General features: G+C 25.5%; 54 protein-coding genes and 1 pseudogene (2 of these 55 running past the window's edge). 31 read left to right on the top strand and 24 right to left on the bottom strand.

What is annotated here, in order from left to right; translation table 11 throughout:
- The 11 genes and pseudogenes from BRSU_RS12725 to BRSU_RS12685 form a co-directional block, all read left to right on the top strand.
- Nucleotides 1-202 carry the final stretch of a tyrosine-type recombinase/integrase gene (locus BRSU_RS12725; RefSeq protein WP_048595981.1) on the top strand. It extends 968 nt beyond the left edge of the window, so 202 of the gene's 1,170 nt are visible here — the last part of the coding sequence; the start codon falls outside the window, past its left edge; the stop codon is at nucleotides 200-202.
- 916 nt (nucleotides 203-1,118) lie between these two features.
- Entirely contained in the window at nucleotides 1,119-2,117 is a 999-nt protein-coding gene (locus BRSU_RS12720; protein WP_048595980.1) for a hypothetical protein, read from the top strand.
- Nucleotides 2,118-2,252: 135 nt separating this feature from the next.
- Nucleotides 2,253-2,753 carry a hypothetical protein gene (locus BRSU_RS12715; RefSeq protein WP_048595979.1) on the top strand — a complete coding sequence of 167 codons (501 nt, stop codon included), beginning with the start codon at nucleotides 2,253-2,255 and terminating at the stop codon, nucleotides 2,751-2,753.
- Nucleotides 2,746-3,288 (top strand): ComF family protein, encoded by a 543-nt coding sequence (locus tag BRSU_RS12710; RefSeq protein ID WP_083997917.1) that lies wholly within the window; start codon nucleotides 2,746-2,748, stop codon nucleotides 3,286-3,288. The genes BRSU_RS12715 and BRSU_RS12710 overlap by 8 nt, the downstream gene beginning before the upstream one ends.
- Before the next feature lie 207 nt (nucleotides 3,289-3,495).
- Entirely contained in the window at nucleotides 3,496-5,256 is a 1,761-nt protein-coding gene (gene aspS, locus BRSU_RS12705; RefSeq protein ID WP_048595978.1) for an aspartate--tRNA ligase, read from the top strand.
- A 565-nt stretch (nucleotides 5,257-5,821) separates the two neighbouring features.
- Nucleotides 5,822-6,073 carry a hypothetical protein gene (locus BRSU_RS14925; protein ID WP_053082771.1) on the top strand — a complete coding sequence of 84 codons (252 nt, stop codon included), beginning with the start codon at nucleotides 5,822-5,824 and terminating at the stop codon, nucleotides 6,071-6,073.
- Nucleotides 6,074-6,094: 21 nt separating this feature from the next.
- Entirely contained in the window at nucleotides 6,095-6,424 is a 330-nt protein-coding gene (locus BRSU_RS14920; RefSeq protein ID WP_053082770.1) for a hypothetical protein, read from the top strand.
- A 348-nt stretch (nucleotides 6,425-6,772) separates the two neighbouring features.
- Nucleotides 6,773-7,675, top strand: a complete 903-nt coding sequence (locus BRSU_RS12695; protein ID WP_342446852.1) for a radical SAM/SPASM domain-containing protein — start codon at nucleotides 6,773-6,775, stop codon at nucleotides 7,673-7,675.
- 293 nt (nucleotides 7,676-7,968) lie between these two features.
- A pseudogene (locus BRSU_RS15055) lies at nucleotides 7,969-8,052 on the top strand (tetratricopeptide repeat protein); the annotation flags it as partial.
- A gap of 9 nt (nucleotides 8,053-8,061) precedes the next feature.
- Nucleotides 8,062-8,265 carry a hypothetical protein gene (locus BRSU_RS12690; RefSeq protein WP_048595976.1) on the top strand — a complete coding sequence of 68 codons (204 nt, stop codon included), beginning with the start codon at nucleotides 8,062-8,064 and terminating at the stop codon, nucleotides 8,263-8,265.
- 373 nt (nucleotides 8,266-8,638) lie between these two features.
- Complete coding sequence (locus BRSU_RS12685; RefSeq protein WP_048595975.1) at nucleotides 8,639-9,322, top strand: HAD family hydrolase; 684 nt, start codon at nucleotides 8,639-8,641, stop codon at nucleotides 9,320-9,322.
- A 348-nt stretch (nucleotides 9,323-9,670) separates the two neighbouring features.
- Here the strand turns inward: BRSU_RS12685 and BRSU_RS12680 are convergent, their stop codons facing one another.
- Nucleotides 9,671-10,093: a hypothetical protein gene (locus tag BRSU_RS12680; RefSeq protein WP_048595974.1), complete on the bottom strand. Its 423-nt coding sequence runs from the start codon at nucleotides 10,091-10,093 to the stop codon at nucleotides 9,671-9,673.
- A gap of 67 nt (nucleotides 10,094-10,160) precedes the next feature.
- Between BRSU_RS12680 and BRSU_RS12675 the strand changes: the two genes are divergently transcribed.
- Nucleotides 10,161-10,613 carry a DIP1984 family protein gene (locus BRSU_RS12675; RefSeq protein WP_048595973.1) on the top strand — a complete coding sequence of 151 codons (453 nt, stop codon included), beginning with the start codon at nucleotides 10,161-10,163 and terminating at the stop codon, nucleotides 10,611-10,613.
- Nucleotides 10,614-10,683: 70 nt separating this feature from the next.
- On the opposite strand, the gene BRSU_RS12670 is transcribed toward BRSU_RS12675, so the two are convergent.
- Together BRSU_RS12670 and BRSU_RS12665 are read right to left on the bottom strand one after the other, a co-directional pair.
- Nucleotides 10,684-11,586, bottom strand: a complete 903-nt coding sequence (locus BRSU_RS12670; RefSeq protein WP_048595972.1) for a cysteine hydrolase family protein — start codon at nucleotides 11,584-11,586, stop codon at nucleotides 10,684-10,686.
- A gap of 31 nt (nucleotides 11,587-11,617) precedes the next feature.
- A complete protein-coding gene (locus BRSU_RS12665; RefSeq protein WP_048595971.1) occupies nucleotides 11,618-13,201 on the bottom strand; it encodes an aryl-sulfate sulfotransferase in 1,584 nt (527 codons plus the stop codon).
- Nucleotides 13,202-13,390: 189 nt separating this feature from the next.
- Here BRSU_RS12665 and BRSU_RS12660 point away from each other — a divergent pair, with 189 nt between their 5' ends.
- The 8 genes from BRSU_RS12660 (at nucleotide 13,391) to BRSU_RS15045 (ending at nucleotide 21,166) form a co-directional block, all read left to right on the top strand.
- Nucleotides 13,391-14,098 carry an ankyrin repeat domain-containing protein gene (locus BRSU_RS12660; protein ID WP_048595970.1) on the top strand — a complete coding sequence of 236 codons (708 nt, stop codon included), beginning with the start codon at nucleotides 13,391-13,393 and terminating at the stop codon, nucleotides 14,096-14,098.
- Between the two features lie 175 nt (nucleotides 14,099-14,273).
- Nucleotides 14,274-15,992 (top strand): class I SAM-dependent methyltransferase, encoded by a 1,719-nt coding sequence (locus BRSU_RS12655; RefSeq protein ID WP_048595969.1) that lies wholly within the window; start codon nucleotides 14,274-14,276, stop codon nucleotides 15,990-15,992.
- A gap of 180 nt (nucleotides 15,993-16,172) precedes the next feature.
- Nucleotides 16,173-16,784, top strand: coding sequence for an OmpA family protein (locus BRSU_RS12650; protein ID WP_048595967.1), 612 nt, complete (start codon nucleotides 16,173-16,175; stop codon nucleotides 16,782-16,784).
- A 20-nt stretch (nucleotides 16,785-16,804) separates the two neighbouring features.
- A complete protein-coding gene (locus tag BRSU_RS12645; protein WP_048595966.1) occupies nucleotides 16,805-17,443 on the top strand; it encodes an OmpA family protein in 639 nt (212 codons plus the stop codon).
- Nucleotides 17,444-17,534: 91 nt separating this feature from the next.
- On the top strand, nucleotides 17,535-18,695 hold the full coding sequence (locus BRSU_RS12640; RefSeq protein WP_048595964.1) for a HEAT repeat domain-containing protein: 1,161 nt from the start codon (nucleotides 17,535-17,537) through the stop codon (nucleotides 18,693-18,695).
- Nucleotides 18,696-19,410: 715 nt separating this feature from the next.
- Nucleotides 19,411-19,776, top strand: a complete 366-nt coding sequence (locus tag BRSU_RS12635) for a Panacea domain-containing protein (RefSeq protein WP_048595962.1) — start codon at nucleotides 19,411-19,413, stop codon at nucleotides 19,774-19,776.
- Nucleotides 19,773-20,459 carry a hypothetical protein gene (locus tag BRSU_RS15050; protein WP_053082769.1) on the top strand — a complete coding sequence of 229 codons (687 nt, stop codon included), beginning with the start codon at nucleotides 19,773-19,775 and terminating at the stop codon, nucleotides 20,457-20,459. Before BRSU_RS12635 ends, BRSU_RS15050 begins: the two co-directional genes overlap by 4 nt.
- 128 nt (nucleotides 20,460-20,587) lie before the next feature.
- Entirely contained in the window at nucleotides 20,588-21,166 is a 579-nt protein-coding gene (locus tag BRSU_RS15045; protein ID WP_167336131.1) for a hypothetical protein, read from the top strand.
- 7 nt (nucleotides 21,167-21,173) lie between these two features.
- Here the strand turns inward: BRSU_RS15045 and BRSU_RS12625 are convergent, their stop codons facing one another.
- Entirely contained in the window at nucleotides 21,174-21,770 is a 597-nt protein-coding gene (locus BRSU_RS12625; RefSeq protein ID WP_048595961.1) for an L-threonylcarbamoyladenylate synthase, read from the bottom strand.
- Nucleotides 21,771-21,786: 16 nt separating this feature from the next.
- A complete protein-coding gene (locus BRSU_RS12620; RefSeq protein WP_048595959.1) occupies nucleotides 21,787-22,809 on the bottom strand; it encodes a GGDEF domain-containing response regulator in 1,023 nt (340 codons plus the stop codon).
- A gap of 511 nt (nucleotides 22,810-23,320) precedes the next feature.
- Between BRSU_RS12620 and BRSU_RS12615 the strand changes: the two genes are divergently transcribed.
- The 3 genes from BRSU_RS12615 (at nucleotide 23,321) to BRSU_RS12605 (ending at nucleotide 26,439) form a co-directional block, all read left to right on the top strand.
- A complete protein-coding gene (locus BRSU_RS12615; protein ID WP_048595957.1) occupies nucleotides 23,321-24,910 on the top strand; it encodes an arginine--tRNA ligase in 1,590 nt (529 codons plus the stop codon).
- 566 nt (nucleotides 24,911-25,476) lie between these two features.
- Entirely contained in the window at nucleotides 25,477-26,007 is a 531-nt protein-coding gene (locus BRSU_RS12610) for a hypothetical protein (RefSeq protein ID WP_048595955.1), read from the top strand.
- Between the two features lie 12 nt (nucleotides 26,008-26,019).
- Nucleotides 26,020-26,439, top strand: a complete 420-nt coding sequence (locus BRSU_RS12605) for a hypothetical protein (protein WP_048595953.1) — start codon at nucleotides 26,020-26,022, stop codon at nucleotides 26,437-26,439.
- Here BRSU_RS12605 and BRSU_RS12600 read toward each other — a convergent pair whose 3' ends face one another.
- Together BRSU_RS12600 and BRSU_RS12595 are read right to left on the bottom strand one after the other, a co-directional pair.
- Nucleotides 26,440-27,321: a VIT1/CCC1 transporter family protein gene (locus BRSU_RS12600; protein ID WP_048595951.1), complete on the bottom strand. Its 882-nt coding sequence runs from the start codon at nucleotides 27,319-27,321 to the stop codon at nucleotides 26,440-26,442.
- Between the two features lie 70 nt (nucleotides 27,322-27,391).
- Entirely contained in the window at nucleotides 27,392-28,267 is an 876-nt protein-coding gene (locus BRSU_RS12595) for a DMT family transporter (protein ID WP_048595949.1), read from the bottom strand.
- Nucleotides 28,268-28,965: 698 nt separating this feature from the next.
- Between BRSU_RS12595 and BRSU_RS12590 the strand changes: the two genes are divergently transcribed.
- Together BRSU_RS12590 and BRSU_RS15030 are read left to right on the top strand one after the other, a co-directional pair.
- Complete coding sequence (locus BRSU_RS12590; RefSeq protein ID WP_048595948.1) at nucleotides 28,966-29,739, top strand: histidine kinase; 774 nt, start codon at nucleotides 28,966-28,968, stop codon at nucleotides 29,737-29,739.
- Entirely contained in the window at nucleotides 29,736-30,695 is a 960-nt protein-coding gene (locus BRSU_RS15030) for a helix-turn-helix domain-containing protein (protein WP_048595946.1), read from the top strand. Before BRSU_RS12590 ends, BRSU_RS15030 begins: the two co-directional genes overlap by 4 nt.
- A 112-nt stretch (nucleotides 30,696-30,807) precedes the next feature.
- Here BRSU_RS15030 and BRSU_RS12580 read toward each other — a convergent pair whose 3' ends face one another.
- Complete coding sequence (locus tag BRSU_RS12580; RefSeq protein ID WP_014486503.1) at nucleotides 30,808-31,101, bottom strand: flagellar biosynthesis anti-sigma factor FlgM; 294 nt, start codon at nucleotides 31,099-31,101, stop codon at nucleotides 30,808-30,810.
- Complete coding sequence (gene rsmI, locus BRSU_RS12575) at nucleotides 31,091-31,876, bottom strand: 16S rRNA (cytidine(1402)-2'-O)-methyltransferase (RefSeq protein ID WP_048595943.1); 786 nt, start codon at nucleotides 31,874-31,876, stop codon at nucleotides 31,091-31,093. The genes BRSU_RS12580 and rsmI overlap by 11 nt, the downstream gene beginning before the upstream one ends.
- A gap of 1,086 nt (nucleotides 31,877-32,962) precedes the next feature.
- On the opposite strand from rsmI, the gene BRSU_RS12570 reads away from it, so the two are divergent.
- The 3 genes from BRSU_RS12570 to BRSU_RS12560 all read left to right on the top strand — a co-directional run bounded on the left by BRSU_RS12570 (nucleotide 32,963) and on the right by BRSU_RS12560 (nucleotide 36,450).
- A complete protein-coding gene (locus tag BRSU_RS12570; RefSeq protein WP_083997915.1) occupies nucleotides 32,963-33,889 on the top strand; it encodes a hypothetical protein in 927 nt (308 codons plus the stop codon).
- Nucleotides 33,890-33,931: 42 nt separating this feature from the next.
- A complete protein-coding gene (locus BRSU_RS12565) occupies nucleotides 33,932-34,393 on the top strand; it encodes a PTS sugar transporter subunit IIA (protein ID WP_048595941.1) in 462 nt (153 codons plus the stop codon).
- An 887-nt stretch (nucleotides 34,394-35,280) separates the two neighbouring features.
- Entirely contained in the window at nucleotides 35,281-36,450 is a 1,170-nt protein-coding gene (locus BRSU_RS12560) for an iron-containing alcohol dehydrogenase (protein WP_048595939.1), read from the top strand.
- A gap of 150 nt (nucleotides 36,451-36,600) precedes the next feature.
- On the opposite strand, the gene BRSU_RS12555 is transcribed toward BRSU_RS12560, so the two are convergent.
- Nucleotides 36,601-38,010 carry an alanine/glycine:cation symporter family protein gene (locus BRSU_RS12555; protein WP_048595937.1) on the bottom strand — a complete coding sequence of 470 codons (1,410 nt, stop codon included), beginning with the start codon at nucleotides 38,008-38,010 and terminating at the stop codon, nucleotides 36,601-36,603.
- 82 nt (nucleotides 38,011-38,092) lie between these two features.
- Entirely contained in the window at nucleotides 38,093-39,307 is a 1,215-nt protein-coding gene (locus BRSU_RS12550; protein ID WP_048595935.1) for a tetratricopeptide repeat protein, read from the bottom strand.
- A gap of 103 nt (nucleotides 39,308-39,410) precedes the next feature.
- Between BRSU_RS12550 and BRSU_RS12545 the strand changes: the two genes are divergently transcribed.
- The 3 genes from BRSU_RS12545 (at nucleotide 39,411) to BRSU_RS12535 (ending at nucleotide 42,559) form a co-directional block, all read left to right on the top strand.
- Nucleotides 39,411-40,256: a bifunctional 5,10-methylenetetrahydrofolate dehydrogenase/5,10-methenyltetrahydrofolate cyclohydrolase gene (locus BRSU_RS12545; protein WP_048595933.1), complete on the top strand. Its 846-nt coding sequence runs from the start codon at nucleotides 39,411-39,413 to the stop codon at nucleotides 40,254-40,256.
- A 56-nt stretch (nucleotides 40,257-40,312) separates the two neighbouring features.
- Entirely contained in the window at nucleotides 40,313-40,750 is a 438-nt protein-coding gene (locus tag BRSU_RS12540; RefSeq protein ID WP_048595932.1) for an EamA family transporter, read from the top strand.
- Between the two features lie 474 nt (nucleotides 40,751-41,224).
- Nucleotides 41,225-42,559 (top strand): NfeD family protein, encoded by a 1,335-nt coding sequence (locus tag BRSU_RS12535; protein ID WP_048595930.1) that lies wholly within the window; start codon nucleotides 41,225-41,227, stop codon nucleotides 42,557-42,559.
- Between the two features lie 129 nt (nucleotides 42,560-42,688).
- Here the strand turns inward: BRSU_RS12535 and BRSU_RS12530 are convergent, their stop codons facing one another.
- From BRSU_RS12530 to BRSU_RS12470, 13 genes are all read right to left on the bottom strand, one after another.
- The gene (locus BRSU_RS12530) at nucleotides 42,689-42,928 is read right to left on the bottom strand and encodes a hypothetical protein (protein ID WP_048595927.1); all 240 of its coding nucleotides are present in this window, start codon (nucleotides 42,926-42,928) and stop codon (nucleotides 42,689-42,691) included.
- A gap of 728 nt (nucleotides 42,929-43,656) precedes the next feature.
- Nucleotides 43,657-44,472: a MetQ/NlpA family ABC transporter substrate-binding protein gene (locus tag BRSU_RS12525; RefSeq protein WP_048595925.1), complete on the bottom strand. Its 816-nt coding sequence runs from the start codon at nucleotides 44,470-44,472 to the stop codon at nucleotides 43,657-43,659.
- Nucleotides 44,473-44,550: 78 nt separating this feature from the next.
- On the bottom strand, nucleotides 44,551-45,339 hold the full coding sequence (locus BRSU_RS12520) for a MetQ/NlpA family ABC transporter substrate-binding protein (protein WP_048595923.1): 789 nt from the start codon (nucleotides 45,337-45,339) through the stop codon (nucleotides 44,551-44,553).
- Between the two features lie 24 nt (nucleotides 45,340-45,363).
- The gene (locus BRSU_RS12515; protein WP_048595921.1) at nucleotides 45,364-46,152 is read right to left on the bottom strand and encodes a MetQ/NlpA family ABC transporter substrate-binding protein; all 789 of its coding nucleotides are present in this window, start codon (nucleotides 46,150-46,152) and stop codon (nucleotides 45,364-45,366) included.
- Between the two features lie 18 nt (nucleotides 46,153-46,170).
- On the bottom strand, nucleotides 46,171-46,974 hold the full coding sequence (locus BRSU_RS12510) for a MetQ/NlpA family ABC transporter substrate-binding protein (protein ID WP_048595919.1): 804 nt from the start codon (nucleotides 46,972-46,974) through the stop codon (nucleotides 46,171-46,173).
- Nucleotides 46,975-47,090: 116 nt separating this feature from the next.
- Nucleotides 47,091-48,047: an L-lactate dehydrogenase gene (locus tag BRSU_RS12505; protein WP_048595917.1), complete on the bottom strand. Its 957-nt coding sequence runs from the start codon at nucleotides 48,045-48,047 to the stop codon at nucleotides 47,091-47,093.
- A 50-nt stretch (nucleotides 48,048-48,097) separates the two neighbouring features.
- The gene (locus BRSU_RS12500; RefSeq protein WP_048595915.1) at nucleotides 48,098-48,778 is read right to left on the bottom strand and encodes a methionine ABC transporter permease; all 681 of its coding nucleotides are present in this window, start codon (nucleotides 48,776-48,778) and stop codon (nucleotides 48,098-48,100) included.
- Nucleotides 48,759-49,811 (bottom strand): methionine ABC transporter ATP-binding protein, encoded by a 1,053-nt coding sequence (locus BRSU_RS12495; protein ID WP_048595914.1) that lies wholly within the window; start codon nucleotides 49,809-49,811, stop codon nucleotides 48,759-48,761. Before BRSU_RS12495 ends, BRSU_RS12500 begins: the two co-directional genes overlap by 20 nt.
- A 309-nt stretch (nucleotides 49,812-50,120) precedes the next feature.
- Nucleotides 50,121-50,783, bottom strand: a complete 663-nt coding sequence (locus BRSU_RS12490; protein WP_048595912.1) for a DUF4405 domain-containing protein — start codon at nucleotides 50,781-50,783, stop codon at nucleotides 50,121-50,123.
- 258 nt (nucleotides 50,784-51,041) lie between these two features.
- The gene (locus tag BRSU_RS12485; protein ID WP_083997914.1) at nucleotides 51,042-53,318 is read right to left on the bottom strand and encodes a heavy metal translocating P-type ATPase; all 2,277 of its coding nucleotides are present in this window, start codon (nucleotides 53,316-53,318) and stop codon (nucleotides 51,042-51,044) included.
- A 193-nt stretch (nucleotides 53,319-53,511) separates the two neighbouring features.
- Entirely contained in the window at nucleotides 53,512-54,087 is a 576-nt protein-coding gene (locus BRSU_RS12480; protein ID WP_048595910.1) for a hypothetical protein, read from the bottom strand.
- A 292-nt stretch (nucleotides 54,088-54,379) separates the two neighbouring features.
- Complete coding sequence (locus BRSU_RS12475) at nucleotides 54,380-55,318, bottom strand: UDP-glucuronic acid decarboxylase family protein (RefSeq protein ID WP_048595908.1); 939 nt, start codon at nucleotides 55,316-55,318, stop codon at nucleotides 54,380-54,382.
- A 79-nt stretch (nucleotides 55,319-55,397) separates the two neighbouring features.
- Nucleotides 55,398-57,671, bottom strand: partial view of a PD-(D/E)XK nuclease family protein gene (locus BRSU_RS12470; RefSeq protein WP_048595906.1) — the 3' portion only. 813 nt of this gene lie beyond the right edge of the window; the window shows 2,274 of its 3,087 coding nt (coding positions 814-3,087); its start codon lies off the right edge, out of view; it ends in the stop codon at nucleotides 55,398-55,400.

Genomic DNA, 57,671 nt, shown 5'->3' with positions numbered 1-57,671 from the left:
ATATATTTATGTTTTGGCTGGAATGATAAAAGAGGCTATGGAAAATCATCCGTTTGCTAAGTTTAGATATAGTACGAAAAAAGACTGTATTAAAAAAGACATTAAAACAAATATGCTTGAAGAATGGAAAGACTTAACGTGCAGAATGAATCAAATATTAAACAGTTTTGAAAAAATCGAAAAGGATTTTAATAGAGCTTAAAAGATAGGCTGTAATCTCTGCCAAGATTACAGCCTGCGAGCTAATTTTATGATTAGTAAAAACTATAATACTGTTTAGTTAATATAAAAAATATTAGAAAATATTAATTTGTGTATCATAAAAAAATTGCATATATATAGGTTAATATAGCATTTTGCTATATTGCTAAATAGCATTTTGCTATATTGCTAAATAACATTTTGCTATATTGCTAAATAACATTTTGCTATACGAGTTTAAAGATATATTAAAGACCTGTTAAAGATTAACCTAATGATTATTTAAAGACTTTAAACTAACTAACTGACTTATGCAGATTTTATTTTTTTATAATTCCTGAAATAAAAAAATATTTGAATGCTATTGCGATAATATAATGCAAATTGATGTTTGAAGTATTTATTACAATGCCTTTATTTAAAGCGTAGAGCCTTATTTTTAGGGACTTTTTTATCTAGGTATACATTTATATATACTTGACTAAAAAAACACTGCTTACGGCAGTGTTTTAAATTTTTAAAAAAATGTTTTTTTGTTGACTTTAAAATATTTTTGTGTATATTAGTAAATGCAAACCAAATTAAGAAATGCATCAAAAACAAAAGCCTGAGAAACTTTTGTAAGCATTATAAGGACATAAAATATGAAAGTTGATAGAGGTATAATACTATCTTCTAAAGAGTTGTATGCTCAGAAGAAAAATAACAGTAATTGTTCTTTAATTTTAATAAGCTCGAAATGCGGTACAAGTGTGAAAAACTATCTCTCAAATAGTTTGATTCCTGCTTGTATTTTGTTTGGCAATAAAAATAAAGCCTTGTACCGCTTTCTATATATTTTTTTGATTCTAAAATTCGTTGAAATAATAATTTTTAATTACAAAATATTTTAAATACAAAATTGGAGTAAATATTATATGTCCGATTATAATAATTTTATGGATTTTTTTACAGCATATAGAGATAAAAATATACATAAAGAAATTTTTTTTACATTATTTGAGGATCTGTACTTAAAAGAAAAAACTGATATGGAAAAAAGAATTAGTAAACTTCCAATAAATAAAAAGAAGTATAATTTACAGCAAATATCTAAAGAAGTTTTTAATACAAAGATTTATTTCAAAAAAAAATCAGAACTAACAATGTATTATAAAGTTCAGTTTGAAGCTATGTTATATGTATTTGAAGACTATTATAAAATGATAATTGAATTTAAAAATAAAGAAGATTTTTATAAAGATGAAATATTTAATGGATATTTAGAATATTATTCTAGTTTATATTGCAACATACTAAGAATTATAGAAGAATCAGAAGTTAATTACGGTATAGAAGCATCACAAATGGCTATATTAAGAAACAGAATAAATAGTTATGAAACTTTTATAAGTTCATTACGTTTAAAAAATAATTTAAGTCCATTTTCATATATACCAGCACTTAATAATAGTGTTTTTTTAATAAGACAGTCTATAGAATTAAAACTAAAAAATATATTGGGAATAGATTATATTATAAATTCTGATAATGGGAAATTAATAAAAATACCAGGCGATAAACTATTAAATTTTGTATTCAATAATGAAAATATCAAAGTACCAAATACTCTTGAAATAGAGATCATAAAAAAAATACATAATTGGACACAAATATTTATTCATGGAGGATTTGTTATTAATATATGGCAAATACATATAGCACATATAGTCCTAAATGATTTTTTTAGTCCAAATACATATAGTGATACTGAAAAAAAGATATTCAGCATATACGGTTCTGTTAAAATGAGTAAGGATTATTATAATAATCAATTAGAAACAGAATTAATAAATTATTTAAAAAAAGATCCAAATATTACTAATCAAAATATAAAAATAATAAAATTAAAAGATCCAGAGGCCATAATATATTAATTTTTAATGATTATTATAAAATTTCATAATATACAGTGTGAATAATTATTTTTAATTTTTACTGTAAGTATAAATTTTGACAAATATAAATATATTAAGTATAATAAAAGAAAATAATTTAATCAGGATATTTTTATGAGAACTATATATTTAAAAAAAATAAATGTTAATATTTTTATATTGTTTCTTCTAAGCATTATAAGTTTAGCTTCCCCTATTATAACACATTATTTCGGATTTAAAGGTACAGAATTTCTTCCTATATTCTTTGCACTATCTTTGGGAGCTTATATATTAAATCCTATATTTTTAATAATGCTTAGTTTTATATCTCCTCTTTTGAATTATTTTCTTACAAATATGCCTATGCCACCTACATTATATTTTTTAATACTTGAAGGTTTAGTATTTTCTATTGTTATAAGTTTAATGAAAAATAAAAATATATCTTTTATATTAACCTCATTACTTGCTTTAATACTAGGAAGATTATCATCTGTAATTCTAACATTTATTTTTGATATCAATATTAGCACTTGGTTAAACGGCATGATTTTAGGATATAAAGGAATAATAGTAAATTGGATTTTTGCGAGTATAATGTACTTAATATTAAAAGATAAAATAAATGAATAATATTTTTACTGCTTATAAAAAATTCAGTATAGACAATATACCTATAACAGCATTAGGCGATTTGGATAAAGAGCTTGGAGATGAATTAAGAGCATTTAAAAAAAAGAGTGTCAATTTTCCTATAAATATAATAAAACAAATAAAAAATTATTATTCTGATTATATAAAAACAAATAATAAAAAATTTGATATTATACTTTATGTACCTTCAAATAAAAATAACGGTGTAATGGATTTTTTTGCTGATTATATTTCTAAAGAGTTTGATATAGAAAAATGCGAGTTTATAAAAATAAATAAGAATATAAAAGAACAGAAATTTTTAGAAACTCTAAAAGAGAGAAGTGAAAATATTAAAGATGCCTTTGAAATAATAAATTATGACAAACTCAAAAATAAAAATATACTTTTAATAGATGATGTTTATGCCTCTGGTGAAACTATAAAAGAAATTATAAAAATATTTAAAGGATTTCAATTCAATTATAATTTAGAAATATTAATTTTCTGTTACAGGAATCATATTTTTAGATAATTATAAACTATTGCAAACATAAATATGATATTATTCTTTTATATAGGTCAATAAATTACTATAAAAATTGATACATATTTTATTAGATTGTTGATTTTTATACCTATTTATAATATAATTATTATGTTTATTCAAAAAAGAAATACAACTTATTTTTTATAATAAATTTTAAACAATAAAATAATCAACTAAAAAAGAGGAATCAATATGCGTTTTAAAAGTGCCTATAATGGTATATTAACAAAAGATGATATCGGTAAAGAAGTTAAGCTAGCAGGCTGGGTTTTAAGAAGAAGAGATCATGGCGGAGTAATATTCGTAGATTTAAGAGACAGAACAGGATTCGTACAAATAGTATTCAATCCTGAAATAAGCAAAGAAGCACATAATGACGCTCAGGATTTAAGAAGCGAATATGTTATCAGTGTAGAAGGTAAAATCAGAGCTAGAAGTCCTGAAATGATTAACCCTAAAATTCCTACTGGTGAAATTGAAGTTATGGTTGAAAAAATGGAGCTTCTTAATACTTCTGAAACTCCTCCTTTCCTACTTGAAGATGATATTGATACTGGTGAAGATATAAGACTTAAATACAGATACTTAGATTTAAGAAGACCTACTGTATTCAATAACTTATATAAAAGATTCCAAATTACTAATGCTTTTAGAAAACATTTATCTGACAATGGTTTTATAGATGTGGAAACTCCTATATTAAATAAAAGTACTCCTGAAGGTGCTAGAGACTTCCTTGTTCCTTCAAGACTAAATGCTGGAGATTTCTATGCATTGCCTCAATCTCCTCAAATATTCAAGCAAATACTTATGATTGGCGGTTTTGACAGATACTATCAAATAGCTAAATGTTTCCGTGATGAGGACTTAAGAGCAGACAGACAGCCTGAATTTACTCAAGTTGATATTGAAACTTCTTTCCTTAATACTGATGAGTTTTTATCTATTATGGAAAATGTTACTGCTAATATAGTTAAAGATGTTTATGGTATTGACTTACCTACTCCATTCCCTAGATTAAATTATTATGATGCTATGGAAATGTATGGAAGCGATAAGCCTGATACTAGATTTGAATTAAAACTTATCAATGTTGAAGAGGCTGTTAGAGGCTGTGATTTTGCAGTATTCAAAAATGCTTTAGACAACAAATTTATAATAAGATGTTTGAATGCTAAAGGCGGAGAGAAATTAAGCAGAAAAGATATTGATGACTTCACTAAATATGTTGGTATATTCGGAGCTAAAGGACTTGCTTGGATGAGAGTTACTGAAAAAGGACTTGAATCTAATATAGTTAAATTCTTCTCTGAAGAAAATCAAAAGAAAATATTAGAAGTTACTAAAGCAGAAAAAGGCGACTTATTATTCTTCGTTGCTGATACTCCAAAAGTTACATTTGATGCTTTGGGTAATTTAAGATTAAAAGTTGCTGAGAAATTGAACTTAATAGATAAAGATAAATTAAATTTCTTATGGGTAGTAGAATTCCCATTATTTGAATATGATCATAAAGAGAAGAGAATATCAGCTACTCACCACCCATTCACTGCCCCAGTACCTGAAGATGTTGCTATACTTGAAAGCGAGCCTTTAAAAGTAAGAAGCGATACTTATGACTTGGTATTAAATGGTAATGAAATAGGCGGCGGCGGTCAGCGTATTTATGACAGCAAAGTACAGGCTATAATATTCAAACTTTTAGGCATAGACGAAGAGAAAGCAAAATTGAGATTCGGATTCTTGCTTGATGCTTTGAAATATGGTGCTCCTCCTATGTGCGGTATGGCTTATGGTATAGATAGAGTTGTTATGCTTCTTCAAAAACAAGACAGCATTAGAGAAGTTATAGCATTCCCTAAAACTCAAAAAGGTCAGTGCTTGATGAGCGGATGTCCTTCTACTGTTGATGCTGATCAATTAGAAGAGTTACATTTGAGTATAGAAGAATAATTTTTTTAATAAAATTTAATTAATAAAAAAGTCCCATTATATTTACATAGTGGGGCTTTTTATTTTTTAAGAATTTATTTCCACTCCCCACCCTCTAGTCTTATTATTTAAATTTGTAAATAAAGTTTTTTATTTTTTCATTACTTAATTAGATTTTTTAGCACCCACCCAAGCAGATTTTAAATTTAAAAAAATATCACAACGCACGGTTAGCAAATCAAAAACTAAAATTAAATTAATAATACAACTTTTATTATATTTAAAAATCTACTCAGCGTGCAGTATGAAGACTTCAAATCTAATTAAATCTTGGGCGAGCGTTAACATTTCAAAATAAATAATAAAAATAATTTAGATTAAAATTTAAAAATAAATTTTAAAATATAAAGGGCGGGAATCAGAAATAAATTTTATTAAACTTATATATAGTTTTTCAACTTTGACGAAATCTAAAAACAAAAATTTTCAGTATATATACTTTTAATTTTTTAATACTTACATTTTATATATTGTTTAATAATTTTCATAATGCTGTATAATATAGCAAATCATATGAGGTTTATTTATGAAAGACAGAGAAATCAAATCTACAATTATAACTTTATTTTTAATATCAATATTTTTATTTTCCTTAATATATTTTGTACATGCCAAAAATGTTGATAGAAGATTCGATAAAATATTAGAAAATTATACTAATCATTTACAATCTATTATAACTAATAATACTAATACAGTGATTAACTTAGATACAAAAATATTAGAATCCTCAATGTCCGAAATAATGAAAAATTCAAACAATGTTTTAAGTTTTTAGTTTGCATTTTTATCTGTAATAATGATAGTATTCACATTTGCAGGTATATTTACCAATAATAATATTTTATCCGAAAGTAAAGAAAATCTGGAATATATAGAAAACCTTAAAAAAGAAATGGAAGAATTCAAATATGAATCCAAAAAACTTATATCTGATATAGATATAGAAACACAAAAAAATATTAATAAACAACAGGATAATATCAATAAATTTATTCAAGATGTTAATAAACAATATAAAGAAACATCATATTATATAGATAAAGAAAAAATGCATATTAATGATACTATGAATTCTATAAAAAATGAATTAGAAAAATTAAAGTTTGAAAATGAAAAATCAATATAGACAATAGTGGTCTATTTTAAATTCATATTAACTTATAAAAAATATAGTTAAATATTAAAATTATTATATAAAATTACTTTACATTATTAGAATATAAAAAATTACAATAAAATTATAATAAAATAATAGATTGACATAAACATAAATATAGTTTATTATACATAAGAAATATTATAAATGAGATTTTGTTATGATCATTAATAATTTTTTTTATTAAAACAATTATATTTAATAGGATGTACTTATAATGACTAAAAACATAATAGATAAATTTGTTTGGTGGATACCTATAAAAAAATATAGAAATTCTTTTAGAAATTATTTAACACATAAATATAAAGACCATATATATTATATAATGGTATAAATATAGATGAACAGAATAAAAAAGTAATAAATACATATAAAACAAGAAAAATACAAACTGTTCTAATAGAAACTATAAACAGATGTAATGGAAAATGTTCTTTCTGTCCTGTTAGTGTTGGAAATGAAAAGAGAGAATATAAAAAAATGTCTTCAGAATTATTTAATAAAATTATAGATGATTTAGTTGAAATGGAATACAAAGAAGAAGTTCATTTATTTTTTACTAATGAACCTTTTTTAGATGATAGAATGGTAGAATTTACTAAAATAGCAAAGTCTAAACTACCACAAGCCTTTATATTTATTTCTACGAATGGAAGCGTTCTAAATCTGGATACTTATAAAGAGGTATATAAATATTTAGATTTAATTGTGATAAATAATTATAGTAAGGATAATAAATTTAAAGATACAAATAAAACTATTTATGATTTTTGTTTATCAAACCCAGAATATAAAGAAAAAACAGTAATGTTTATGAGAGATGAAGATCAATTATTAAGTTCAAGAGCTGGAAATGCCCCAAATAGACAGGATACTTTAAAAACAATACCTATTTTATGTTTTATTCCTGCTGTACATTTTCCTATAAGACCAGACGGTAAAGTTTCATTATGTTGCTGCGATACTTATGGAGAAATGACTATGGGAGATGTTAGTAAAAATTCTATAAAAGATATATGGAATTCAAAAACTTATGAAAATTTAAATAAATTAATGATTAAAGGAAGAGATAAATTAAAGATTTGTAAATATTGTGATTATTGGGCAGAAGCTCCTGGTCTATTAGATCATGTATATTCATTAGAAGATAGAGTAAAAAACTTTAAAAATATGTCTCTACCACTAAATATTTTAGAAAATAATAAAGATATAAATTAAATATTATAATGAATCCATTGTATTAAAAATATTAATTATTCAATAGCTTTTAATTATATTGTGTATATGAATCAAATTTATATTATAATGAGAAGCTATTATTTATTTTAATAAAACTTTAGAAATAAATCTAAATTCTTATACTTAAAAAGATTTATATACCAGCGTTCAAAAGAATTGTGGCATCATATAATTATAGAAATGACAGATGATTTTAAAAGGATATGATGAAAACTATGAAGAATATCCTAAGTACACAAATAATATACTATGGCTTATTATAATATAGGGTTATTAAAGATGATTTAAAACAATATAAAGAATCCATTAAAAATTATGATAAAGCTATAGAATTAAATCCTAACTATGCACAAGCTTATCTTAATATGGTATTACCAAAACAATTATTAGCAAATAACACAGAAAATAAAGAAGAATATAATAAATTAATAGAAGAAGCTTATAATGACTTTATTAAAGGTTATGATTTAGCAGATGATACATCTAAAAAAGAGTACAAACAAAGAATTATATATTTAGCTAGAGATGGTAATGAAACTGCTATAAAAATATGTGATGAAAATGGTTAGAAGTATTAATTTTTTATTTTTGAAAAAACATTTATGTCTTTTTTGCAACTTTGACGAAGTCCACAAAAAAGTTGATGATAAAATTAGTATTAAATAATACTAATTTTGTCTACTTGTAAGATAATTTATTAAATTAAAGCAAAAATGTAGCCTTTTTGCTTCTCGCCATAGGCGGGCTTCGCCTGTGGCAATACCACAGGCACTTCCTCCGGTCGCAAAAGAAGTGTGGTATGGTGCAAAGCCCAATATATAAAATATAATTTTATTTTTAACAAAATATAGTTGTTTATATATATACTACACAATATTAAAAAAAATTGTATTATATAATTAATCAATAATTTTACTTTTTAGAATTGAAGGAATATAAAATATGAATAAATTAGATTTGGTAATATTCGATATGGATGGTCTGCTGCTTGATACTGAAACTATAAGTTTGGCTGCTTGGAAAAAATCTTTTAAAAATTATAATGTCAATATAGATGTTGAAAAATTGTTTTTCAGTAAAATATTAGGGTCAAATGAAAATACAATAAAAAATACAATAATGGAAATTTCAAATAATAATGAAAAATTATTTTATGATATAATTAAAAGCCAAATAGAAGAATCTTTTAATATAGTTAGAGAAGATGGCATCAATATAAAAAAGGGAGCCAATGAATTAATAAAGTTTTTAAATGATAATAATATAAAAAAAGCTATAGCTAGTTCAAGCATAAGAAAAAAAGTTGATTTGTATTTAGAGAAAACTAATTTGAAAAAAGAATTTGATTATATAGTTTGCGGAGATGAAGCAGAATTTCCTAAGCCTTATCCTCATTTATATAATAATGCCTGCAGTTATTTTAATGCTGATAAAAATAATGTAATAATATTAGAAGATTCTAAAAACGGACTTTTATCTGCCAAGAATGCTAATATAGAAAAAAGATTTTATATTCCTGATTTGCTTTTATTATCTGAGGAAGATGAAAAAGAATTAGCGTACAAAAAATTTAGTGATTTAATAGAAGTAAAAAACTATATAGAAAATAATTTTAAATATAATTAAATTCATTCTCATTCCCCGCCCTTTAAAGTCTGATGCTGTATCATTAGATTTTAATGCTAATTATATTTAAAATCTAATTAGAAATTATAGCACCCACCCAAGCGGATTTTAAATTTAAAAAATATCACAACGCACGGTTAACTAAACAAAAAAATAAAATTAAGTTATTAATACAACTTTTATTATATTTCAAAATCTGCCCACCGTGCGGTGGAATAATTTTTAAATCTAATTAAAGCTTGGGCGGGCGTTAACATTTCAAAATAAATAATAAAATAATGCAGATTGAAATTTAAAAAATAAATTATAAAACATAAAGGGCGGGAACTCTAAAATAGTTTTCTATACTTATCTTATCTTTGTTAAATTACCTTCACCTAAAGTGTTATTATTTGCATAAAAAGAAAGATTCATATAACTATTGTTGAAAGATAAAGTAAAATCATATTTATATCCAGATGAATTAATAGAAACTTTATATACATTATCAGAAATTCTTATTATATTCTCTTTGTAAGCAGTATTATAAAAGTTTATAAGACTTCCATTCATTCTTATAGTTATAGCACTTCCGCTTCCTATTACCACACTAGCAAATGCCTGAGAACTCAAATTATTATTCTCTCTTACAGTTATTGATCCTTCATAAGTACCATAATATTTATCATCTATACCATTATTATTAAATGATACTGAACCTGTATTAAAATTAAGACAGCTGGTTATAAAAAATGCAGAAAATATTATTATAATTTTTAGTAATATGTTCATATTTTGTCCTTATAGATATATAATACTACAAAATTAATTTATGTCAAAATAATTATAGGAGATATTTATGAAACTAGGAGAAGCATTGCTAAAAAAAGAGGAATATATCAAAAAAATAGATAATTTAAAGAAAAGAGTTAAAAATAATGTTGCCATAAAAGAAGATAATGAAAATAATGAAGACCCCAATGATTTGATTAAAGAATATATAGAAACAAATAATGAATTGTCCGACTTGATGATGAAAATAAGCAATAAAGAGAATACTACAAGATTAGAGATAGGTATATCAATATCAGAAGCTATTAATATAAGAGATAAATTAAGCAGGGAAATAGATATTTATAAAAGCATTTTGAAAGAGGTAAACAGTAAAGATTTTAGAACAGCAAAAAATGAAGTAAAAATGAAAGTATTAGTTAATGTAAAAGATATACAAAATGAATTTGACAAATTATCAAAAGCATTTAATGATATTGATATCATGATACAGTCTGCTAACTGGAATACAGATTTATAATAATTATATATAATTTAAAATAGGTATAGATAAAATATCCATACCTATTTTTATAACTTTAATATATTAATTATACTTCTATAATATTAATTCCATAATTTTTTTGTAATTGATTATACTTTTTTTCAATTTCTTTATTATTGTATATGCTACTGCAGCAATTAATCATAACATTAATTTTCTTAGTGATATTTTTATCGCTTGAATATACATCACATATCTGATATAATGTATCATAAAGACTAAAATCTTTTGCCTCGCCGCAAACATATATATATTTATAATTTTTTAATTCATAAACCCAAGCCATATCAAAAAATCTAGTTTCAGGAGTAACAACTTCAGGTTTTACAGCTCCATACATCTCAGTTAAACGTTCAGTACCTTTTATTATTTTATGTATATTTTTTTCTCTTAGCCTTTCATAAAATAAAAGCATATTATTGAGTTGTTTTTCTATAAGCCAACCGTCTGTGCCATGAATACAATGATAAGGCCATATTATAAGATTTCTTGCATTAGCCTTTTCTAACTTTTTTAAATATTGTATCTGCTCTTTCTTATATAATGGTATAATTTCATGATTATATATTTTATCCAATGTAACTTCAGTGAAAGGATCAACATCTTCTCCACTATGCTTCTTCCACATATATGGATGAAATATAGAATCATAATAATGAGTATCCATAGTTACATAAATTCTTGATATATCCTCTAAATTTGAATATATAAAATTTATTATTCTTTTAATATCTTTTAAAGCACCTTTTACAGGCAAAGAACCTTTTTTAGGATCTATAAAATCTCTCTGTGTATCTACTATTAACAATGCTATATTATTATCATTATTTTTAAAACTAAATTTTTTTGAATAAATATCAGCAAGATGAAATATATCACTCTGATTGATAGGATTAACTTCCTTTCCTATATATTTTTCATTAACAATTTTTTCGTATACATCACTCATACCGCTAATACTCCTGCAATATAAAAATCGTTTAATTTATAAAAGAACTATCCTCGCTATATTTATAGTCATCGGAATAATATAAAGGCATTTTATCTATTCTATAAATACCCCAAGTCTTTACTGTGAATTTCAAATGATAAAAAACTTCTTTCGTTTCTTTATCAACTTCTATTATCTGAGCATTGTTCCCAAAATCAAGAAGCATATTTCCATTACTTAAAAAATCTATGTCTGATATATAATGAGAATATAATTTATCTTCTGTTTTGTATTCATATATTTTTTCAGCCTTCCAAGAACCATGAGAACCAGTGATTTTATATTCTACATATCTTGAGCCATTTGGATTTGTATCTTCATCGCCTTGATTATCAAACATACCTATTACATTAGTTGATATCAAAAATAAAGCATGTTGACTTTTAGGGCCGTCAGTATTTCCATTACCTAATACCTTATAAGGATCGAATGATTTTAAATCTTTTAAATATCTGCCATAAGGATTGTATGATTCCATAGTATCTAATGTATCATCAGCCATATACCAAATAAGCTCCCATTCACTGTAATCAACTGCCATAACAGCTAAACTTCTTACAGATAAATAAAGTATATCATTAGACTCATCATAAACTAAAGAATTACAATGTGCCCAATCCATAGGAAAATCTTTTTTTCTTCCTATGCTGTAATATTTATTATCTTCATCGAATATTAATTTTTTTAAATACTCTTTTTCTGCCTCATCGCCATTTTTATTAACTATCTTTTTGATTAAATCGCCGACATATAAATCTCTTATTAAATTTCCATTACTATCAACTTCGCAAATTCTATCTTCAACGCCCCACTCGGAATTAGCAAGCATTATATAATTACTGTCAGATTTTTTTCTTATAACATCATGATGAACGCCTATATTCAATTTAGTAACATCAAGTTTTGCATTTCCAAGTAAATCGCTAACCCCCATAGTATCATATATAACAATATCATTATCTTGATTTATAACTTTTGCTATCTCATTAGTAAGATAGAAGTTAGAATAATTCACATAACGCAAATTACCTTTTCTGCTTACACCCATTAAAAAAAGTCCCTTCCAGCTTCTATTTATAACAGGACTTGCAAAATATAATTCTGCATTATTATCTTTTAAATTAGTAATAGAACTCTCATCATTAATATTAAAGAAATACACATTTTCTTCAGGATTTAAATCTCTTATTACTCTGTTTGTAGCTGGAATATAAAGTCCGTCTATAGAAAGTTTATCAACTATTATATTAGTAGATATTCTATTTGTACCATTAATAATATGAACAGTATTTGTATTTTCTGAATAAAGCCCATGTATTGCAAAATTAGAGCCGTAATTTTTAGGATAAGTAAAAATTATATCTTTATCTCCCAATCTTCCTTCTGTTATTACTGTAACAGGATAATTATTATTGGTTTCTATCTTGTATAACAATGATAAAGGAGTTTGTCCATTAGGATTTAATATAAACTCCCCTACCTTATCATCAGGAAGCGGTATTTCCTTTTTTGAACATGAAAAACATAAAAATAATATTATCATTAAAATTATAAATGCTGTAGTTCTCTTCATTTCTAATTACCCTAATTATCATAATTAATGTAAACTTTTTTTATATTCTAAATAATAAAATAACTTTTTGCAATAAAAAATATGTAAAAAATATAAATATAATTGAAAATATCAATTTTTTATATAAAATACAGTCTTTAATCTTGTAAGTTAATTTTTTTATTATATTGAAATAAGGTTTTAATTAAAATGAAAGAATTTTTTGATGCTGCTAAAAGCGGAGATTTAAACAAATTAAAAGAATGCTTAAATAAAAATATTAACATAAATAAGCTGGATGATGAAGGATTTACTGCCTTAATGCTTGCATCTATATTTAATAGAGTTAATATCGCCGAAGAATTAATAAAAAATAATGCTGATATTAATTTGCAAACCGATGAAAATTGGACTGCTTTGATATTTGCTTCATTTTACGGGCATAGTGAAATTGCTGAAATTCTGCTTAAAAACAATGCTGACTTAAATATCAAAAATAAACAAGGTTTCGATGCATTTCTTACTGCAGTATTTTATAAAAGGATTGATATTGTTAAACTATTATTAAAATACAATGCTGATGTTAATACAAAAAATAATGATGGCTTTACTCCTCTCATTTATGCCTGCAATCATGATAATACTAATATATTAAAACTTCTTATAAATCATAATGCATATATTAACAGCAAAACTAATGAGGGTGTTAATGGACTTATGTATGCATGCTTAATGCTTAAAGAAGATATAGTAAAAGAGCTTCTTGAAAATAATATTAATATTGATGAAACTGATAATAATGGAGATAATGCTTACATATATCTAAAAAGCAATGAAAATAATGAAAGCTATAATGAAGACAATGAAGATTTAAAAGCTATGAATAGAATAAATGATATGATATCTAATTATAAATAGAAATGATATTTTATTTTTTTATATACACTGCCCGCCCGCCCACCCCTAAACTTTTATAATATATAAAAATGTACTTAGAATAATATGATTACTATTGAATATTAATTTGTAATAATATTTTTTTTGTTATATAATAATTTGAATTATAAATAAATTTCAAACAGTTGTAAGATCTATGCAGGATATATGTATAATAACAGATATAGGAACAATATACGGGTTTGGACATATTACCCGTATGAAGTTCATAGCAAATAAGTTAAAAGAATATTATAATTTTACATTTTCTTCTATTAATGATAACAGCGGTATATTTAAAGATAATACTATAAATACATGTAAATATAATGAAATAGTAAATTTAAATCCTTATCTAATAATAGTAGACAGCAGAGAAGTAGACTCAAAATATATAAAAGAATTAAAAAAAATAAGCAGTGTTATAATAATAGACAGTGTAGGAAATGAAAGAGCATTCGCCGATATAGTTATAGAAATGCTTCCTAATATAGATAATTCTAAAGAGGTAAATATAAAGCCTTTTATTGCTACTATATTAAACTCTAATGTAAAACCTAAATATGATGCTGATGCCCCTATTCTTCTTTATCTTGGATTTAATAATGAATTAAAAAATAAAGCTATAGAAATAATAAGCAAAATAGAAGATAAAAATTTTGTATTGATAGATACAGAAAGGGAAAGTGAATACAATAATATAACTTATAAAAATTTCGGAACTGATATATTTGAAAATCCATACAGTGCAGTTATAACCTATTTCGGACTCACTGCCTTTGAATGCATAGAATCTTCTATACCTGTAATATTGCTTTCACCTACAAAATATCATGATGACTTGGCTAAAAGTCAGGAAGAGTTATTTTTTAATTTAGGATTTTTTCAAAATATAGATAGTGATGCTGCTCTAAATAGATTAAAAGAATTTCTATTCAATGATGATATACAAAATAAATTTAAAGAAAAAGGTAAATTAATAAATACAGATAAATCTTTAGAGCGTATAAAAACTATAATAGATAATATAAAAGATTTCAAAGATATAGAATGCCCATTTTGCAAAAGCAGAAATATAGAAATGAAAAATAGAAATTTGGAATCAAATTTGTATAAATGCCAGAAATGCAATACTCTGTTTAGAAAATATTTCCTTCCTCCATTTACAGATTATTCATCTAAATATTTTGTTGAAGATTATAAGAATCAGTACGGAAAAACCTATGAAGAAGACAGTGCAAATTTAACTGCTTTGGCAAAAAGAAGATTAGAAAAAATAAAGAAAATAAAACCTAATGGAAAAGTACTTGATATAGGCAGTGCAATGGGTTTCTTTCTTAAAGAGGCAAGAGAATACGGATATGAAACAGAAGGTATAGAGATAAGCGAATATGCCTCAAACTACTGTATAAACACTCTTAATCTCAATGTACATAATTGCTCTTTGCTAGATTTTGAATATAAAGAAAAAGAATATGATATAATAACAGCCTGGTATGTTGTAGAGCATATATACAATTTTGAAAGTATTTTAGAAAATATAATTTACTCCCTTAAAGATGACGGAATATTAGCATTCGCTACCCCTAATGGTAATGGTTTAAGCGGAAGATTCAACAAAAACTATTTTTCTATAGTACCTTCGGATCATGCTTTTGAAGCTAACCCTAAATCCTTAGACTTACTTATGTCTAAATATTCTTTAAAATGCATAAATTTAGAAAATCAAAGCGTTTATTATAATAGATTCTGCGATATATTCGGCTTTAATTTCATTAGAAAAAATAATTTTCTATCAGGAATATATAGCTCTTTTGCTAGAAGTAAGAATTTAGGCGATACATTTGAATGCATATATCAAAAGTCATTAAAATAAGATACTGAAGCAAAAATGTTTTAAATGTAGCTTAAATTTTGTATATTCAATGATTAATTATCAATATATGAAAATAACTATAGTTTTTACAATTTTACAAATATAGTATTATTTTTGTTATAGATGTATATTATGTTAATTGTTTTAATATAATAATATGATATTTAAGGAAATATAATTATGAAAAAAATATTTTTACTTATGTCAGTAGTTATTCTAGCAGCCGCATGTAAAAGTGCCCCTGTTGCTACTGGTCCAGAAGATAATAGCGGATTCAAAACAACTGAAGCAAATAATCAAAATGCTAAAGGGCTTAACCTTCCTGATGGAGCTAGTGTAAGAGAAACTCCAAGAGGAAAAGTATTAGTACTTCATGATCCTAAATCTAAAACAGATGTTGGTAAGCCTGGTTCAACTTATGAGGTAAAATTCGGTTTTGATAATACTATAGAAATAGGAACTTATAAAGAGGCTTATAATTTAGTTTATCAAATAATAAATAATAATCCAGGTATAAGAATAATGGTAGAAGGCAATTCTAGTAAAGAAGGTCCTGCTCCTTATAACTATGCTCTATCTCAAAGAAGATCTGATAAAAGCTACAACTATATAATAAAATTAGGCGTAGAAAACAGTAAATTATTAAAAAATGCTTTCGGAGAGGCTTTGCCTGAATACCCTACTCTTAAAGAAAATAGAAGAAGCGAATTTATAATAATAATGACTGAAGATGATTTGAAAAAGTATAACGATTTTGCTAAAACTGTCGACATTAATAAGGAAACAAATTAATGCCGAGGTTTAAGTAAATAATGAAAAAACTTTTATTTATTTTTAGTTTATTGATCTTTGTCATAATAGCATGTAAAAGTACGCCTACAAGTACAACTCCGGAGGATGTTGTGATAGCAGACGATACTCCAGCAGTAGAAGAAGAAAAACCAAAACCAGAAGAAGTAGTAGCTGATACAAAAACATTGGCATCTGGTTCTGAAGAGCTTTATCTTCCTATGGATACTTCTATAAGAGATACTGAAAGAGGAAAAATACTAGAAACTACTCCAAAAGTAATATTCAAATTCGTAGAGACTAATATGCCAGCAACAGCTGAAATGTCTTTCAATCAGGTTATAGAGTTTTTAGATAAGAATCCTAATGTAAATATAGTTTTGGAAGCTCATACTAGTAACAGAGGAAAGGCTTATCCTTATAATTATAATCTTTCTGTTGTAAGAGCTAAAAATGGTAAGGCATACTTGTTGGCTAAGGGAGTACCTTCTGAAAGAGTAATAGAAAGTCCTCTTGGAGAAGCTCTTCCTGAATACCCTACTCAAAATGAACTTAGAAGATATGAGTTTGTTATAATAGCCAATGATGAAGATTTAGTAAAATATAATACTTACATTTCTAATTTGGATGTAAGAAGCGAAAGTACATATCAGGGAAATTGATTGTATTACAAAATAGTAAAAAACAAACCTCCTTTATCATTAATACTGTAAAGGAGGTTTTTATTATAAACTTTAAGGAAATTTTTATTTTATGAGAAATATTGTTATTTGTACTTTAATATTTACTATACTAATTAATTTTACAGCTTTTTCTGAAAGTCCTACTAATGAAGCTCCTACAGCTCCTACAATTTCAACAAATACTTTAGCTGCTGAAACATCAGGAATACTTAATGCTGAGTATGAAAAAGCTTTTAAATATGGAACTCCTACTCAAAAAATAGCCACTATTGCTAAAATAAAAAGAACAAAAAATGAAGCTGATATCGCAATGCTTGCTACTCATTATCCTGAAGAAAAGAATAACAGAGTAAAAAGTGAGATCATAAATTTCTTTAAACAAAACAAAAATGATAATGCAAAAGCTATAATAGAATATGCTATTAAAGATGAAAGTGACAGTGTAAGAAAAGATGCTTATTATTTATGTTCTATTTATCCTGATATTCAATATGAAGTTCCTATAATGGCAGAAATTACAAATGCTTCAGGGCTTGTATTAGACAGTATGGTTAATGCTTTGGGAGCTATAAAATCAGAGATGGCTGCAGATTATTTATTAGAGATATATACAAATAATACTGTAGGATCAAGTACTAAAGTTGAGATATTAAGATATTTCAGTATAACTAAAAACACTAAAGGTGAAAAGATTTGTCAGAATGCAGCTCAAAATGCCGGAGAACCTGCTTTGGTTAGATATATGGGTGTTGTGGCATTGGGTGCTTATCCTAGTGCTGAAAATTATGAGATACTTCAAAAACTTCTTGCTGAAGATTTACCGGAGATTACTGCAAGGGTTATATATGTACTTCCTGAATACAGTGCTTATGGAGATGTTAAAAAAGATGTAATAGAAGCTGCTAAAAATGACAGTGATTCTGTACGTATTTATGCTATTAAGGCTTTATCCAATTACAAATCAGAGCCTGAAATAGAAGAACTTCTAATTTACAGACTTAAAAATGACAATTCAGAGGCTATCACTACAGAGATACTTAATTTATACAAAGAATCCGCACCTACAGGAAATATGTATGATGCTATAAAAACATTGGCCACTTCATCTGCCAGCGATAAAATAAAGAATCTTGCCAAATCTGTTATAGGTGAGGGAGATTCTGATTCAGCTACAACTATAGAAGAATCTCTAACAGGTATAAAAAACGATTCAGCTAATACTGCTAATTAAAAAGTTATATATATTTTTATTAGGCTTGCTGTTTATTTAGAAATAGTAAGCCTTTTTTATTTTAAAAATTTATTCTGCCCACCCACCCTCCCCTAATTCCTTTTAATTTTTTTAATTCATTTATCAACTTTTCCTGCTGCACATGCTCTGCGGACTTCGTCAAAGTTGCTGCCGCAGGCACGCTTCGCGAAAGTGCAAATATTTTATAATGCCTATTTTTAACTTAAAATGCAGTTATTTTGGTTATTTTATATCAATAAAAGAACTAGGGGTGTGGGGGCAAAGCCACCACAAACAAAAAGCATAAAAAATATTCAAATTTTCCATATGTTTTTAAATACTTAGATGAATTAAAAATTTAAATATAATGTTAATATAACAATTTCAAAATATTGATGATGTTTATAGGAAAATTGATAATTAAAAAATATAAAGATATAACATATAATTATGCATAAAAAATAAATTTAATAGTGTAAAATATTATAATTTATTGTTTGACTAAAATGTCAATTAATGATAAAATTTTTATGGAGAATAATAAAAATTCCGTTCTTTAAATAAACTTTATTAAATTTAATTATCACTTATAAGAATTGATTATATTATAAGTATATATAATCAAAAGGAGGCTTTTTATGTATGATGAAAGAATTGATTCAGTTCTTCTTGCTAAATATATAATAAAGCAAGCTCAAATAAAAAAATACCAGAAATGTGTATAACAAAATTGCAGAAACTCCTTTATGCTTTAGATGGCGGATTATTAGCACGTAATATAAATGCAGTTGATGAACATTGCCGAGCTTGGCAGTATGGACCAGTATATCCCAAAGTCTTTACCAAAATAAATCCTGAAGATTTCAATAAAAATTATGATAATCTAAATATAGATGAAATTGATAGTAAAGAACATGCTGATATTATAAAAAAAATGGTTGAAGTTGTACTGGATAATTTTGGACAATATAGTGCTGGAAAACTATCAGATTGGAGTCATAGAGAAGGAAGTCCTTGGAGTCAAACACCAAAAAATGAAAAAATAAGCAAACTATTAATGAAGGAATATTTTTCAAGATGAGTAATGATGAATCAAATATTTCTAAAAAAATATTCAAAGAACTTGAAAATGCCTCTGATAGTAACGAAGAAATTAAAATATTAGATGAATTAAAATCAAATCAAATTGACATTTATAAAACTATAGAAAATATCAGAAAAAATATAATACAAAATTATGAAGAAAATAATATTTCATATATTACTTATATATTAACACTATTTGAAGACTATAAAAATATTAATGAATTATTTGAATTATTAACAGAAAAAAATAATGAATGTCTATGGAAAAATGAACCCATAATAAATCTAATGTTTAAGTTTGAGGAATATAAACATTTTGATTCTGAAACTAAAAAATATATAAAATATTTATTTTTATTCGAGTACTTACTTTTAAAAACATTATCATTTAATATAGAACAAAATATAAATATATCTCATTATACTTCTTTATCTACTCTATTTATACTATTGAACAATAATGATAATAAAATCGAAAATGTAGGCAATATAAGAATGTATAATATAACAACTGCTAATGATCCAAAAGAAGGAAGAATAATAGAAAGTATTTTAAATAAAAACAATATAGATATAAAGATAAATAGTGATGATAATTCTATAACATTGCAATCATCATATTCAAGAAATATAGATTCTTTAACTATGTTTAGATTTTACGGAAAAAAAGAAATATAGAAGCTACAGGAGCAAGTTTAATTTTAAATAATGAATATTTTAATTTATTATATGAAGCACCATTTTATTATCAATCAGAAACAAAAAACAGTATAGAAAATATAGATTTTATTAATAAAAAAAGAAATTTGTACTGGGTACTCTATTATAATGAAAAAGATAATTTGTTAGTATTTAATCCTAATGAATCTAAATATTCTGCTGATATTATAATTGATTTAAATAATTTGGAAAAAATAAACAATAAAAATATAGAAGATTTAAAAAGTGAAGAAAAAATAAAATGCATAATTGAATATATTTTTAAAAATATTTTTAATTATACAGAAAAAATTAAGAATAAAATAGACAAAAATAATGAATATAGTAATATTAAAAATAAATTATATGGATATCTATTTGAAAATATAAGATTCATAATAAAACATGAGGCATTCTTTGAAGAGCAGGAATTAAGAATGTTAGTAACTTCAAATTATAAATCAAAAGAAATAAAGGCTGACAGAATTAATAACAAACTTTATATAGATTATATAAAGTTATTTAGTGAAAATAATAATTATATAAAAGAAATTATAATAGGTTCTAAAGTAGAAAATAATGAATCCGTAGCCGAATATATAAGGAAAATTTTACATGAAAAAAATAACGATAAAAATAAACTAGATGAGATAAAAGTAAGTATTTCTGAAGCACCATTACGATAATTAAAAATCATATATCCAAATGAACAGAGCCCTGACGAAGTACTTTATTTTCTAAGCAGTCATAAAGCGTAGAAGGCATTTTATTTTCTAAGACTCCGGCATTAACTATTAAATCAGCTTTGTCTTTGTAAAGCTCTGCTAATTTGTTGCCGTCAAGTATAACACCATAACCGCTAGGGTTGGCTGAAGGAGCTACCAAAGGATTAGTGGCTTTTAATATAAGCTGCATATATTTATCATTCGGTATTCTTAATGCTACCGTGTCTTTTAAATATGAGAACTTATTTTTTAATTCTTCTAAAAGAGGAACAATGAAAGTTAATTCTCCCGGTATATTATTTTTTATTATATCAGGAACTTCTTTATCAGAGAATTTTTTTACGCTTTCTAAATCTTTTGATAATATTAAAAGAGGCTTATTTTTCTCTCTATCTTTTATAGTATATATTCTATTTACAGCATCGGTATTAAAAGCATCAGCAAGCATTCCATAAACTGTATCTGTTGGAGAAACAACTATTCCGCCATCATTAATAACTTTTATAACTTCATTGGCTGCATACTCTATACTTTCTAAATTATTTTTATCGAGATTGATTATCATATATTGCCTTTAAATATTATTTCTTTATTAAAGTAGGATGAACGAATAAACTTGCAAATCCGCGTCTTTTGGCATTATGAAGTGCTAATAATACAGGGGCTATTTCTTTTTCCATACCTTCTATATGATAATTCTTTTTATATGCTGTATATGATATTCCAGCTGATATTGTATATTTGATTATAATACCATTATATTCAAGCTCATTCTTATCAACAAAGCTTCTTATCTCTTCAAGCTTTTTATCATATAATCTTATATTCATTCTATTAAAAGCAACCATAAACTCATTATTATCAAATCTAGCTAAAATATCTTCCCTTCTAGTTGTTCTTCTAAGAACTTCTGTGAATTTAAGCATTATTTCTTCGGCTGCAATTATTCCATATTCGCTTATGATACTATCAAGCCCATCTATAGAAAAGCATGCAAGTACTATAGTCTCTTCATGTCTTACTGTTTCATAAAGAAGTCTTGTAAACTGTTCATAAAACTCTTTTTTATTCCAAAGACCTGTTTCCAAATCTACATTCAATATATCGTCATATTTTTTCTGTGCATCTTTATATGACTGATAATTCCTATTGGAAACTTCTGTCATATCAGTTAAAGAATTCTGAAGATAATCTGCCTGTTTAATTAACTTTTGATGTTCTACATATAATTTTCTATACTTTAGACAGCTATTAACCCTTACAACAAGTTCCATCTCATCAAAAGGTATAAATATAAGTCCGTCAATTCCCAAATTTATAGCTTCTTCTATAAATTCCATTTTTCTATAAGGAGTGCTCAAAAGAATTACAGGTGTTCCCTTAGTTGATTCCTGATTTTTGAAAGTATCAAGAAGCTGTAAACCTTGCGAGTCCCCAATATCCGCATCCAAAAGTATCAAATCTAATGTACTTTCATTGGAAATATTAACTGCCTGAGCTCTGGATTTTGTTGCTATAGGATTATAATGTCTTTCTCTTAATAGATCGACAAACCTGTCTAAAAGGTCTGCTCTATGCTCTACTACTAAAATATTCTCATTCATAATTAATTACGTCTTCAAAGTATATAATTCTCATATTAGAGTATCGTAAATTTATAGAATTTATTAAATAAAAAATAGAGTTATATTAATAATATAAAGTAGAGTTATTAAACAATAAATACTGTTAATTTATATAATAATATTAATTTTATATAACGCACGGTAAGCAGATTTTATATTAATTGAATACACTATTATTTTTTATTTTTATATAATTAGAAATGAAACTATGCGTGCGGTAAATTAATAAAAAAAGATTGGGTGAGAATTAAAAAATTCTAATTAAATAATAAATAACTAAAATATAAAAATTTCTAAGTATATTAAAAAGTATAATGGGCGGGCATATGTAATTAAATTTTAAAACTTTATTTAACTACCCTACCCCATTTAATTCAATAGCTATATTCCAAACGTTTACTAAATAAAAAATTATACTTGCAGAAGTTCTAATCTTTGATATACTCTATATACTAAAAAATATTTTTACTTTTATATCGTAGGAGAGCATATGCTTAAAAAAATTATCTCAAATATCCTAAAAGAAGCTTTAAAAGAATATTTAAAAGATACTGATATTAAAGACATAGAATCTTATATAGAAATAGGATATGCAGTAGATGATAAATTTGGTGATTATGCTTGTCCTGTAGCTATGAGACTTGCTAAAGTTTTAAAGAAAAACCCGCTTGAAATAGCAAACTCTATAACAGAGAAAATAGATAAAAAATATTTTGATAAGATAGAAGTTGCAAAACCTGGATTCATTAATTTAACATTATCATATAATTATATAAATGAATGTATAAATGAACTTATCAACAATGATGATTATGGAAAAAACACAGTTGAAGATAAAAAGAAAATATTAGTAGAATATGTTAGTGCAAACCCAACAGGACCTCTTCATATAGGACATGGAAGATGGGCTGCTATTGGAAGTGCATTATCCAACATACTTAAATATGCAGGACATGAAGTTTATCAGGAGTTCTATGTTAATGATGCAGGAGAACAGATAACTAAATTAAATGAAAGCGTTAAGGCTGTTCAAGAAGGAAGAGAGATTCCTGAAGATGGTTATCATGGCGAATACATAAAAGATGTTGCCAAACAAGACGGAGTACCTAAAGATATAATATTAGAAAGTCAGAAAAAACTACTAGAGAGATTCGGCACTCATATGGATAATTATGCTTCTGAATTAAAGATACGTGAGGGCGGAGAATTAGAAAAAACTATGGACTTCCTTGATAAGGAAGGACTTTTATTTGAAGAGGATAATGCTATTTGGTTTAAAAGCACTAAATACGGTGATGACAAAGACAGAGTAGTTAAAAAAAGCAATGGAACATATACATACTTCGCTCCGGACATTACATATCATAAAAATAAAATTGACAGAGGATATCATTATTTAATAGATATATTAGGTGCTGACCATCATGGTTATGTACCTAGAATTACTGCTGCTGTAAGAGCTGTTAGTAAAGATACCGCTTCTTTGAAAGTTATACTTGGTCAATTAGTTCGTCTTTACAGAGGAAATGAACTTGTAAGAATGAGCAAAAGAACTGGGGATATGATTAGTCTTGAAGATGTTATCGATGAGATAGGAGTTGATCCTACAAGATATTTCCTACTTATGCGTTCATATTCTAGCTCTTTAGACTTTGATTTGGAGCTTGCTAAGAAAAAGGACAATGATAATCCTGTTTATTATGTTCAATATGCTTATGCTAGAATTTGTAATATATTCTTTAAGCTAGAAGAAAAAAATATGTCTTATGATGATAATAAGGCTTTTGATATTTCAAAAATCGCTAATGAAAGTTCTTTAAAACTTGCTAAAATGATATTGAGATTCCCTGATGAAATATATGAGGCTGCTAAATCTTTAGAAGTTTATACTCTAATCAATTATACTTATGAAATAGCCAGTGCATTGCATAGATTCTATTATGATAATATTGTATTAGAAGAAAATGCAGAGATAAGACAGGAAAGACTTACTCTAATAAAAGCAGTTAAAAAAATACTTGGATTATGCTTCGATATAATAGGAATATCTAAAGTAGAAAGAATGTGGTCTGAAGAATAATCTTAATCAAAAATTATTTTTCTTAACGCACGGTTAGTAAAACTATTATTTATAGTTTAAATTGTAATTCTAGATAAATGTATATTTTAAATCTATTCTACGTGCGGTGTATTTGCTTTAAATATAAAAAATTCCTGGGCGGGTAGCCAATAAATTCTAATTTGATTATTAAGAAAAATTAAAGATAATATTAATAATAAAACTATAAATATAAAGGGCGGGCAAATGTAATTAAGTTTTAAAACTTTATTATCACTACCCCACCCTTTATGCTTTTTAATTTTTTAAGTTATTTTTATGCAGTTTTTCTTTTAAAACTTTTTCTGTTATTATAACACCCACCCAGGCTTTATTTAAATTTATAATTCACACAACGCACGATTAACTATACTATAATTACTAATCTATTTATAATTAAAATAAAAATTAAATATTATAATCTACCCACCGTGCGTTAATTATAATATTTTTTAATAAATAATAGAAAATAATTTAATACAATTCCTTGATTTTTTAACTAAAATATTATAGCCTATTATTAGTAATAAAATATAGGGGTAATTACTATGAGCAAAAAACTTCCTCTAATCATTTTAAGCAGTACAATCATCACAGTATCAGCAGCTTTAATAGTATTAAAAAGAAGAAACAGTAAAGGTGAATTTTACATCAAAAGCTATGATGGAAAATTTGCTTTAATATTCAACAATGAATGGAAATTATCTAAAGTAAAAAATGAGCTAAATGAAAATTCTAATTTAGAAGCTATAAATAATAAAAACGGTGTATGCTTTATAATGTTCTCTAAATCTAAAGAAAACTTAAATAATATAAGTTTGGAAGATTATAATACAAGTATTTTAAATAGCATAAACGGAGAAAATATTATATCTTCCAATAAAATAAAAGTTAATAATAAAGAAATGTATGTAACAGAATTTGATTCATATTATGAAAATACTTTGGTTCATTATCTTTTGTATACATTAGAAACAGAAAATTACTATCATCAGGTTATGGTTGCCTTGATAAAAAATGATTATAAAAGACAATCAAAACAGATTAATAATATTTTATCTACAATAAGAGAGTTATAATATAAACTTTAAATGAAAAAAATAGTATTAATATTTTTCTTAAGTATTTATACAATAGCTGTAGCCGAACAGAAAATATTTGTATCAACCAAATTAAAAGGAAATGATCTAAGAAAAGAGATTCTTAAATGGGTAAAGAATGAAGCTGGAAATAATAAATTCAGTAGCTATGATAATGGACTAGTATATTTATTCTTTGTATCTAATAATGTAATTGATAATAACTCATTATGCTTTGATATAAACTTTCATTTGGAATATGATAAATTTATCGTTAACTTTTCTAATACTAAACTTATAAATAATAGTACCGGAGATACTAAAGATTTAAAATTCAGCACTTGGGATACTCTCACCAATAGCGGATGGTTCAAAGAATATAATGAAATAATATCAAATATAATAGATGAACTAGAAAGTATAGTAAGCTGATTAAATATCTATGCCTAAAAACTGCTTAACTAAAAGCCCTATTAAAAAACTTATTCCTGCAACCGTTAAACTAATTCCAGCCATCTCAATAAATCTTTTTTTGAAAGGCAAACTCTTAGCAACAGATATATAATAAGTGAAGAAAAATATTATAAATACAACTATACAAAGCATAGTAATTAAAGCGTATAAATAATGATTGCTTGGAAAAATAAGATAAGGCAATATTAAAAGTGTTACAGTTATTAAATACATTATTCCTGTGTATGAACATGATTTAAAAGCATTTTTATCACCTTCAGCTTTAGCAGATAAATACTCAGAAGAAGCCATAGATAATGTAGCTGATATTCCTGTTATGATTCCTGATAATGCAACTAATTTATTATTTTGTAATGCGAAACTTAAACCTGCTAATGTACCGCTTATTTCTACTAGGGCATCACTTAAACCCAAAACCATAGAACCTGCATATTTTAGCCTGTCTTCATCTAGTATTGATATGAGTTTATTTTCATGCTCATCTTCATCAAAAGCTATCTTTTTAGCATCAGGAACTTCGGAAACTATTTTTGAGTATATATTCTCGGCGTTCTTTTCTCCGCCTTCCATTATCTTTATTACAAATGTATATCCTAATATAAAACTCAATATAAAATATTTTAATACTTTTAATCTTTGAGGCTTTAATTTTTTATTTGTATATTTTTCTAGTATTTTTGAATGAGCATATTCTTCTTTTGCAATGTTTTCCAATACTTTTCTATCATCTTCTTTTTTTACGAACTTAACAAGATTTAAATAAACAGCATGCTCAGTAACCTCATTTTGCTGCATCTCTAATAAAAGCTTCATAGTGTTTTTAGAAATATTATTATTCATTTTCATTTCCAATAAAATATTTTATATTTATATATTATATAATAATATGAAATAAAAATATAGTGAAAAATTAATTTTTAATATAAACTTTATTTTTATAAAAGTAAACTAATAATGCAGCAAATATTGTAAGTGCCATTCCTATTATAGAATAAATGTCCACTCTTTCTTTGAATAAAAATACGCTGAAAATATATGAAAATATTACACCAGTATAATTATATATGCTTACAGCAGAAACAGGAGCTTTTTTGTATGCTATAGTTAAAAAGAATTGTCCGAATCCTGCAAATATTCCTATAAGCAAAAGTAATAACACTTCAAACAAATTAGGTACTACAAAACTTTTTACAAAGAATAATGAGAATATACATGAAAACAAAGAAAAATAAAATATTATTAATGAGTTGCTTTCTTTTCCTTTTAGAGATCCTATTATAGCATATGAAATACCTGCAAACATAGCAGCAGATAATGCTATGACAGCAGGAAATACATTTGAACTCATAGTAGGTTTTATTATAAATATAGAACCTATTGCAGCAATAATCATTCCAATCCACTGCATTTTTAACACCTTTTCTTTGATCAATATAAAAGCAAAAAAACTAGACCAAAAAGGCGAAGTTTTCTGAAGTACTGAAGCATCAGCAAGCACCATATTATTAGTAGCGTAAAAATAGCATATAATACCTAAATATCCTGAAATACTTCTGCATATTATTGACAAAATATTTCTTTTATCTGGAAAAGGCTTTTCTTTATCTTTAATCATAACAAAAGCACTTATAAATAATGTTATAAAATTACGGGCAAAAACCTGCTCCATTACTGGTATATTAGATCCTGAAATTTTTACTGCTATTTCCATTATACTAAATGAAAGAGCAGAAAACATTATAAATAATGAACCTAATTTTATATTGTTATTTGAATCGTTAATCATATCATTTTCTTTTGATTTAGTTTTTAAATATCGGCAAATATTATATTAAAAACATCTAAAAATCAATAATTATATATTTATGTTTTTCACTAAGTTTTCATGTTGGTGAACTTATAATATATATTTTTTATATAATGCAAGAATTAGAGTAGGGTAGGGATAATAAAATAAAAAATTCTTCATTAGTTGATAAGATGTTAATAAATTATGAAAAGATATTAACATTGCAAACAAATTTTAATTTTATAAAAATTTTGAATTTCAGAATAAAATTTATTATTTCTTAATTATATCATACTTGTTAATATCAACATAGTTATCAACATTATATTTATATAGTTTTTTCAATTTCTTCTTATATGCAAAAAGTTATCAACATATCAACAGCTTAATAATAATAAAAAATTTATTTAAAAATTTAAATATATAATATTATTATATAATACAAATTCAAAGATACTTCAAAATTTGAATTCGAATATATAAAATATAATGAATTCAATTATTTTAGTAATGTTAATAACTTGTTGATAATGTTGATAAATTTGAATAAAAAATACTGTATAAATTTCAATATAAAATTTACTATATGAATTTTGATTATGAATTCAAATTTTGAATTCATAATCTATAATTAGCATTTTTAATAATTTTATGTTATAATAATCTAAAATATTATGTTTATTCTGGATAGTATTATGAAACAGAATTTTTATATTAATAATAAATTAAAAGATTTAATTTCAAATATAATCTATGATGTACAAAATTATAATAGTATAATATCAAAGTATATAGATTTAGAAAGATGTGCTAATAATTACTGCAGTGAATCAAGAGCAACAATAGTAAGGCAATCTTTCCTGATAAATAGAACTATGGAATCTTTAAACGACTTTAATGATATAAATTCTGATTCTTTTAAACTTAATATGAATTTTGAGAATATATCTTTTGTTATAAATGAAGCTTTAGACAATGTATTTGATTTATTTAAATCTAAAAAGAATAAGATAACATTAAGTGATAAAATACTAACAGAATGTGTAGTTTTAATGGATAGGGATAAAATAAAAAGAAGCCTTCTAAATATATTTTCTTTTATTTATAGTATAATAAAAGTAAATACATCAATGAATATATCATATAGCTTAGTAAATTATGACGATGATAAAGAGTTTTTATTGATTAATGGTGTTGATAATATAAGTGAGAAAGAAGAAAAAATACTTGATTTGAATGAGGAATGTATAGATATATCTATAACTTTTGAATGTGATGATATACCTGATGATATAAAAAGAATGCTTTTTAAAACTCCATTAATATCTTATGATAATTTCAATTTTAATAATTTATATTTATATACAGCATATAAAATAATAAAAGAACATTACGGCAATATATGGCTTGAATCTTCAAAAAATGAACAAAGGATTAATATAATATTTCCAGCTAAGAATAAATTATGAATTATGTATTAGGATATATTCTTTTAGTTGCCTATTTGTTTGGTTTTATAATAGGCTTTTCTACAATACTTTTTTCCATTATTTATTATATAATAGAAAGAGTTGCATGGCTTAAATATTATATAATATTTTTATTTACTTTTGCATTTCTCCTTTTAATAAGAGCTGTTAAACTTCTAAGTTTTTTAACAGTCCCATATTTTATGTCTAACAATATATTTAATACTTTATATTTCTTTAGTTTCTCTATAGCAATGTCATTAATGCTTTATTTCATACCAGCATTTTTATATAGATTTTTGAATATAAAATGGAATTTCAAACAGAATATTATTTATATCATAATATCAATAGTTCATTTTGTTTTAAGTATATTAGGAATATTAATAACATTTGATATATATATTATAAGCAGCATTATATTCTATATTTCTATAATAGCTATATTTATAATAGGAGCTGTAAACTATAAAAGTATAAAAGATAAGACAATGAAATTAATAGTCAAGATATTAGGACTTATAACTATAATAATATATCCGGTTCTTATATATCAGCTTATCATTTATAGAATGGAAGCAGCTGATATAGGTTCCATGGACATAACATTATTATTATTTTATATATGGTGGAATTTGGTTATGCTTGGCTATTTATCTTGGTATTTCATCAATATAGTTAATAATAAAATGTCTAATCCTAATAATTTAAAGAATGAAAACATCATAAAAGATGATGTTAAAACAGAAAATGAATCTTCAAAAGAAATAGAGGTAAATTTAACTAAAAGAGAAAAGGAAATATTATCATATCTTCTTGATGGCAAAACTAATAAGGAAGTATCATTAATACTTAGTATATCTCTGAATACAGTAAATAATCATGTTGCTAATATATATGAAAAATCAGGCGTAAAAAATAGGGTAGAATTGGTTAATAAGTTTTCTAAGAATTGATTATGTATATAATTACTTGCTTATGATAACTAGGTTTTTAAAAATAGTAAGTTTTGTTCTTACTATTTTTAAGATTAGAATTTAAAATAACTAAATTTATAACAGAGTCATATTATTCTATAGGCATAGAATCTATTATAGAATTAGCCAAAGAGTTTAGAACCTCTTCTCTTAGGGCACCATCTTGCATATATAATTCTAATCTTTTTTTAGCTTCGGCTATCTTTTCTTCTCTTACATCAGGAGCTTCTTTGATAATGTTTACTAACTTTTCATTTTGCAAAGCTAATCTTGATTCATTAGAAATTTCTATTCTATCTGAACCCATTTTAGAAACTTTTTCATTATATTTAATGTTAGATTTCTGTTGTATATTTGATGTGCCGCCTATTTTATCAATTGTCATAGTCTGACTCCTTACATAAATTATTTTCGGCATTAGCCCCGCATACTTTAGATTTTCTATTATCAATTATAATACAAAATTCACCTTTAGTTAGTATACTACCATCTGTAAAAAAATCAAGAATATTTTTAGCATCGGATCTTATTATCTGCTCAAATTGTTTTGTTATTTCTCTTCCGATAACAATATCCGTTTTTTCTCCAAATATGTTAACAATATCTTCTATGCATTCTTTTACTCTGTATACAGATTCATATATAACTATTATTGTTTTTTGATTATTATATAAATCTTTTAATTGATTTCTTCTCTTACCGGATTTATTAGAAAGAAATCCCACAAACAAAGTATTTCCTGAAATTCCAGAAACAGAGAGTAGGGAAGTGAATGCAGATATTCCGCCAACAGGTACAATCTTTATATTTTTCTCTATAGCCAATTTTATAATGCTTACACCAGGGTCGCTTATACAAGGTGTACCTGCATCGCTTACTATAGCAGCAGAGTTTCCATTTAATATTTCATTTATATATTCATTGATTCTATATTCAGATGAATGGCTATGATAAGAAAATAATTTATTTTTAATATTATAGAAGTTTAGAAGTTTCAAAGCCACTCTAGTATCTTCAGCCAATATAAAATCCACATTTCTAAGAATTTTCAAAGCTCTTATAGTTATATCTTCCATATTTCCTATAGGAGTAGCAACTACATATATAACGCCATTTTCAACAGCATTTTTATTATTATCATTACTTGTTATTTCTTCTATAAACTTTTCATCAGTTTTAAAATCATCATTATTAATTATTTCTTTATTATTCTTTTTAATAGTGATTCTCCAATATTAGATTTATTTTTATTATATATTAAAGTTTTCATTAATACAATAATATTGAATCAAAAATGTTTCACATGAAATATTTTTAATCTAGTATATAGCTAAAAAACTATATTTTTATAAATGTATTATCAAGTTTTTTGCTGCACTCATTCTGAGTACTTCATCAAAGTTTGTGTGTACATCACAGGCTGACTTCAGCAAGTCAAACGTTATTCTCCGAGTAGGCACATTGCTTACAGCAAAATAAATTAGGTATTACAAATTACGTAGAGCAGCACGACTATAACTGGTCCCTACAAATAACTTAAATTCAAAATTTTGTTTTTTGACAAACTATAAAATTTTAGTATATTCAATACTATTAAATGTATACAATATATATTTGTAAAGTTATGAGTTTTTCTAAATACTAAAATTATTTAATATTTTTACTCTTTCTTAAGTAAATTATTAAAATACTAAAGTTTTCACGTGAAACTAATAATTAATATAATATTTTAAAAATATTAGACTTGTTTCAAAACTAATATATTAATAATTAGTGTTGATTAGAATAATTCTAAATTTTTGTTCTTTTTCCCGCCGAAAAATGTACTATTATAACAATTAACTATAATTAACCAATTTTTTAATAATACATTTTGTTTATGGGATATTTACTTATTATAATAGTTTTTCTATAGATATATTATTATATAATTAAAATTTTCATCGTATGGTTAATAAATTAATAGTATATTGAATATGTTTTTATATATTCCCTTAAATTAAGTAAATCATGCGTTAGATTTGGTGCGTGAGGGCGGGCTCAATAAAATTTATTTAATTAATAAAGTTATATCTAAAAGCTAATAAGATCATATTAATAATTAATTATTCTGTAAATAAAATGTTTCATGTGAAACATTTTTATATATATTAATACAAAATAAATTTAAAAATAAGATTTTATTTTAAAGTTTTTAATATGTTTTAAAGCTTGTAAAATATATTAATTAATATAGAATAAAGGCTATGAACATAAAAGAAAAAATTTCAAATATAAAAAGAAAATTAATAAAAAGAAAAGATATATTATTTTCTATTATAGTATCTTTTATACTGCATATATTTTTATTTAGCTTTATAAATACATCTATAATGCAGGAAGTATTTGCTTATGAGAAAGCTAAAAAAGAAGCAGAAGAAAGATATAAAAAAGATGATTATATGTTCTTGGTAGAAACTCCTGAAGTAGAGGAAGAAGAAAGTGAAGAAGATACTCCTTTTGCTTCAGATAAAACATTGAGGTCAAAAGGCCAGACAGATGTTAAACCCTCAAAGGTTTTTTCTGATACTTCTGTATTTTCATTTTTGGGAGACGGAGCAAATAGCCCAATAATTGAAAGAAGACCTACAGAAAATATAAAACCTAATAATAATCAAAATCAGCAGAGAGAAAAAAAAGAATTAGGAAATGAAATATCCAGAGACAAAGTAGAAACTTATAAACCTAAAAACCCTGGCATAAAAGGGGATACTAAAATACCTGCATCTTTTGAAGAGGGTGCAGACAGAGCAGTTGTATTTTCTAGCGAAACAGGAAGTATGCAGCTTGGTACAAAGGCTCAGGAATATTTTTGGTATTTCTATGCTTTGGTTGGTTCTATAAGAGATTCCTGGTATCTTACTATTCCTAATCAGGCACATTATTTAGGACTTATAAGAACCGATGAAGTAGAGGTATTACTTTCTATAGATGAAGAAGGAAATATAGAGTTTGAAAAATTTTTGAAAACTTCTATAAACGGCCAAACTAGTTTAGATAATTCATGCTCAAAAGCTATTGAATATGCTAAAAAATTAAAGCCACCTCCACAAGGTTTGTGGAATGATTATGCTGAAAATGGAAAAATATATATTCCATTTAAATTTATATATCAAAATTTTAGCAGAGAGTAATAATTATTAGTTTTATAAATTTTTATAGTTTAGGAGATTATTATGAGTTTTATTGATAAGAAAAGTATTTTTCTAGAAAATAATAGTTCATCCAAAGAAGAACTATTTGATTTTTTATCCAAAAAAATAAGTGAATTAGATTCTAGTTATAATGCAGAGGATATAAAAGAAGGATTATATGACAGGGAAAAAGATGGAAATACTGTAATAGCAGATTTAGTAGCAATGCCGCATGCCAGAATGGAATCTATAAAAGAAATTAAAGTTATTGTTGTATCTCTTTTAAAACCTATAGATTATAATTCTGAAGAAGATATAGATTTGGCTTATTCTATAGTTGCACCTTTAGATGCAAATGATGAATTCATAGATGTATTGACATCAATTGCTGTTATCGTTCAAGATGAAGAACTTCAAAACATTATAAGAAATTCTAAAGTAGGTGATGAGGAGAAAATTTCATCTATGATAGAAAATATATTAAAATTATACAATCAAATATAATATGGTATTTAAATATTTTATGTTTAAATAATATATTGATTACTATATTTTAATTGTTGTATAATTATTAGTTATAATTATACAATTAATATGACAGCATAATAAATTTAAATATAGTTTATATGATACATTATTTTTATGATGTATATTTATTTTTATTGTTAGTGATAATAAAAAATTATTTATAAAATTTTGATTTTAAATGAATTAAAATATTTAAAGTTATAATTATATAATTTAATAAATAATATATTTAAATAAATTGAAAAATTAAAACTTACTCCTTAAGGTATGTAATTTTATTTCAGGAATATATAAAAATATATTAATAATATAGAAAATATTATATTACAGCATTTCATAAAGTATAAACATTTATATAATAATACTCATATTGTTAAAAATATGTTCTATTATTATTTTCTAAATATTTTATATAAACTTAAAGTTTTAAATATAAAAGTCTAAAATATACTGCGATATTGATTAATTGAAATGATTCTAGAATAGTTAATAATAAATTAGTTAATAGTTTGTATTGCTGTATACCATTTAAAAATAAAAATATGATAAATAATTTTAATACTAACCGTAAAATAAATACAAATTAAAAATTTGAATTATAGTATATAAATTAAACAATATATTTTATTTTAAATTTAGTTTAAAATTTATTGTAATTTTATAAATTTATATAATATTATTTTTAATAAAAATTGTAACCAATTACATAAAATATATTCATATTTACATAGTTTTATAAAAATATTTTACATTATTATACTTTTTTATCATAAAAATTAAACAATTTATTATAATATAATTGACAAAAATTATATAAATGTTATAATAAAGAACAATAAAGAGATATTTCAGGAGATTAAAGGATGTCAAGATTTACAATTCCTAGAGATTTATACTACGGCGACAATGCTATGGAAGAATTGAAAAATTTGAAAGGTTATAAAAAAGCCATAATCGTTACAGGAGGTTCTTCTATGAAAAGAGGAGGCTTTCTTGATAAATGCGAAAAAATATTAAAAGATACTGGTTTAGAAGTTAAAATATTTGACGGAGTTGAACCAGATCCTTCTATAGAAACAGTTTATAGAGGTGCTGAAGCTATGAGAGAATTTAATCCTGATGTAATAGTTGCATTGGGAGGAGGTTCTGCACTTGATGCTGCTAAGGCTATGTGGGTGTTCTATGAATATCCTGAGAAGAAATTCGATGATATTAAAACTCCTTTCACTATGCCTAAACTTAGAAAGAAAGCAATATTTGCAGCAATACCTTCTACAAGCGGTACAGCTTCAGAGGTTACTGCTTTCTCAGTTATAACTGATTATTCTACTAACATTAAATACCCATTAGCAGATTTTGAAATTACTCCGGACATTGCCATACTTGATTACTCAATACCTATGACAATGCCTGAAACAGTTTCTGCTGATACTGGTATGGATGCACTTACTCACTCTATAGAGGCTTATGTTGCAGGACTTAGAACTGATATTACAGATGCTTTGGCTATGAAAGCAATTGATATGATTGTTCATAATATAGAAAAAGCAGTGAAAGGAGATAAAGAGGGTAGAGCAAAACTTCATGTTGCTCAATGTTTAGCTGGTATGGCTTTCTCAAATGCTTTACTTGGTATAGTACATAGTTTGGCTCATAAAACTGGTGCTGAATTCCATATTACTCATGGAAGATGCAATGCTATACTTCTTCCTTATGTTATTCAGTACAATTCAAAAGTTTGTGCTGACAGATTTGCTGATATAGCTAGAATGCTTAAACTTTCTGGAAATACTGATGCAGAACTTACAGCTTCTTTAGTAAATAAAGTTAAAGAATTAAATGCTAAATTAGGTATCAAACAAACTTATAAAGATAACGACGTAACTGAAGATCATTTCAAACAAAAATGCGATGATATAGCTAAGAATGCCGTTGCTGATCCTTGTACGGGCTCTAACCCAAGAGAGACTGACGTTTCTAATATGAAAAAAGTATTAGAAGCAGCTTACTATGGAAATGATGTCAACTTTTAATTAATATATTCTAATCATAGTTTTTCCCCAAGCGTTATTATATAATGCTTGGGGTTTTTTATTATTTAAATTTTAATAAAATAAAGGGCTTCACTTTTTATCAAGTTAAGCCCTTATTAATATATTATTATTAATTAAATTTTTATACTATTAATTTTTATTATCCCATTGAGTGATAGCATCATCATTTTTTAGTTCTTCTATTATATCTTTAGTAAATTTAGGTTCTTCATGTTCTTTTAATTGGCTCACATAATGTTTAGTAAGCAAGTATACAGGTTTATTAAGTATTACCATAACTATGATGTTTAGTAAAGCCATAAAGCCCATAAACATATCGCCTGCTCCCCATATAGTTTTAAACTCAGCCAATGAGCCGGCAAAAACCATTACTATAGTCATAAGTCCCACTATTATATAGGCTATAAAATTATCTTTTACAGCAGCAGCACCAGTTTTTATATAGAAGAAATTTCCTAATATAGAACTGTAAGAGAAGAACAATATACATACTGTAATAAATATAGAACCGAAACTTCCCAAATGTGATTCCATAGCATATTGGAATAAATTAATACCTTCCATATTTTTAACTTCATTCATAGCTTCAGGAGATAATAGAAGTATGAATCCTGAAATAGAACATATCAATATAGTATCAGTAAATACTGAGAACATCTGTATTAAACCCTGTTTGCAAGGATGAGAAGTATGAGCAGCTGCAGCAGCATGAGGAGCACCTCCCATACCAGCCTCATTTGAGAATAAACCTCTTTTTAATCCGTTTGAAATTGTAATTCCTATAGCACCGCCGAAAACAGCACTAGGTTTGAATGCCTGCACTAATATATTTTGAAATGCCAAAGGTACTGAAGGCAAATTGCTGAAAAATATAAAAAGTCCCATCAAGATATAAGGTATTGCCATAACAGGTACTATAAATACACATGCATGAGTTATAGTTTCTCTTTTTTTGCTGAATAATATCATACCTGTGATTACTGTTAAGAAAATGGCTGTTATATAAACTGATACATTATATTTTGATAGGGCATTTGATATTGTATTAGCCTGTACCCCGTTAAAAGTTGTATATGTGAATATCATACATAAAGCAAATAATATTGCTAGTATTGGTTTTTTCAATCTGCTTTTTATATAGAAAGAAGCTCCACCTATAAACTTTCCTTGAGAATCTTTTTCTTTATAAAGCTGTGCTAATGTACTCTCTGAAAAAGCTAAACTTCCTCCTAATAATGCCATTATCCACATCCAAAATAAAGCTCCAGGTCCTCCAGCAGAAACCGCAGTCATAACTCCTGTAATATTTCCTGTACCAACTCTTGAAGCTGTACTTATACAAAAACTTACAAATCCTGAAACTCCGTCTCCTTTTTCATGTTTAGAAAATAGAAGTTTTAAGGCAAGTATTGAATGTGAAATTTGTATTCCTTTTAATCTTATAGTAAAGAAAACAGAAATAACAAAGAATACCGCCAATAATAAATAACCGTACATTACATTATTAGTATTTGTTATTATACTATTAATAATTTTCATTTTTTATTCCTTTTTGGTTTTTGCGATTATACAATAAATATATTTTTTTGTATATATGGTTTATAAAAATATTATATGATAATTATATTTTCAATTTCTCAAGTTTTTTTGTTATTTCATTTCGTTTTTTTATGTATTTATCATACAGTACAGGATTAGGTTTTTCATTATTGATTATGTAAAGATTATAATTAACAGCTTCAAGAAGTTTAGTATAATAGATTTGAGAGTTATATTTATCTCCCAAATTTTCATATATATCTGCTAATTCTTCTAAAGCTTCATCATCATTTTTATTAATATCTATAATTTTTTTCAAATATTCTATTACTAAATTTCCATTTTGATTCATATCTCTTCTAAGTAAGTATATGGCATCTTTTATTAAAGCAGTATCTCTATCGTAAATTTTTATAGCTGCATTATAAGACTTTGAAGCATTATCATAATCATTTTTAAGTATATAAGCATTGGCAAGTTTTTTATAATATATATAATTATAATTTTTTGCATTTATTGCCTTTATATAATTTTCTATACTGATATCTATATCTTCATTTTCTACATTAGTTTTGTATTTACTATAATATAGATCTCCTAAAGCAGAAAAATAATAATGATTATTTTTGTCTAAATATTTTTTCATGTTTTCTACTATTATATTTATATCATTAATAGAATCTTTATTTCCTTTTTCTGTGAGATACTCTAGATAATCCATATTGAAATAAATATTATCTTTATAGAAATTAAAAAACATTTCATAAATTTTTTTCTTATTTTCATCATTATATTCATTGTCACTTACTATTTGGCTGTAATATCCTATAAGAGGAATATATTCATATTCTTTTACAAGATTATCATTTTTTTTAGAATAAGAATATATCTCTTCTAATACTTTGTTTATAGATTCAAAGAATTTTTCTTCTTTTGAATAAATATTTTTTTCTTTCCATTCATTAGGCTTTTCTCTGTCAAATATCACATAATTAAGAATAAATCCATTTTTATATTTTAATAAATTGTATGTGATAGATATATCAGCATTATTATTAAAGGTGAGTTCTTTAATTTTTGATTTTATTTCTTTATAATCATTTCTTTTATACGGTATATAAGGTATTATACGAAAATCGGAGTTAATGAATAAATTTTTTATTATAATATCTTTGAAGGCATATGATGTGTAATTATTGCTGTATTCTGTTTCAAAGATTATTATTTTTTTTTGAGCAAAAGATATGCTGTTTATAGTTAGGGCAGTAAAAAAGATAATAAATATTTTTTTTATCATAGTTTAATAATATACAATATAAATATTAAAAAATCTATACTTGTATTTTATTTTACAGCATTATATTATTATAAAATAATAATAAATTTGATTAGGAGTTTATATGTCTAATATTTTAGATGGAAGAGAATTAGCAAAAGAGATAAAAGAAAGGATAAAGAAGGAAACAGAAATTCTTGAAAAGAAACCAAGGATAGATTTTCTATATTTTGAGGATGATAAATCTACAGAGGTTTATTTTAAAAGGGCAAAGAAACAAGCTGAAAGTGTAGGAATGATAGGTTCTTTGCATAATCTTCCTGTGAATACAACAGAGAAAGATTTTTTAACATTGATAGAATATTTAAACAAAGAAAAAGAAACAAGTGGAATAATGATTCAGATGCCTCTTCCTAAACATATATGCAAGAAAAAAGTTTATGAAACTATTTCAATAGAAAAGGATTCTGATGCAATATCTCATGTTAATTTGGGTAGGATATTTATAGGCGATAGTAATTTAGCTCCTTGTACAGCAAAGAGTGCTATGGCTTTAATAGAAAAATCCGGCATAAATATAGAAGGTGCTAATGCTGTTGTTATAGGAAGAAGCGAGATAGTTGGAAAGCCTTTAGCTCATTTACTTTTACAAAAATCTGCTACTGTTACTATAGCACATTCAAAAACTAAGAATTTAAAAGAGCTTTGTAAGAATGCTGATATATTATGTGTATCAATTGGAAAAGCAGAATTCATTACAGGAGAATATATAAAAGAAGGAGCTGTAGTTATAGACATAGGTATAAATGTATTAGAGGACGGTTCTTTAAAAGGTGATGTTAATTTTGAGGAGGCTTCAAAGTTAGCTTCTTATATTACTCCTGTACCTAATGGCGTTGGAAGCGTTACTGTTTCTATGCTTTTAGATAATGTGCTTTATCTCCATAAAAACATTATGAATAAAAAATAATTCATTATAAAAAATATAATATTAAAAATACTATATTAAAAATTAAAGGCTTTTCTATGGATATTATTTTTGCATTATTATCTTCAATATTTGCATCTCTTACTGCTATACTTATAAAGATAGGTTTAGCCGGTATTAATTCAAATTTAGCAACTGCCATAAGAACTATTATAATATTGATAATGTCTTGGATTATAGTATTTTACACAAATTCTGTGAACTCTATAAATACTTTTGAAACTATAAAAAATCTCAATACAAAGACTATAATATTTATAGTATTATCAGGCATAGCAACAGGTTTATCATGGCTTTTTTATTTCAAGGCTTTACAGATTGGAAATGTTAATAGAGTAGTAGTTATAGATAAACTTTCTATAATTTTTACTATAATATTAGCTGCAATATTTTTAAAAGAGGCATTAAATATAAAAATTATTATAGGTGTGCTTTTTATAGTGGCAGGTACATTGATAATAAGCTTTCAATCATGAAAAAATTCTGCAATATAAATAAAATTTGGGTGGGCGTTATAATTTCAGTGTCCGTATACAAAAATAATTAAGCATAAATTTCTAAATTGTATTTTATAGAAAAAAGGGTGTGGTATGTAATTAAGTTTTAAAGCTATATTTTCACCCCACCCTTTTTATATTTATAGTTTAACTATGAATTCAAACTTTTAATTTTTTAGTGACTCAATTATAATTTAATAGCATCCCACCCAAGATTTTTTTTTAAATTTCTTACTTCCTCACCGTCGCTGTGATACGCCTAAAATATATACTATTTTTTAAATTATAATTTCAACAATAAACAATAGTCTGATAAACGGTGTTGAAAAGATTATAAATTTGAATAAGGTTTGGGTGTGGATTAGAATAAAGTGTTAGAACTTTATAATGCATGCTTGAAAAAAATATAAGTTATACTAAAATAATAATATATTTAATAAGAGAGTGATATTTATGAAAAAAATTAATAATATATTAATAATGCTTCTTTTGAGCATTTTTATTTTTTCTAATTATTTATATTCGAAAGATGGTAAAGTTTATGTTATAAAGAGACAGGAATTTCAAGAGATAAACAGATGGTATGCTGGATATTTAAAAAAGGCTATAGATGAAGCAGATGATAAAAAGGCAGATTTGATTATATTAGAACTTGATACTCCTGGAGGACTTCTTTCTTCGGCTTTATCTATAAAAAACTATATTATGGAAAGTAATGTACCTGTAGTGGTTTATATTAATAAGAATGCATTATCAGCTGGTGCTTTGATATCATTGAGTGCCAAAGAAATTTATATGTCTGACGGAAGCGTTATAGGGGCAGCAACTCCTGTATATTTAAATGGCAATGAACCCAAAAAGGCAGGAGAAAAAGAGGTTAGTGCTATGCGTGCTGCAATGAGAGCATCTGCAGAAACTACGAAAAAGAATTCCAAAGCTGCTGAAGCTATGGTTGATGAAACTATAGTTTTAACTAAGAAAAGTGACGGTATAGATTTAGATGATAAGACTTTACTTACATTAAGTGCAGATGAGGCAGTATCTATAAATATAGCTGATAAAAAAGCCAATTCCATAAATGAGATATTAGAATTAAAAAATATGAATAATGCTGAAATAGTAAATATAGAAGAAGATGGATATGATTCTGTATTGAAATTTCTTCTCAATCCTTTTGTATTGAGTATTTTAATGTCTATAGGTATAGCTGGAATATATATTGAAATAAAAACCCCAGGGTTTGGTGTTGGAGGAGTAACAGCCATAATAGCTTTTGCTGTATTTTTCTTTATTCAGTTTTTTTCAGGAAGTAGCACATTTTTAGCACCTGCCATATTTATACTTGGGGTTGTTCTTCTTTGTGTTGAATTATTTCTTATACCGGGTTTTGGAATTACAGGTATACTTGGAATAATAGGAATTGTAGCCGGAGTATTCATTTCTTTCGGCATACATAATATAGCCGTAGCTTCTTTTGTGATATTTATTTCTTTATTAATAGATATTGTACTTATAATATTGATTGCAAGGTTTATGAGTAAATCAAAAGATTTTAAAGATAAGATTACATTAGATAGTGATACTTCTGGATATCATTCAAGCGTTTCTTATGATGATTTAATAGGTAAAGAGGGAATAGCTGATACTTTTTTCAGACCTTCAGGATATATAGTTATAGATGGAAAAAAGTACGATGCAGTTAGTGAAGGGGAATTCATAGATAAAGGTAGCAATTTAAAAGTTATTCTTGTAGAAGGCAACAGAATAGTTGTAAAGAAATATATTTAAATATAGTATTATTAAGCTGGAATTTAAATTCCAGCTTTTATATACTAATATTCAGCATAGAACTATCCTTACAAAAATATTTCTAGTGTATATGTTTACATAATATATGCTTAATACAAAAAATATATTTTAAGCTAATGAACTGAAAGCTCTTACAGAAGATATATCTATTCTAAGCTGTAAAACGTATCTTTTACCATCACGTCCTATAGCGTAAGTGTATCTGCTTGAAAGAGGAGACATACCGTTTCCTTGCTGGCTTATCTTTTGTATATTAGTAGGGTTTTGAGCTGCAATATTTTCTTTAGGAGCAGGCATCTGAACTTGTGCTGTTTGCTGTACATTATTATTTATTCTATTGATAGTCATACTAAGAACTCCTTTTTTAGTAATTAACTTCTAATATTAACGGTAATATAAAAAAAACCTTAAGAATTTTATTTAGTGCATTTAAGTTATTTATTTTCTTATTTTTTATAAAAGCGACAATTTTTGTTATTTATAAATGTTATAATGTGAAATTTTAAATTTATAACTTATACAACGTACGGTAGATTAAGAAAATAATATAAATAAATTAATAATTCAAATATTATTTATATTTAAGAATCAGCTCATCATTCGTGAATGAGATTATAAATATAATAAAATCTTGGTCATGAATGCTTTTATTATTTAAGCTTTAAAATAAATGATATTACTAATTTTGAATAAAAATAAAATACATAAAAGGGAAGGAATTAAAATATACTATTATAACTGATAAATGAAGTTTTTATTTAGTTTGATAAATATTAAAAAAATAATGTTATTTATACTTATAAATTCTTATTTTTTATGAAAAAATTGTATATTTTGGAAGAAATGAGTAACTTGATTTTCAGCATAAAATATATATATAGTAGGAAGTTAATTATAGAAGAGTAGGCTAACAAACAATTTTCCTTATAATTTTTTATGCTTCTTTGATATTAGTTATATGATACACATTTTATCCAAAATATATTATAATTTTTATATTAATTAAGTAATATGAAATAAAAGCTATGTATAAAAAATATACATAGCTTAACTTAATCAAAAATTAATTCTATTTATTATTTCCAAGTAGGAAGATAAGAACCTAAGAAATTCTCATTATAAACTTTTTCTACTATTTCAGATTGATAAGTTGCTACAACTTTTTTGTATAATTCATTATCTTTATCTTTAGTTCTTGCAGCTATCAAATTGACAAAAGATTTTCCACTATAAATAGAAGGGTCATCTTTGAATATATAGTCAGAACCAGGATTCAAACCGAAGTCTATAGCATAGTTTCCATTAATAACAGCACAAGCAACATCAGGAAGAACACCATAAATAGCACCTGCATCCATTTCTACGATTTCAATATTTAGAGGATTTTCTATTATATCGCTTACACTAGGAGTATCTCCTGCTTCAGGTTTTACTTTAATGATTCCTGCAGCCTGAAGAACTTTTAAAGCTCTTCCACCATTAGAAGGGTCATTAGGTATAGCTATTTTATCGCCGTTTTTTAATTGTTTTACATCTGTGATATTAGTAGAATAAATATTCATAGCAGATATATAAGTATCAGCTATAGCAGTTAAATCATATCCTTTATTTGATACTTCATCATTAAAGTATGCATAGTGTTGGAAAGCATTCAAATCAATCTCTCCATCATTTAAAGCCTGATTAGGTATAGTGTAATCAGAGAAAGATACTAACTCTACTTTTATTCCTTCTTCAGCTAGTTTAGCTACTATAGGATCCCAGATTTGATAATCAGACTCTCCAGCAAAACCAACTTTAACTACCTTTTGATCACCAGAAGAAGTATTTCCGCATGATAATATCATTAATGATAATATGGCTGATGATATAAATAATAAAAATTTTTTCATTTTCGCTCCTTTATAAAATTTTAATTAAATTAATTTATTTAGATTATATTATTTTTTGAATAATTTCAATAAAAACTATTAATAATTGATGATAATTCCATTTAATTTTCCTGATTCGACAACCTCTTTTATTCTTTTTTTATAAGTCTCAGCTATCTTTTTATAAACGCTATTATCTTCATCTTCTAATCTTGCAACTATAAGATTTATATACATATCAGAATCATATTTACTAGGATCATCATAATATAATATATTTGAATCTTTAAAATCAAAATTAAGATTGAGATTAACAAAAGCTCCATCAACAAAAGACATGACAGAATAAACATCATCTGCCTCTACAGCTACAAACTCTAATTTCAAATAATTTTCTCTTATATCATTTGTGGTAAAATTATAATTAATATTATTCTTCCTAATTAATTTTAATAATCCTATAGATTCCAATATTTTTAATGATCTTGATAAATTTACTTCATCTTTTGGTACTGCTATCTTTGAATGTAGTTGTAACTGAGATAAATTAGTTAAATTTTCTGAATACATATTCATAGCAGCTATAAAAGTTTTATCTATTATACTCAAATAATAATCGTTTTTATTTGTAGCATTAACGAAATAAGCATAATGCTGAAAATGATTCAAATCTATATGTTTGCTATTTAAAGCTTTATTTATTATAGAATAGTCTGAAAATTGTATTAATTCTAATAAAATATTTTGTTCTTTCATTTCATTTGCTACGTATTCCCATATGCTCATGTCAAGCTCCCCTATGTATCCTATCTTTACCACTTCTTCTTTTTTACAATTACAAGAAATAATAAATAGTAATAAAAACAAAATAAATAATAATTTTTTCATTATATGTATCCCTATATTTAATTATTAGTCAATTGCAATAAGACCATCTAATATATTTTTATCTATATTTTTCTTCATCTTCTGTCTATAGCTTTCTGTTATAAACTTATAAAGATTATAATTTCTATCTTTTTCTCGGCATACAATCAAATTAGCATAGGACATCAAACCAGCATGCGAATATTTTGATATATCATCATAAAATATAATTTTATAATTTATATAATCTGAAATAAATCCATAATTTATAACGGCGGCATCAACCTTATCCATATTATAATAAATTATACTAGCATCCATAGTTATAAATTGAATATTTAATTTATTTTCTATAATATTAGATATATTATAAAAACTCGTATCAAATCTTTCAAGTTTAATGATATTTGCCACTTCTAATACTTGCAATGCTCTTGATAAATTTACTTCATCATCAGGAATGGCTATTGTAGCATTAGATGATATTTGATTTATATTCGTAAGAAATTTTGAATATATATTCATAGGAGCCACGAAAGTTTTTCCTAATATATGAAGATTATAATTATATTTATTAGTTTCATTTACAAAATATATGTAGTTTTGAAAAGAATTCAAATCTATCTCACCATCATTTAGAGCCTTATTTAAAATTTCATAATCTTCAAAATATACAAGTTCTAATCTTGCATTTTCAATTTTTAACTCTTCATCTATTTTCTGCCATACATCCGAATCAAATTCTCCTATATGTCCTACCTTTATAATATCAACATTAGAATTATTGCAAGAAAGAATATTAATTAATAAAAAAAATATTATTAAAGATTTCATAGTCCCCCCAACTAAAAACTATAAAATTACCAAACAGCTATATATTCCATTAAATTTTTTATTATATATTTCTTTAATCTCATCAGATTGATATGCATTTATTATTTTTTTGTATGTCTCATTATCCTTATTTTCTGTTCTAGCAGCTATAATATTTATATAATTTTTATCAGTATAATTGCTCGTATTATCCTTAAATATAGAATCTCTATAAGGATCAAGTCCGAAGTTTAAAGCAAAATTACTATTGATAACGGCACTTGCTATATCTGGAAGCAAACCATATATACTTCCAGCATCAACTTCAATTATATCCAAATTTAATTTATTTTCTTTTATATCATTAACAGTAGGATTTTGTTTATATATATTTTTTAATTCTATCAATCCTGCCGCTGCTAATACTTTTAAAGCTCTGCCTCTATTAGAATCATCATTAGGTATAGCAACTTTATCATTCTCTTTAATCTGATTAATATTTGTTATATTATCAGAATATATATTCATAGCAGCTAAACATGTATCTGCTATAGCAGTTAATTCATATCCTTTATCTTCCAACTCCTTATTAAAAAATGCATAATGCTGAAAATTATTTAAATCTATTTCACCATCATTTAAAACTTTATTAGGAGAAGAATAATTAATATAAGATACCAATTCTATTTCTATATTATCATTAGAAACTTTTTTCATCACCTCTTGCCAAATAATTTTATCCGACTCGCCTATATATCCCACTCTCACTATATGGACATTTTTATCAGCATTAGAACATGAAACAGAAAATATAAAAATAAAAAGTAAAATTATTCTTCTCATAGCATTATCATTTTTATATAATACAATTCTCTTTTATAAATTTTATAATTGAGAATTTGCCTTACTATATTTTATATAATATTTGTCAATATATAATAATACTATAATAAATATTATTACATATTCAAAGCTAATTCATAATTCTTTTTCATCACGCTGCAAGATTCATCAAATAATTTTTTCTCTTCATCATTCATCTTTAATTCGATTATCTCTTCAACTCCATTTCTTCCAAGCACTGCAGGAACTGAAGCATAAACATCATTTTGTCCGTATTCTCCATTTAAATAAACTGAAACAGGAAGAACTCTATGCTCATCGCAAAGTACAGCGCGTGCCACTTCAGCTAAAGCAGTACCTATTCCAAACTCTGTAGATCCTTTACCCTCTAAAACATCCCAGCCGCCTCTTCTTCCTTTATAAGCTAATTCTTTTAAATCAAGTTTTGAGTATTTATCTTTTTCTTTCATAAGTTCAAACAAAGGCTTTCCTGCTATAGTAACTGTTGACCATGGAACCATCTGACTTTCTCCATGCTCACCTAAAGCATAGGCATATATTGACTTTTGATCAACATTAATCGCCTCTGATATGGCTCTTCTTAATCTTGCAGAATCTAATGTGGTACTTGTAGATATTATTCTTTTAGGATCATAATTCAATTTATTTTGTAAATAATGAGTGATAACATCTGCAGGATTAGAAATATTGATTATGATTCCTGAGAACTTTGTATTTTTTATTTTAGATGTTACATCTTTCATAACCCCTATTGTAGCACCTAAAGTATCCATTCTAGTTTGATTCATATTAGGCAAAGGACCCGCACATACCACCATTATATCAGCATCATCTATATCTTTATAAGTTCCTGATTTTACTTCTACTCTATGAGGTAAATAAACTGTAGCATCAAATATATCTAAAGCCTGAGAAAATGCCTTCTTTTCATCTATATCAATATAAATTATTTCTTCAACTAAACCTTGAGCCGCCAATGCATATCCTGCATGAGAACCTACATGTCCTGCCCCTATCAATACAGCTTTTCTTCTTTTCAATAAAGTTTCCATAAATAATCCCTCTCAATATCAAATAGTTTTTTCATATCATAATAATTTTCTTAATGTGTAGCTTTTTTAACTATAAAATTTCCAATAGCCTGTATAATTCCAACAAGTATTACAAGAAGTATTACAGATACATATATAATATCTAATTTATTTCTATAATATCCTGATTGTATAGCATAAGTTCCAAGTCCGCCTGCCCCTACAGCTCCAGCCATAGCAGTAAGTCCTATTAAACTAATTATTGTTATAGTAGTTCCTCTTGCTATAGGAGCTATACTTTCTTTTAAATATACTCTGAAAATAATAGCTATAGGAGATGATCCCATAGACTGTGCCGCCTCTACAAGTCCTGGATTAACTTCTGATAATGCACTTTCTATCTGTCTTGCAAAGAAAGGGACTGTTCCAAATATTAATGGTATGATAGCTCCTTTTACTCCTATTGCAGTACCCATTATAAATCTTGTAAGAGGTACTAACATAGCAAGAAGTATTATAAATGGTATAGCTCTGAAAAAGTTAATCACTTTGCTTAATACTTCATATAACAATATATTTTCCATTATTCCGAATTTTTTAGTAACTATTAAAAGCACTCCCAAAAATCCACCTATAAAAAATGATATTACACCTGAATAAAAAAGCATTACAAAAGTTTGTATTATGCTTTGATAAAGTCTAGGCAAATCAGCCATAACATTAGGCATTAAATTATTCATCATATCTAGCATCTTTTATTACCTCTACATCTACATTTTGTTCATTAAGGAACTCTATAGTTTTTGTTATGCCATGTTTTTCTTTTTCATGAAGTATAACAACAAGTCCGCCTAAAAGGCTTTCATCTATAAGCTCAACATTTCCAAATATTATATTAACATCAACATTAAACTTTCTTGAAATATGAGATATTAAAGCCTCTCCTACAGAATCCTTTTTATATTTTAATCTTAATATACATTCGCCTTGTTTTAATTCTGTTATATTATGTTTTTCTTCTATAAGCGTATATATCTTAGATACATTTGAAGTTGTATCTATAAAATCCTGAGTGATTTGATTTTTAGGATGAGAGAATACCTCAAATATATTTCCTTCCTCTATAAGATGACCATTACTCATAACTGCAACTCTATGACATAACTCTTTTACAACGCTCATCTCATGGGTTATTACAACTATAGTTATTCCAAGTTCTTCATTTAATTTTTTTAATAACTTCAATATAGAAGATGTTGTTTGAGGATCTAATGCACTTGTAGCTTCATCGCATAAAAGTATTTGCGGATCATTGGCTAAAGCTCTAGCTATTGCAACTCTTTGTTTCTGTCCGCCGCTTAATTGCGAAGGATAAACATAGGCCTTTTCTTTTATATCTACAAGTTCAAGTAAAGACATCACTTTTTTTTCTATTTCTTCTTTTGAAAGTCCTCTGTATCTTAATGGGTATGCAACATTTTTAAATACTGTTCTTGAGCCGAACAAGTTAAACTGCTGAAATATCATACCTATTTTTTTCCTTTTCTCTCTAAGCTCTCTAGGTTTTAAAGATGTCAATTCCTCTCCGCCTACATAAACTTTTCCTGATGTAGGTCTTTCTAATAAGTTTATGCATCTTACCAAAGTTGATTTTCCGGCTCCTGAAAAACCTATTATACCGTATATCTCGCCTTTGTTTATTTTTAAAGACACATTATTAACTGCATTGAGCTGTTTATTTTTAGCAGTTTTAAATACTTTACTGACATTTTCTAAAACTATCATCTATTATCCTGAAAATTAGATTATAAAATTTATTGAAAATAAAACCCATTTTTTCAATTATATATTTTTAAATATATTTGTCAATACTGATAAAATGTTTAATTAAAAAATACTTATTAATAAATAATTATCAGATTAAAGGCGGTTAAATGAACTGCTAATATAATAAAAACTTGATTTCTAATAAAGTAGAAAGATAAAATAAAGTAAAAATTACATATTAGATAATAAAGAATAAATGGCGGGGTATGTAAATAAATTTTAAAACTTAATTACATCTATGCCCGCACTTTGAAAATTATAAAGTTATTATCCTTGCTGTATACTCATCTTATTTAATTTATTGCTCAATCTATGTAAGTAATAAGTAATGAATATAAAAACTCCCATTACAGCAACATGATCCATAAAGAAAAATACTGCAGCTTCTTCAGCTTTAGGAACTTTGGCAATTACAAACATATTAATATAAAAACCTCTTTTTATAAAAGAAACTATTCCATATAGAGCTATTAGCAAAGCTATCAATATATATATTTGTTTTTTTATATTTATAATTTTTTTACTCATGTTTATAAATATACCCCAATGCATTCCCAAATGTACAGACATCAATATAAATCCCCAATAGCTGCAAACTATATGCAGTTTTTTATTGAATACTTTGATGCTGCTAAGATTAAGAAATTCTACTAAATCTCTATTAAATAATATTCCGCTTACCACTAATCCAAACATACATATAAATAGCATGACATTTATAAATGTATTAAGCGATCTATTTAAATTGTATTTTCCTTTAGGTAGATTTTTATACCAATTAATATTCATTATATTATGAAGTATAAAAAATACAAAAATCAAAAATCCTAAATATTCATGTATAGTTCGTCCTGTAAAATGATATCCCATCAAAACGAAATAAAGAATTGTCATTATTATATCTATAATTATTTTAATTCTATTTCTCATATATAATTTTCCCCCTATTTACAAAATTAATCAATCATCTCAATTATTAAAATAATATAGCATGCTATTTACTTTTTTAGACGAATTTGATTGGTTAAAAGTTTCCTATAATTTATTTTTTTGTAAAAAAAATTTATTTATTTTTTATTATGCTCATTTATCGCTAGAAATAATAAGAAGTCCATAGAAATTAAAAATTAAATTTCTATGGACCTCTGAGTAAATTATGATTGAAAAACTTAGTATATAAATAAAAATCTATTTGCTTGGTTTGAAAAAGTTTAATCTTAAAGCATTAGTAACAACAGAAACAGAACTTAAGCTCATAGCAAGAGCAGCAAATATAGGATTCAAAAGTAAATCCTTACCCATAATAGCAGTTAAAAACCCTCCTATAGAAGAAGCTATTAAAGGTTCTCTGAATACATGCAAAACTCCTGCCGCAATAGGTATGCCTATTACATTATAGCAAAAAGCCCAGAATAAATTTTGTTTTATATCCCTCATAGTTGCCTTGCTTAATTCTATGGCAGTTACAACATCATTAGTGTTTGATTTTACTAATACTATATCAGCACTTTCAATAGCAACATCGGTACCGCTTCCAATAGCAATACCAACATTAGCCTGAGTCAAAGCAGGTGCATCATTTATACCATCGCCTACCATAGCAACAGTTAAACCTTGATCCTGAAGTTTTTTAACTTCATTAGATTTTTCTTCAGGTAATACTTCTGCAAATACAATATCAATACCAGCTTCTTTTGCAACTGAATTAGCTGTGTTTTTATTATCTCCTGTAATCATTGCAGTTTTTATTCCAAGTTTGTGAAGTCTGTTTATTGCTTCGATACTTTCTTTTTTTAATTTATCAGCAACTGCTATTATACCTAAAAGTTTATTGTCATAAGCAACATACATAGGAGTCTTACCTTCTTTTGAAAGTTTATCCATATATGAATTATAATTTTCTGTACTGATATTTTCTTTATTCATTAGTTTGCCATTACCCATTAAAACTTTTTTATTATCAATATATGTTTCTATACCAAAACCAGCTATGGCTTTAAAATTTTCTATATTAAGAAGTTTTATATTTTTTTCTTTGGCCTCTCTTACTATAGCTTCGCCTAAAGGGTGTTCGCTTCCATTTTCAGCACTTGCAGCTATCAAAAGAAGTTTGTCTTTATCATCAGAAATAATGTCAGTAACATAAGGCTTGCCCTCTGTAAGAGTACCTGTTTTATCGAACATTACAGCATTTATTTTTTCAGAAACTTCTAAGGCCTCAGCATTTTTAAAAAGTATTCCTAATTCAGCACCTTTTCCAGTCCCAACCATTATTGCAGTAGGTGTCGCAAGCCCTAAAGCACAAGGACAAGCTATAACAAGTACGGATACAAATACGGTTAAAGAGAATACAAAATTATGAAGAGCTATAAACCAAATTATACCTGATATCAAAGCTATAGTTATTACAGCAGGCACAAAGTATGAAGAAACAACATCGGCAATATGTGCTATTGGAGCTTTTGAACCCTGTGCATCTTCTACTAATTTTATAATCTGTGCTAATGCAGTATCAGCTCCTACTTTTTGAGCTTTGAATTTGAAACTTCCTGTTTTATTTATAGAAGCCCCAACTACTTTATCCCCTACACTCTTTTCAACTGGTATGCTCTCGCCCGTAAGCATGGATTCATCAACACTACTGTACCCTTCTATTATTTCACCATCAACAGGGATCTTCTCACCCGGACGAACTAATACTATATCATCAACTTTTACATCTGCAATTTTTATCTCTTTTTCTTCTCCGTCTTTTATTATAGTGGCAGTTTTAGGCTGAAGTCCCATAAGTTTTTTTATTGCCTCGCCTGTCTTTCCTTTGCTTCTAGCTTCTAAATATTTTCCAAACTGTACTAATGTTATTATAACTGCAGCTGACTCATAATAAAGATTTTCCCCATGAGGATTAAGTCCCATAAATGCTAAAACAGTAGAATAAATACTATAACTAAATGCCGCAGTTGTTCCTATTGCTACAAGCGAGTCCATATTAGGCGAACCTCTAAAAAGTGCAGGAAAACCTAATGTATAAAATTTATATCCTGATATCATAACAGGTACGCATAAAAATATAGCAACTATAGAAAAAACTTGAGGATTAATATGATGCACCAAAAAACTAGGTATTGGGAATTTAACGAAACTTACCATAGGCGCCATTGATATATAAAACAAAGGTATAGAAAATATTGCTGATACTATAAGTCTTATTTTCTGCTCTTTTATCTCTCTTGCTTTTACTATTGTCGGATCTTCTTCCTTACCTAAAACCTGATATCCTGCCTTTACTACAACATTCACTATATCATCATACTTAAGCTTTTTTTCATCATAATTGAATACTGCTTTTTCAGTAGCTATATTAACATTGGCATCTTCAATACCTTCTGTTTTTTTCAAGGCTCTTTCTACAGCCCTAGAACATGCAGCACAATGCATGCCTCCTATTTTTAAAGTCATTTTCATATATATAACCCCCTGTATAAAAACATATTTCATTTTACTATTTTTTATAAAATGTTACAATAGTCTAACAATATAATTATAATAAATTTCTAATAAAATTCAAGTAGGGTATATGGGTATATATGAAAATAAATAAAAAAATAGGCTATATAATAAATATAAAGCCTACTTTTAACTATTTCTTAATGGAAAATTAATTTCTTATAATTTTTTCTAATTTTGCAGATGTAACATAAGATCTATAATTATCACCCTTAAAATATATTATAATTTGAAAGTCTGTTATAGAATCATCTCTAACTGTCATTGTTAATGTATAATCACCTTTTTCATCACTTGAATAATATGTATGTTTAGCATTATCTAATTTAATATCTTTAAAACTAAAAATACCATTAACATGTACTAGAGCTGCTTTTTCTTTTTCATAAATATCTACATATATCTCACCAATATCTTCAGGACCTGTAAGACGATGTCCATCTAAACCTTTAGTAGTTAATTGAGCTTTCCCTTTATATTCTACAATACCATTTAATGCCTCAATAGTTGGCTTATCACCATTATTATTTATTCCTGTACCTTCATTATCACTGCCATTATCATTAGAAGAAGTGTTACCTGAATTACTGCTTGTATTTCCTGAATTAGCATTATTTTCTGTGTTTTTTGTTTCATTATTATTTTGAACAGGATTTGCTGGATTATTATTTGCACATGATACGGCAAATAAAATTATCATTATTATTAAAAATATTTTTGCTTTCATTTCTTATTTCCTTATATTTTCTATGTATTAAATATAACATTTATAAAGAAAAAGTGAAAATTTATTTCATATTATATTTTTATGAAGAAATAAAATAATTTACATAATACTTACATTAATTATAAATTATAAAAAATTATTTATAATTTATAATTAAATTGTAATTTATTTTTACTAAATAATAGAATTGTATATATCACTGTAAAAATACATAAAATATTAGAAAAATAAAAAATGAAATTATTTATACTAAATAAATAGTTTATTATACAAATTATACTTTTATATTAAATTATTTATTTTTTAAATAATTATCAAAATATTCTATAGTTTTTTTCAATCCATCTTCCAATTTATATTCTGGTTTCCAATTAAGTCTTTCTTTGGCTAATGTAATATTCGGTTGTCTTTTTATAGGATCATCTTTAGGAAGATCTTTATAAATTATTTCAGATTTTGAATTAGTCATTTCTATGATTTTTTGAGCAAATTCCAATACTGTCATTTCAGCAGGATTTCCCAAATTAACAGGACCTATAAAATTATCTGAATTCATCATTTTTACAGCACCTTCTATTAAGTCATCGCAATAGCAGAAACTTCTAGTCTGGCTTCCATCTCCATAAACTGTTATAGGTATATTCTGAAGAGCTTGTATAATAAAATTAGAAACTACTCTGCCGTCATGTTCATTCATTCTAGGTCCGTAAGTATTAAATATTCTAATTATCTTTATATCTGTATTGTACTGTCTGTGATAGTCCATCATTAAAGTTTCAGCACTTCTTTTTCCTTCATCATAACAGCTTCTTATTCCATTAGGATTAACATGTCCCCAATAATTTTCTCTTTGTGGATGTTCTAAAGGATCACCATAAACTTCACTTGTTGATGCCTGAAGTATTCTAGCATTGCAATCTCTTGCCAAATTAAGCATATTTATTATACCAAAAACGCTTGTTTTAAAAGTATGTATAGGATTTCTTTGGTAATGTATAGGTGATGCAGGACAGGCAAAATTATAAATTTCATCACATTCTATATGTATAGGTTCTGTTATATCATGTCTTATGCTTTCAAAATTTTTGTTATCTAATAAATGTTTAATATTTTCTTTGCTTCCTGTAAAAAAATTATCTATAGATATTACATAATTTCCTTCATTTAATAATCTTTCGCATAAATGTGAACCCAAGAAACCGGCTCCTCCTGTTACAATAATCCTTTTCATAAAAACATTCCTTTTAATATATTAATTATGCAGATTATATTATAGTAAATAATAAAATATTTCAATTAAAAAGTTATAATCAATTCTCATCATCATCTTTTTTATATACTTTTTCGCAGTAAGGGGCATTATAACAGGTTGTACAATTTGTACTATTTGAAATATAAACTAATTCTCCAGCTAAAATCTTATCAAATACTTCATTGAAATAATCATTCAAATTATACTCACCATCAATATATCCGCATATAGATAAAAGCATATCCCTGTCATTATACATTTGATTTATTTCCTGGGATTCATTTATAACTTCTTTTTCTTTATATACTGTAAATACTACCTCGCAATGTTTTATTTTTTTCTCTATATTTTTTTTAATATATTGACTAAGTATATATTTTAAATATAAGATAGGCTGTAAATATATTCTTATAGTTTCTCTTATAATATCTTTTCTAGTTTCTCCTTTGGCTTCCTCTATTTTATAACTTGATTTATAATCAACTATTCTAACTCCATTTATATTTTTATGTTCTTTATCAGAGTAACTAAAATCAATTCTATCAACTATACCTTTTATTTTTATAGATAAATCTTTATTCTGATATATTATAAAATCTTCTTTGCTTCCTATGTATCTTTCAAAATATTGAGGTATATAAAAACAGCCTTCATCTTCTTCTTTTAATTTATTATTTATGATTTCTTTTTTTATAAAATATGACATAACATTTAAGGCTTCTTCTCTTATAACATTTAAATCAAATTTATATTCTAATAAATACTTTTCTTCCAAATCCTTTGATGAATAGGAATCTATTAATTCATTTATATGATCATCTACAACTTGATTTGCTATATTGCAGTAATTATTAAATTCACTTTCTATTAAATGGCAGCCTTCATCTGAATATTTACTTTTAACTTCTTTATAAAAATCTTGAAAGAATTTATGATATGCTCTTCCTCTATCCATATAATTTATGCCTTGTATTTTTGACTCAACAGATTCTTTTGAGTACAATCTTGAATAGAAGAATTTGGCAGGACATTCCATTATAGCCTGCAAAGTTGTAACGGATACTTTCTCTTTTAAAATATTTAAAAAGAAATTTTTTACATCTTCATTATTATTAAAATCATAATGCATATTTTTATTTTGCTTATGATAAACAAGATCTATGATATTTTCTGCATTATCAATTTTATAAGCTATATCATTATATAAAAATAGGCTCATAAGATTTTCTTTATCTGTATGAATATTATCTTCTTTTTGTATATATTCTTTTCTGTATATGAGTCCGTTTTTCTCTAAATTTTCAAATTTAAAATCTTCATTATATAATTCTCTATATAGATTTTCTATATAATAAAATGGAATTTCTAAATTTCCTTTTTCATCTTTGAATCTGAATGAGAAATAAATATTACTATCCTCATAACATGAAGATAATATATTCAAAAATAAAGCATAATGAATATCTGATAAATAGCTTTGAGTATTGAAAACTATTTTTTTATTTTCTTTATTTATTGCTTCTCTTAATTTGGCACTTATAAAAAATGCATTAGGTCTTCTATTAATAAAATCATTATTCATTCCTAATATGAATATATGCTTTAATTTTAAACCTCTGGCATCATATAAATTACTTACTGTAAGAGTGATATCTTTATTTTGATCTTCGCCTATAGATTTGTCCCTTAAAATTGTATTTAAAGCTGCATGAAAATCAAAATGGCTTATATCCTGATTATCTATATTTTCAAGTTTTTCTGTATATGCTATTTCAAGTATAAGATTAATAAATAAAGCTAATGCTTCGTTGTCTCTGTAGGAATACTCATTTTTATCTTCTATGTTTTCTATGTTTCCTATATTTAAGAATTTCAAAATATTTATATATGCAAGCCCTATTTCTTTATAGCTTTTTTTTGATACAAGATTATTTAATAAATCCAAAAATGCTGTTATAGATTTTGAAGCATCATTATATTCAAACTTTTTAGAAATTTTATTTTTAAAATCTTTGAAAGACATTTTTGAAAATATTTCTATAGAGTTGAAATCCTCATAAGAATAAATCAAATCTCTTATATTATATGGAGTAACTCCATCAAGTTTTATATATGTAGAAGATAATATTTTTATAAGAGTATCTACATCTATTTCACCGTTATATTTATCTAATATCAAAAATATTGAAGTGAGTACAGGTATTATAGGAACTTTCCATATAAAGTTGGATCTTCTTTCATTAAATTTTATTTGGCATTCTTTTAATCTGCTTGAAACGATATCGCTGTATAATTTAATATCTGAAAATATTATGCCTATATCATAAGGATT

Origin of the sequence: Brachyspira suanatina, assembly GCF_001049755.1 — a bacterium.
Taxonomy (GTDB): domain Bacteria; phylum Spirochaetota; class Brachyspiria; order Brachyspirales; family Brachyspiraceae; genus Brachyspira; species Brachyspira suanatina.
The sequence above is the reverse complement of the archived record's forward strand: the minus strand, read 5'-3'. Positions and strand labels throughout refer to the sequence as shown.

Excerpts from the sequence above, each read along its gene's own strand:
- BRSU_RS12720 (WP_048595980.1), top strand. The coding sequence starts at position 1,119 with ATGTCCGATTATAATAATTTTATGGATTTTTTTACAGCATATAGAGAT.
- BRSU_RS12715 (WP_048595979.1), top strand. The coding sequence starts at position 2,253 with ATGAGAACTATATATTTAAAAAAAATAAATGTTAATATTTTTATATTG.
- BRSU_RS12710 (WP_083997917.1), top strand. The coding sequence starts at position 2,746 with ATGAATAATATTTTTACTGCTTATAAAAAATTCAGTATAGACAATATA.
- aspS (WP_048595978.1), top strand. The coding sequence starts at position 3,496 with ATGCGTTTTAAAAGTGCCTATAATGGTATATTAACAAAAGATGATATC.
- BRSU_RS14925 (WP_053082771.1), top strand. The coding sequence starts at position 5,822 with ATGAAAGACAGAGAAATCAAATCTACAATTATAACTTTATTTTTAATA.
- BRSU_RS14920 (WP_053082770.1), top strand. The coding sequence starts at position 6,095 with ATGATAGTATTCACATTTGCAGGTATATTTACCAATAATAATATTTTA.
- BRSU_RS12690 (WP_048595976.1), top strand. The coding sequence starts at position 8,062 with ATGGTATTACCAAAACAATTATTAGCAAATAACACAGAAAATAAAGAA.
- BRSU_RS12685 (WP_048595975.1), top strand. The coding sequence starts at position 8,639 with ATGAATAAATTAGATTTGGTAATATTCGATATGGATGGTCTGCTGCTT.
- BRSU_RS12680 (WP_048595974.1), bottom strand. The coding sequence starts at position 10,093 with ATGAACATATTACTAAAAATTATAATAATATTTTCTGCATTTTTTATA.
- BRSU_RS12675 (WP_048595973.1), top strand. The coding sequence starts at position 10,161 with ATGAAACTAGGAGAAGCATTGCTAAAAAAAGAGGAATATATCAAAAAA.
- BRSU_RS12670 (WP_048595972.1), bottom strand. The coding sequence starts at position 11,586 with ATGAGTGATGTATACGAAAAAATTGTTAATGAAAAATATATAGGAAAG.
- BRSU_RS12665 (WP_048595971.1), bottom strand. The coding sequence starts at position 13,201 with ATGAAGAGAACTACAGCATTTATAATTTTAATGATAATATTATTTTTA.
- BRSU_RS12660 (WP_048595970.1), top strand. The coding sequence starts at position 13,391 with ATGAAAGAATTTTTTGATGCTGCTAAAAGCGGAGATTTAAACAAATTA.
- BRSU_RS12655 (WP_048595969.1), top strand. The coding sequence starts at position 14,274 with ATGCAGGATATATGTATAATAACAGATATAGGAACAATATACGGGTTT.
- BRSU_RS12650 (WP_048595967.1), top strand. The coding sequence starts at position 16,173 with ATGAAAAAAATATTTTTACTTATGTCAGTAGTTATTCTAGCAGCCGCA.
- BRSU_RS12645 (WP_048595966.1), top strand. The coding sequence starts at position 16,805 with ATGAAAAAACTTTTATTTATTTTTAGTTTATTGATCTTTGTCATAATA.
- BRSU_RS12640 (WP_048595964.1), top strand. The coding sequence starts at position 17,535 with ATGAGAAATATTGTTATTTGTACTTTAATATTTACTATACTAATTAAT.
- BRSU_RS12635 (WP_048595962.1), top strand. The coding sequence starts at position 19,411 with ATGTGTATAACAAAATTGCAGAAACTCCTTTATGCTTTAGATGGCGGA.
- BRSU_RS15050 (WP_053082769.1), top strand. The coding sequence starts at position 19,773 with ATGAGTAATGATGAATCAAATATTTCTAAAAAAATATTCAAAGAACTT.
- BRSU_RS12625 (WP_048595961.1), bottom strand. The coding sequence starts at position 21,770 with ATGATAATCAATCTCGATAAAAATAATTTAGAAAGTATAGAGTATGCA.
- BRSU_RS12620 (WP_048595959.1), bottom strand. The coding sequence starts at position 22,809 with ATGAATGAGAATATTTTAGTAGTAGAGCATAGAGCAGACCTTTTAGAC.
- BRSU_RS12615 (WP_048595957.1), top strand. The coding sequence starts at position 23,321 with ATGCTTAAAAAAATTATCTCAAATATCCTAAAAGAAGCTTTAAAAGAA.
- BRSU_RS12610 (WP_048595955.1), top strand. The coding sequence starts at position 25,477 with ATGAGCAAAAAACTTCCTCTAATCATTTTAAGCAGTACAATCATCACA.
- BRSU_RS12605 (WP_048595953.1), top strand. The coding sequence starts at position 26,020 with ATGAAAAAAATAGTATTAATATTTTTCTTAAGTATTTATACAATAGCT.
- BRSU_RS12600 (WP_048595951.1), bottom strand. The coding sequence starts at position 27,321 with ATGAATAATAATATTTCTAAAAACACTATGAAGCTTTTATTAGAGATG.
- BRSU_RS12595 (WP_048595949.1), bottom strand. The coding sequence starts at position 28,267 with ATGATTAACGATTCAAATAACAATATAAAATTAGGTTCATTATTTATA.
- BRSU_RS12590 (WP_048595948.1), top strand. The coding sequence starts at position 28,966 with ATGAAACAGAATTTTTATATTAATAATAAATTAAAAGATTTAATTTCA.
- BRSU_RS15030 (WP_048595946.1), top strand. The coding sequence starts at position 29,736 with ATGAATTATGTATTAGGATATATTCTTTTAGTTGCCTATTTGTTTGGT.
- BRSU_RS12580 (WP_014486503.1), bottom strand. The coding sequence starts at position 31,101 with ATGACAATTGATAAAATAGGCGGCACATCAAATATACAACAGAAATCT.
- BRSU_RS12570 (WP_083997915.1), top strand. The coding sequence starts at position 32,963 with ATGAACATAAAAGAAAAAATTTCAAATATAAAAAGAAAATTAATAAAA.
- BRSU_RS12565 (WP_048595941.1), top strand. The coding sequence starts at position 33,932 with ATGAGTTTTATTGATAAGAAAAGTATTTTTCTAGAAAATAATAGTTCA.
- BRSU_RS12560 (WP_048595939.1), top strand. The coding sequence starts at position 35,281 with ATGTCAAGATTTACAATTCCTAGAGATTTATACTACGGCGACAATGCT.
- BRSU_RS12555 (WP_048595937.1), bottom strand. The coding sequence starts at position 38,010 with ATGAAAATTATTAATAGTATAATAACAAATACTAATAATGTAATGTAC.
- BRSU_RS12550 (WP_048595935.1), bottom strand. The coding sequence starts at position 39,307 with ATGATAAAAAAAATATTTATTATCTTTTTTACTGCCCTAACTATAAAC.
- BRSU_RS12545 (WP_048595933.1), top strand. The coding sequence starts at position 39,411 with ATGTCTAATATTTTAGATGGAAGAGAATTAGCAAAAGAGATAAAAGAA.
- BRSU_RS12540 (WP_048595932.1), top strand. The coding sequence starts at position 40,313 with ATGGATATTATTTTTGCATTATTATCTTCAATATTTGCATCTCTTACT.
- BRSU_RS12535 (WP_048595930.1), top strand. The coding sequence starts at position 41,225 with ATGAAAAAAATTAATAATATATTAATAATGCTTCTTTTGAGCATTTTT.
- BRSU_RS12530 (WP_048595927.1), bottom strand. The coding sequence starts at position 42,928 with ATGACTATCAATAGAATAAATAATAATGTACAGCAAACAGCACAAGTT.
- BRSU_RS12525 (WP_048595925.1), bottom strand. The coding sequence starts at position 44,472 with ATGAAAAAATTTTTATTATTTATATCATCAGCCATATTATCATTAATG.
- BRSU_RS12520 (WP_048595923.1), bottom strand. The coding sequence starts at position 45,339 with ATGAAAAAATTATTATTTATTTTGTTTTTATTACTATTTATTATTTCT.
- BRSU_RS12515 (WP_048595921.1), bottom strand. The coding sequence starts at position 46,152 with ATGAAATCTTTAATAATATTTTTTTTATTAATTAATATTCTTTCTTGC.
- BRSU_RS12510 (WP_048595919.1), bottom strand. The coding sequence starts at position 46,974 with ATGAGAAGAATAATTTTACTTTTTATTTTTATATTTTCTGTTTCATGT.
- BRSU_RS12505 (WP_048595917.1), bottom strand. The coding sequence starts at position 48,047 with ATGGAAACTTTATTGAAAAGAAGAAAAGCTGTATTGATAGGGGCAGGA.
- BRSU_RS12500 (WP_048595915.1), bottom strand. The coding sequence starts at position 48,778 with ATGCTAGATATGATGAATAATTTAATGCCTAATGTTATGGCTGATTTG.
- BRSU_RS12495 (WP_048595914.1), bottom strand. The coding sequence starts at position 49,811 with ATGATAGTTTTAGAAAATGTCAGTAAAGTATTTAAAACTGCTAAAAAT.
- BRSU_RS12490 (WP_048595912.1), bottom strand. The coding sequence starts at position 50,783 with ATGAGAAATAGAATTAAAATAATTATAGATATAATAATGACAATTCTT.
- BRSU_RS12485 (WP_083997914.1), bottom strand. The coding sequence starts at position 53,318 with ATGAAAATGACTTTAAAAATAGGAGGCATGCATTGTGCTGCATGTTCT.
- BRSU_RS12480 (WP_048595910.1), bottom strand. The coding sequence starts at position 54,087 with ATGAAAGCAAAAATATTTTTAATAATAATGATAATTTTATTTGCCGTA.
- BRSU_RS12475 (WP_048595908.1), bottom strand. The coding sequence starts at position 55,318 with ATGAAAAGGATTATTGTAACAGGAGGAGCCGGTTTCTTGGGTTCACAT.